General features: G+C 71.8%; 41 protein-coding genes, 1 pseudogene and 1 riboswitch (1 of these 43 only partly in view). Of the genes and pseudogenes, 16 read left to right on the top strand and 26 right to left on the bottom strand.

Annotated elements, in window-relative coordinates:
• Positions 1-76: pseudogene (locus IG08_RS63045) on the top strand (GntR family transcriptional regulator); the annotation flags it as partial.
• Between the two features lie 1,301 nt (positions 77-1,377).
• Here the strand turns inward: IG08_RS63045 and IG08_RS0122430 are convergent.
• From IG08_RS0122430 to lanKC, 3 genes are all read right to left on the bottom strand, one after another.
• Positions 1,378-3,072 carry an ABC transporter transmembrane domain-containing protein gene (locus IG08_RS0122430; RefSeq protein ID WP_030605344.1) on the bottom strand — a complete coding sequence of 565 codons (1,695 nt, stop codon included), beginning with the start codon at positions 3,070-3,072 and terminating at the stop codon, positions 1,378-1,380.
• A 91-nt stretch (positions 3,073-3,163) separates the two neighbouring features.
• On the bottom strand, positions 3,164-3,280 hold the full coding sequence (locus IG08_RS0122425) for a SapB/AmfS family lanthipeptide (RefSeq protein WP_030605341.1): 117 nt from the start codon (positions 3,278-3,280) through the stop codon (positions 3,164-3,166).
• Between the two features lie 68 nt (positions 3,281-3,348).
• Positions 3,349-5,955 (bottom strand): class III lanthionine synthetase LanKC, encoded by a 2,607-nt coding sequence (lanKC, locus tag IG08_RS0122420; protein WP_030605339.1) that lies wholly within the window; start codon positions 5,953-5,955, stop codon positions 3,349-3,351.
• A gap of 195 nt (positions 5,956-6,150) precedes the next feature.
• Between lanKC and IG08_RS0122415 the strand changes: the two genes are divergently transcribed.
• From IG08_RS0122415 to IG08_RS0122390, 6 genes are all read left to right on the top strand, one after another.
• Complete coding sequence (locus IG08_RS0122415) at positions 6,151-8,598, top strand: SpoIIE family protein phosphatase (RefSeq protein ID WP_030605336.1); 2,448 nt, start codon at positions 6,151-6,153, stop codon at positions 8,596-8,598.
• 196 nt (positions 8,599-8,794) lie between these two features.
• Positions 8,795-8,971 (top strand): hypothetical protein, encoded by a 177-nt coding sequence (locus IG08_RS60705; protein ID WP_199820887.1) that lies wholly within the window; start codon positions 8,795-8,797, stop codon positions 8,969-8,971.
• A gap of 76 nt (positions 8,972-9,047) precedes the next feature.
• Entirely contained in the window at positions 9,048-10,115 is a 1,068-nt protein-coding gene (locus IG08_RS0122405) for a glucose-1-phosphate thymidylyltransferase (protein ID WP_030605333.1), read from the top strand.
• Positions 10,112-11,089: a dTDP-glucose 4,6-dehydratase gene (rfbB, locus tag IG08_RS0122400; RefSeq protein ID WP_030605331.1), complete on the top strand. Its 978-nt coding sequence runs from the start codon at positions 10,112-10,114 to the stop codon at positions 11,087-11,089. The genes IG08_RS0122405 and rfbB overlap by 4 nt, the downstream gene beginning before the upstream one ends.
• Positions 11,086-11,436: a sugar nucleotide-binding protein gene (locus IG08_RS0122395; RefSeq protein WP_030605330.1), complete on the top strand. Its 351-nt coding sequence runs from the start codon at positions 11,086-11,088 to the stop codon at positions 11,434-11,436. Before rfbB ends, IG08_RS0122395 begins: the two co-directional genes overlap by 4 nt.
• Complete coding sequence (locus IG08_RS0122390) at positions 11,433-12,239, top strand: class I SAM-dependent methyltransferase (RefSeq protein WP_030605326.1); 807 nt, start codon at positions 11,433-11,435, stop codon at positions 12,237-12,239. Before IG08_RS0122395 ends, IG08_RS0122390 begins: the two co-directional genes overlap by 4 nt.
• Positions 12,240-12,354: 115 nt before the next feature.
• Here IG08_RS0122390 and IG08_RS0122385 read toward each other — a convergent pair whose 3' ends face one another.
• The 3 genes from IG08_RS0122385 to IG08_RS0122375 all read right to left on the bottom strand — a co-directional run bounded on the left by IG08_RS0122385 (position 12,355) and on the right by IG08_RS0122375 (position 15,533).
• Complete coding sequence (locus IG08_RS0122385; RefSeq protein ID WP_030605324.1) at positions 12,355-14,301, bottom strand: glycosyltransferase family 2 protein; 1,947 nt, start codon at positions 14,299-14,301, stop codon at positions 12,355-12,357.
• A gap of 124 nt (positions 14,302-14,425) precedes the next feature.
• The gene (locus IG08_RS0122380; RefSeq protein WP_030605320.1) at positions 14,426-15,010 is read right to left on the bottom strand and encodes a hydrolase; all 585 of its coding nucleotides are present in this window, start codon (positions 15,008-15,010) and stop codon (positions 14,426-14,428) included.
• A gap of 61 nt (positions 15,011-15,071) precedes the next feature.
• A complete protein-coding gene (locus tag IG08_RS0122375; protein WP_030605318.1) occupies positions 15,072-15,533 on the bottom strand; it encodes a MarR family winged helix-turn-helix transcriptional regulator in 462 nt (153 codons plus the stop codon).
• A 165-nt stretch (positions 15,534-15,698) separates the two neighbouring features.
• Here IG08_RS0122375 and IG08_RS0122370 point away from each other — a divergent pair, with 165 nt between their 5' ends.
• The 3 genes from IG08_RS0122370 to IG08_RS60195 all read left to right on the top strand — a co-directional run bounded on the left by IG08_RS0122370 (position 15,699) and on the right by IG08_RS60195 (position 18,159).
• On the top strand, positions 15,699-16,514 hold the full coding sequence (locus IG08_RS0122370) for an SAM-dependent methyltransferase (protein ID WP_030605316.1): 816 nt from the start codon (positions 15,699-15,701) through the stop codon (positions 16,512-16,514).
• An 18-nt stretch (positions 16,515-16,532) separates the two neighbouring features.
• Positions 16,533-17,030, top strand: coding sequence for a metallophosphoesterase family protein (locus tag IG08_RS0122365; protein ID WP_030605313.1), 498 nt, complete (start codon positions 16,533-16,535; stop codon positions 17,028-17,030).
• Between the two features lie 205 nt (positions 17,031-17,235).
• Complete coding sequence (locus tag IG08_RS60195) at positions 17,236-18,159, top strand: aminoglycoside phosphotransferase family protein (protein ID WP_030605311.1); 924 nt, start codon at positions 17,236-17,238, stop codon at positions 18,157-18,159.
• 4 nt (positions 18,160-18,163) lie between these two features.
• Here the strand turns inward: IG08_RS60195 and IG08_RS60190 are convergent, their stop codons facing one another.
• From IG08_RS60190 to IG08_RS0122325, 7 genes are read right to left on the bottom strand one after another with little or no spacing between them, the layout of a single operon-like run.
• Positions 18,164-18,763, bottom strand: coding sequence for an SRPBCC family protein (locus IG08_RS60190; protein WP_030605309.1), 600 nt, complete (start codon positions 18,761-18,763; stop codon positions 18,164-18,166).
• 28 nt (positions 18,764-18,791) lie between these two features.
• Entirely contained in the window at positions 18,792-19,892 is a 1,101-nt protein-coding gene (locus tag IG08_RS0122350) for an XdhC family protein (protein WP_030605306.1), read from the bottom strand.
• Positions 19,885-21,033, bottom strand: coding sequence for a vWA domain-containing protein (locus tag IG08_RS0122345; RefSeq protein WP_420823288.1), 1,149 nt, complete (start codon positions 21,031-21,033; stop codon positions 19,885-19,887). Before IG08_RS0122345 ends, IG08_RS0122350 begins: the two co-directional genes overlap by 8 nt.
• The gene (locus IG08_RS0122340; protein ID WP_234342941.1) at positions 21,030-21,923 is read right to left on the bottom strand and encodes an AAA family ATPase; all 894 of its coding nucleotides are present in this window, start codon (positions 21,921-21,923) and stop codon (positions 21,030-21,032) included. The genes IG08_RS0122345 and IG08_RS0122340 overlap by 4 nt, the downstream gene beginning before the upstream one ends.
• Entirely contained in the window at positions 21,920-22,774 is an 855-nt protein-coding gene (locus IG08_RS0122335; protein ID WP_030605297.1) for an FAD binding domain-containing protein, read from the bottom strand. The genes IG08_RS0122340 and IG08_RS0122335 overlap by 4 nt, the downstream gene beginning before the upstream one ends.
• A complete protein-coding gene (locus IG08_RS0122330) occupies positions 22,771-25,134 on the bottom strand; it encodes a xanthine dehydrogenase family protein molybdopterin-binding subunit (RefSeq protein ID WP_030605295.1) in 2,364 nt (787 codons plus the stop codon). Before IG08_RS0122330 ends, IG08_RS0122335 begins: the two co-directional genes overlap by 4 nt.
• A complete protein-coding gene (locus IG08_RS0122325; protein WP_030605292.1) occupies positions 25,131-25,610 on the bottom strand; it encodes a (2Fe-2S)-binding protein in 480 nt (159 codons plus the stop codon). Before IG08_RS0122325 ends, IG08_RS0122330 begins: the two co-directional genes overlap by 4 nt.
• A 227-nt stretch (positions 25,611-25,837) precedes the next feature.
• Here IG08_RS0122325 and IG08_RS0122320 point away from each other — a divergent pair, with 227 nt between their 5' ends.
• Together IG08_RS0122320 and IG08_RS0122315 are read left to right on the top strand one after the other, a co-directional pair.
• Complete coding sequence (locus IG08_RS0122320; protein ID WP_030605290.1) at positions 25,838-27,802, top strand: elongation factor G; 1,965 nt, start codon at positions 25,838-25,840, stop codon at positions 27,800-27,802.
• Between the two features lie 100 nt (positions 27,803-27,902).
• Positions 27,903-29,762 carry a cellulase family glycosylhydrolase gene (locus tag IG08_RS0122315; protein WP_030605287.1) on the top strand — a complete coding sequence of 620 codons (1,860 nt, stop codon included), beginning with the start codon at positions 27,903-27,905 and terminating at the stop codon, positions 29,760-29,762.
• 54 nt (positions 29,763-29,816) lie between these two features.
• Here the strand turns inward: IG08_RS0122315 and IG08_RS0122310 are convergent, their stop codons facing one another.
• On the bottom strand, positions 29,817-31,061 hold the full coding sequence (locus tag IG08_RS0122310) for a YncE family protein (protein ID WP_030605285.1): 1,245 nt from the start codon (positions 31,059-31,061) through the stop codon (positions 29,817-29,819).
• A gap of 190 nt (positions 31,062-31,251) precedes the next feature.
• Between IG08_RS0122310 and IG08_RS0122305 the strand changes: the two genes are divergently transcribed.
• Entirely contained in the window at positions 31,252-31,914 is a 663-nt protein-coding gene (locus IG08_RS0122305) for a TetR/AcrR family transcriptional regulator (protein ID WP_030605282.1), read from the top strand.
• 346 nt (positions 31,915-32,260) lie between these two features.
• Here the strand turns inward: IG08_RS0122305 and IG08_RS0122300 are convergent, their stop codons facing one another.
• Positions 32,261-33,490, bottom strand: coding sequence for a glycosyltransferase (locus IG08_RS0122300; protein ID WP_030605280.1), 1,230 nt, complete (start codon positions 33,488-33,490; stop codon positions 32,261-32,263).
• A gap of 215 nt (positions 33,491-33,705) precedes the next feature.
• On the opposite strand from IG08_RS0122300, the gene IG08_RS0122295 reads away from it, so the two are divergent.
• Positions 33,706-35,673: an RICIN domain-containing protein gene (locus IG08_RS0122295; RefSeq protein WP_030605277.1), complete on the top strand. Its 1,968-nt coding sequence runs from the start codon at positions 33,706-33,708 to the stop codon at positions 35,671-35,673.
• A 9-nt stretch (positions 35,674-35,682) separates the two neighbouring features.
• Here IG08_RS0122295 and IG08_RS0122290 read toward each other — a convergent pair whose 3' ends face one another.
• Together IG08_RS0122290 and IG08_RS0122280 are read right to left on the bottom strand one after the other, a co-directional pair.
• Positions 35,683-36,531, bottom strand: coding sequence for a bifunctional 5,10-methylenetetrahydrofolate dehydrogenase/5,10-methenyltetrahydrofolate cyclohydrolase (locus IG08_RS0122290; RefSeq protein WP_030605275.1), 849 nt, complete (start codon positions 36,529-36,531; stop codon positions 35,683-35,685).
• A 23-nt stretch (positions 36,532-36,554) separates the two neighbouring features.
• Positions 36,555-36,637, bottom strand: a riboswitch (ZMP/ZTP riboswitch).
• 25 nt (positions 36,638-36,662) lie between these two features.
• On the bottom strand, positions 36,663-37,550 hold the full coding sequence (locus IG08_RS0122280; protein WP_234342940.1) for a hypothetical protein: 888 nt from the start codon (positions 37,548-37,550) through the stop codon (positions 36,663-36,665).
• Between the two features lie 20 nt (positions 37,551-37,570).
• Here IG08_RS0122280 and IG08_RS54335 point away from each other — a divergent pair, with 20 nt between their 5' ends.
• On the top strand, positions 37,571-37,864 hold the full coding sequence (locus IG08_RS54335; protein ID WP_106981001.1) for a MarR family winged helix-turn-helix transcriptional regulator: 294 nt from the start codon (positions 37,571-37,573) through the stop codon (positions 37,862-37,864).
• A gap of 24 nt (positions 37,865-37,888) precedes the next feature.
• Here IG08_RS54335 and IG08_RS0122270 read toward each other — a convergent pair whose 3' ends face one another.
• Positions 37,889-38,257, bottom strand: coding sequence for a nuclear transport factor 2 family protein (locus IG08_RS0122270; RefSeq protein WP_030605272.1), 369 nt, complete (start codon positions 38,255-38,257; stop codon positions 37,889-37,891).
• Positions 38,258-38,427: 170 nt separating this feature from the next.
• Here IG08_RS0122270 and IG08_RS0122265 point away from each other — a divergent pair, with 170 nt between their 5' ends.
• Positions 38,428-38,724, top strand: a complete 297-nt coding sequence (locus tag IG08_RS0122265; protein WP_030605270.1) for a hypothetical protein — start codon at positions 38,428-38,430, stop codon at positions 38,722-38,724.
• Between the two features lie 47 nt (positions 38,725-38,771).
• On the opposite strand, the gene IG08_RS0122260 is transcribed toward IG08_RS0122265, so the two are convergent.
• From IG08_RS0122260 to IG08_RS0122225, 8 genes are all read right to left on the bottom strand, one after another.
• The gene (locus IG08_RS0122260) at positions 38,772-39,974 is read right to left on the bottom strand and encodes a type III PLP-dependent enzyme (protein ID WP_030605268.1); all 1,203 of its coding nucleotides are present in this window, start codon (positions 39,972-39,974) and stop codon (positions 38,772-38,774) included.
• Positions 39,971-41,746 (bottom strand): IucA/IucC family protein, encoded by a 1,776-nt coding sequence (locus IG08_RS0122255; protein ID WP_030605266.1) that lies wholly within the window; start codon positions 41,744-41,746, stop codon positions 39,971-39,973. Before IG08_RS0122255 ends, IG08_RS0122260 begins: the two co-directional genes overlap by 4 nt.
• Positions 41,746-42,945: an MFS transporter gene (locus tag IG08_RS0122250; RefSeq protein WP_030605263.1), complete on the bottom strand. Its 1,200-nt coding sequence runs from the start codon at positions 42,943-42,945 to the stop codon at positions 41,746-41,748. Before IG08_RS0122250 ends, IG08_RS0122255 begins: the two co-directional genes overlap by 1 nt.
• The gene (locus IG08_RS0122245; protein WP_030605261.1) at positions 42,942-44,660 is read right to left on the bottom strand and encodes an IucA/IucC family protein; all 1,719 of its coding nucleotides are present in this window, start codon (positions 44,658-44,660) and stop codon (positions 42,942-42,944) included. The genes IG08_RS0122250 and IG08_RS0122245 overlap by 4 nt, the downstream gene beginning before the upstream one ends.
• Positions 44,657-45,829 (bottom strand): ATP-grasp domain-containing protein, encoded by a 1,173-nt coding sequence (locus IG08_RS0122240; RefSeq protein WP_030605258.1) that lies wholly within the window; start codon positions 45,827-45,829, stop codon positions 44,657-44,659. The genes IG08_RS0122245 and IG08_RS0122240 overlap by 4 nt, the downstream gene beginning before the upstream one ends.
• Before the next feature lie 85 nt (positions 45,830-45,914).
• Positions 45,915-46,937, bottom strand: a complete 1,023-nt coding sequence (locus IG08_RS0122235; protein WP_030605255.1) for an ABC transporter substrate-binding protein — start codon at positions 46,935-46,937, stop codon at positions 45,915-45,917.
• 38 nt (positions 46,938-46,975) lie between these two features.
• Positions 46,976-47,839, bottom strand: coding sequence for an ABC transporter ATP-binding protein (locus IG08_RS0122230; protein ID WP_106981000.1), 864 nt, complete (start codon positions 47,837-47,839; stop codon positions 46,976-46,978).
• Positions 47,836-48,537, bottom strand: the 3' portion of a protein-coding gene (locus IG08_RS0122225; protein WP_030605251.1) for a FecCD family ABC transporter permease. Its footprint extends 339 nt past the window's final position; only the last 702 of its 1,041 coding nucleotides appear in the window; its start codon lies off the right edge, out of view; it ends in the stop codon at positions 47,836-47,838. Before IG08_RS0122225 ends, IG08_RS0122230 begins: the two co-directional genes overlap by 4 nt.

The raw sequence follows: 48,537 nt of genomic DNA, 5'->3' as shown, positions 1-48,537 counted from the left end.
GCCGATGCTGATGCTGTCCCGGCACTCGCTGGACCGGGACGGACAGCCGGTGGAGTGGGTGCGGTCGGTGTGCCGGTCGAGGGGGAGAGGGGTGCGGATGGTGCGTGGGCGGGGTCGGAGCGGGGCGTGGAGGATGCGTGGGCGGAGCCGGAGCCGGAGCGGGTTGCGGGCGGCTTGTCGGCGGGGTCGGGGAGGGGGACGGGTGGTGCGTCGGCCCGGTGGAACAGGGGCGTGGAGCGTCCGTCGGCGGGGTCGGGGAGGGGCGTGGAGGACGAGTCGTCGCGGATCAGCCGCCGGAGGACCACCATCAGGCGTGAGCCGCTCGCGCCCAGGCCGTGGACCAGGTTGCGCAGGGCGGGGAGCAGGGACTGGGTGACGTAGGCGAGCGCGCCGACCAGCGCGCCCGTGGTGACGCCGCGGTCGAGGAGCCAGGGTGCGGCGGCGAGCAGCAGCACGATCGGCAGATGGCCGCCGATCGCGAGGGAGACCACGCGCAGGACGCCCCAGCGGGCGAGGGAACACGCGGCCCGCAGCTCGGCGTCGATGCGGCTCGCGGTGCCGGCGGCGACCCGTTCCTCCGCACCGGCCGCCGTGACGTCCCGCAGCCCCGGACAGACGGTGCCGAGATCCTCGGCCAACGCCTCGTCGGCGACGAGGAACGCCTCCTGCCGACGGGCCAGCGGCCGCAGCGTCGCCGCGAACAGGGCCATCCCGGCGAGCAGCGGAGGCCCGACGACCAGCAGGAGCAGCGGGGCGAGTGAGAACAGGCCGACGAGTGCGCCGGCGGCGGTGAACACGAACGAACGCGACACCATCACCAGTCCGGCGGACGTGTCCCGCGCGATCTCGACCTGCTGGGTGAGCCCCGACAGCGCCCCGGCGTCCGCCTCCCGCACCCCGCGTGTGACGACCCGCGTGACCAGCCGGTCCCTGAGCGGTTCGACCAGCGCGGCGACCGCGGAGTACACCCGAGACGTGCCGAACGCCCCGACGAGGACCCCGAGTCCGGCCACGCCGAGCCAGACGAGTCCGACGTCCGGCCGTCCGGCCAGAAACCCCTCGTCCAGGGCGCGGGCGGGCGCGTACCCGGTGAGGAAGGTCTGCCCGGTCTCGAGCACGGACCAGCCGCCGAGCCGCACCAGGACCCGCCACCGGGCCCGCAGGAAACGGACACCGTGCCGGTGGAGCCCGTCGGTCATGGCCGCTCCCGTCCGCAGGGGGTGAACCGCCTTCGGCCCGCGTGGGGCATGGCTGCACCCGGGCCGTGTCGGTCGAGCCGTCCGCGGACGCTGTGGGTCAGGGCCTTTTCCCATCCGCCTCGTCCAGGCCGCCCTCCGCCCGCGGCGGTCATCGGCGCTCCCCGTCCGTCCGCGTCGGTCACGGCTGCCCTCCGTCCGCGAAGACCGCCCGGTACCCCGCGACCTTCCACAGCTCTTCGTGCGGCCCCACCGCCCGGACCCGCCCGTCGTCCAGCCAGGCCACCGCGTCCGCCCGGGCCGCCGAGGCCGCGCGGTGGGCGACGAGGAGCCGGGTGCTGCCCGAACCGCCTTTCACCAGCGCTTCGGTGATCTGCGCCTCCGTCACCGTGTCGAGGCTGGAGAGGGCGTCGTCGAGGATGAGGAGGCGGCCGCCGTGGGCGAAAGCCCGGGCGAGGCCGAGGCGTTGGGACTCGCCGCCGGAGCGCGGGGCGTCGGCGACGGAGGTGGCGTAACCGGCGGGCAGGCGGCGCACGAAGTCGTCCGCGCGGGCCGTCACGGCCGCCGCCCGGACCCGGTCGGAGGAGGGGCACGCCAGGCCGAGGCCGATCTCCTCCTCGATGGTCCCGCCCAGCAGGGCGGGGCGTTCGAAGGCGTGGCCTATCGCCCGACGGAGGTCGTCGTGACTGAGTTCGTGCAGCGGTACCCCGTCCAGCAGGACCTCCCCGGAATCCGGATCGGCGAGCCGTCCGGCGAGCGCCGCGAGCAGCGACTTGCCCGCGCCGGACCGGCCGACCACGGCGAGTGTGGTCCCGCCGGGCACGACGAGGTCGACCTCGTCGAGTACGGCACGCCCGCCGCGCCGGGCGGTCACGCCGCGCAACTCCAACGTGCCCGGCCCGGGCGGCAGGTGGCGTGTCCCGTAGACGGGGGCGGGCTCCGCCAGGACCTCGCCGAGCCGTCCCACCGCCGCCCGGGCGCGGGCCAGTCCCGCGAGCTGGCCCACCAGCACACCGACCCCGGCGGCGAGGACCGCGTAACGCGAGGCCGCGAGCAACTCGCCCACGGTCAACCGGTGTTGGGTGAGCAGCACCCCGGCGACCGCGACGACGCCGAGCTGGAGCAGCGGGGCCACGGCGACCGACTGGCCGGCGGCCCGCCCCTGCACCTGCCACATGCGATACCCCGCCCGGGACAGTTCGGGCAGTGGCCGCAGGATCCGCGCCGTCTCACGGTCCGTCGTACCCGCCGCCTCGATGGTGCGATGCCCGCCGATGGCCTCCGAGAGCGCCGCCGCGATCCGCCCCTGCACCTTCTGGTAGCGCGTCACGCACTCCGTGGTGTCGCGCGCGAAGGCGCGCAGCAGCAGTGTGAGCACCGGTGTTCCGGCCAGGAACACCGCCGCGAGCCATGGGTCGATGAGAGCGAGCGCCACCATGGCGCCGACCGGCCCGGCGAGCGCGGCGACCAGCGCGGCGCGGGCGGCCGGTGCCGTACCGGCCTGCGAGGCGTTGCCGACGAGGCGGGCGACGAGGTCGCCGGGCCCGAAGCGGGCGGCGGCCCGCGGGCCCACGTCCAGGACGTGCCCGGTCAGCCGCCGGCGCAGCCACGCCGTGGTCCGGGCGTCGACCGTGCCGCCCAGTACGGTCTGGCCCGCGTCGAGCAGCGCGAGCAGCAGGACCAGCCCGGCGCAGTACAGCACCCAGCGGGTCGCGGGGGCATGCGCCAGCAGCAGGTCCAGGGCCCGGCCCAGCGCGGCGGGCAGCAGCAGACCGGCGCCGGTCGCGGCGGTGCTCAGCAGGCACAGGGCCACACAGTGGATGCCGCTGTGCCGGGCGGCCGGCGCCGCCAGGTCCTTGCCGGTATGGGTGGTCATACGGCCTCACGTCCGGGGCGGTGCGCAGGACCCCGGGCGGCCCCTCCCTCGCGGGAGCGGACCGCCCGGGGCCGTGGATGCGCGGTGCTCGTCAGAGACAGAGCGTGACGCTGGCCGTGCTCCAGCAGAGCAGCAGGCTGGCCGAGCTTCCGCCGCCGCCGTCGGTGTGCTCTTCGGACTCCATCGTCTGCAGGTCGAGAAGTGCCATCTCGTGTCCTTCCGTTGTGTCGTCCACTGTGTCGTTCACCGTGGGGACGGGGTTGGGTCACGACTCCGTCAGATTGCGGAGCCGCGTTCTGTGGGCCGCCCGAGCGGCGGCAGGAACGGCAGGTGCGCGGTGGCCCGGGCGCCGAGGGCCGCGCCGAGCGCGAGCAGGCACCCTGCCGTACCGGTGCCCAGATCCATCGACAGCCGCATCATCTGGTGTCCCGGGAAGGCCAGTTGGCCCTGGTAGGACATCGCGAACCAGCCGAGGCCGGCGATCTGCTCGTCGAGCCGTGCGGCGTCCGCGCCGGGCGTGGTGGTGCGGGCGAGGTGCAGGATCATCCCGGCGCGGCCCTGGAAGAGACCCGGCTGCGCGTAGAAGCGGGAGGTGGCGGCGGTCAGTACACCGGCGCGGGCCCGCTCGAACTCCCCGGTGTCGTCGGCGGCGTGGGCGAGGTAGTCGTCGATGACCATCCCGACGCCCGCGCTGCCGTCACCGAGGTACGGCATCGACCGCCACCCCTCGTCGACCTCCAGCGAGCCGCCCTCGCGCGTCACACAGCACTCCAGGTCCTGGCGCAGGGCCGCACGGGCCGCCGCCAGCAGGTCCGGCTCGCCGGTCCGTTCGTACTGCCGCAGCAGGAACAGCGCGGGCCCGGTGGCACCCCGCAGCAGTCCGGCCCGCCGCCGGGGCGTGGCCGGAAGCGGCTCCGCAAGTCGTCGTACGAGGAGCTGCGCGGCCTCGGCGGCCAGCTCGGCGAGTTCCTTCTCGCCGGTCCTGTCGGCCAGGTCGTCCAGGACCAGGCCGAGCCCGGCCAGTCCGCCGCGCAGGTCCGAGGACAGGTTCTGCCAGCGCTCCCGGAGGATCGTGTCGACCAGGTCGAGGGCCCGCTGCCGGTGGCCGAGCCGGTCCAGGACGTGCGCGACGCCCGCGAGACCGTCGTAGAGGCCGAGCGGGGTGCCGATCGGTGGTGGTGCGGTGTGGTCGAGGAGCCAGCGCTCGCCCTCCTCGTACCGTTCGGCGCCGACCGCGTCCAGCGCGTACAGCACACCGGCCGCACCGTGCGCGAGGCCGAGACCACCGCCGTCGGAGAACTGGGCGACGTCGCCGGGGAAGAGCCGGTCGTCGCGCTCAGGGGTGGCCGAGGCGAGCAACGCCTTGACCATGGAGTCGCGGCTGTAGGGCCAGTCCCCGGGCTCCACGAAGGAGACCGGCGGTGACGACGGCCGCGCGGCCACGTCCCGGGTGATCTCCGCGACCGCCTCGTCCAGGAACTCCCGCGGTACGTCCGGGAACTGACGGGCGATGACGTCCGCCAGGTGGGCCGCCTTGCCGCGATCCACCGCGAACAGTGTGGTGAGGGGCAGGAACAGGGCGAGCCTGAGACAGGCCAGCGCGTACCGGTCGATGTCGATGCCCGTGCGGTCCGGCGGGGCGACGAACCCGGGGTGGGCGACGACCTGGCGGCCCTGCTCGGACACGGGGGCCGCGGCCTCGAAGTCGAGCAGCGACACCGACTCCTCGTCGGGGCCGACCATGATGTTGAAGACATGCAGGTCGTTGAAGACGATCCCGCGCGCGTGCATCGCCTCCACCGCCCGCTGAACCGCCCGGTGGATGCGCACCGCCCACGCCGAGTAGGCGGACACCGCCGCCGGATCGGGGCTCGGGCCCATCAGCGGGTGCCGTTCGGCGAAGAACGAGTTGAGCGGGCGTCCCTCCAGGAAGTCCATGACCAGGAAACGGTGGTCCCCGAGCGTGAACCAGTCCCGCACCTCCGGCACCACACCCGTGCCCGACGCCTGCTCCAGGGCGTACTTCTCCCGCTCAAGGCGCGCGATCGCGTCCGCCCCGTCGGCGGCCAGCCCCGCGTGCGGCCGCCCCTCCTTGAGGACGACCTTGCTGCCGTCCCGGACGTCGGTGCCCGAGTACACCCCGCCGCCGTTGGAGAAGTGCAGTGCCTTCTCGATCCGGTACGGCAGCTCGCCCACCGTCGTGGTGTTCCGCGCCGCCAGATGCGGCTCGAGGAACGCCGGCAGCGTCACCCACTCGGGCACCTGGAAGGAGGGCGCCCGCCGGTCCGGCACCAGCCGCCCCTCGCCGTCCCGCACCGCCAGCACCAGCGAGCCGCGCTCGTCGACGACGAAGGTGCGCGCGAAAGCGCCGTGGCGGACGTACAGCGGACCGTCGTACCAGCGGAGATCGGTGAGGATGTACGGACCCTCGAAGCCCTCCAGGAGTTTGCCCAGCTCGCGCAGCACGACGTGCAGCTGCTCCTCGTCGGCCGGGTAGATCGTGACGAACTTGCCGCTGGAGTCGCGGGCCGCGTACTTGGTGTTGCGCAGGTGCAGCAGGTGCGGGCCCGGCACGAACTTGAACGGGATACGGCGGGGCACGCAGTACTCCCACACGATCGCGGCGATCTTCTCCGCGTTCGCGCGGATGGCCGAGGCGTGGATCTTCCAGCCCTGGGCGGGTCCGGACAGCGGGGCACCGTCCTCGTCGAGCGGTGTCAGTGTCAGCCAGTCGCCGATCCGGGCCGAGTCCCAGCCCTCGGGCACCTCGCGCCGCGCCGTCTCGTACAGCGGCGCCGCCTCCTGGCCTTCCGCGGACAGCCGGTCCGGCGTCTCGTAGAAATGTCTGTCGGCGAGCGCGTACACCTCGTACCGCTTGTCCATCAGTCCCCCTCTGTGGCCCGGCATCGAGCTTCCAGTGGGGCGACGGGCACGGACAGTCACGCCTGTCACGAGATCACCGTGCGGTACGCATGCGTAAAGATCTGTTCGGCGACTTTCGAGCCTGACCTCCGCAAACACTCCATGGAACGGTCACAGGGGCTGCGCAGGTGCCTCATAAGCGCTGTAATGGCGGACGTGGTCAGTGAGGGCGCTGCGGGACGCAGAACGAGAACGCTGCGCGCCGAAGTTGCCCTCAATTCGCTCACGGACGGTCCCGACTCGCCCGAACGGCTGCGCCGCGTACTCGAACAGGCGCTCGTCTTCGCCGGGGCGACGCTCGCCGCCGTGTACGAGCCGGGCAAGGACGGGGACCTGCTGTGCCTCGTCGAGTCCGCCGGCGTACCCAGGACGGTGTACGGACTGCGCGACAGCTACGCCCTCTCCGGCGGCTCCCCGCTCGCCGAGGCGCAGCGCACCGGGCGGCCGGTGTGGATCGGCCCGGAGGAACTCGCCGCCTGCGCCGACGCCCGGCGGGCGCCCGCGCGAGACTGCCATCTGGCCGTGCTGCCCGCGCACGGGGACGACGGCCGGGCCTGCCTCCTCGCGGTGAGCGAGGACACGGGCGGCTTCGACGACGAGGACCGCAAGTGCCTCGAACTGATCGCCGACGCGGTCGTCTGCCCCGCTCCCAGTGTGGCGGCGGAGGGCGAGGAACTGCGCTCCAACGCCTTCACCCTCGCCATGGACACCGGCCGGGTCGAGGTCGGCGACGGCATCCTGGAGCTGTTCGGTCTGAGCCGGGCCGAGTTCGACGGCAAGGTCGAGACCCTGCTGGGCCTGACCGTGCCCGAGGACCTGCCCTCGCTGATGAGCGTGGTCGAGGCCGACCACATGTCCATCGGTGACCGCGAGCTGGAGTTCCGGGTCCTGCAGCCCACGGGCCCGCCCAAGTGGCTCAGGCTGCGCGGACGCCTGCTGCCCGGCGGCGAGGGATACCCGACGCGGCTCGTGGGCACGGTCGCCGACGCCTCCACGCTGCGCTCCGACGTCACCGACGTGGCCCGCATCCAGCGCCTGGCCACCGCCCTCGCCTCCGCCGGCACCGTCCGCGACGTCAGCCAGGCCGTCGTCTCCGCCCTGCGCACCCCGCTCGGGGCCGACCGGATCGCGCTCGCCGAGCTGGAGGGCGACCGGCTCGTCGTCACCGTCCTCGACCCGCCCGAACCGGAGTCCTGGCCCGAGCTGTGGCGCCTGGAGTGGCGCAGCGAGTGGCCCGACGCACCCGTGCGGGCCATGCCCACCCTCGCCGCCGCCCTGCGCGAGGGACGCGCCCAGATCTGGCCCGCCGGCACCGCCCTCGAACCCGCGCTCGCCGAGGTCGGCCCCGGCGGCCTCGCCGTTCTCCCGCTGTCCGCCGCGGGCCGTATGGCCGGCGCCTGCCTCATCGGCTGGGACACCCCGCACGACTTCGGCCCCGACGAACGCGCCCTGCTCACCGCCTCCGCCGGCCTCGCCGGACAGGCCCTGATGCGCGCCCACGCCTTCGACGCCGAGCACGAACTCGTCGGCATGCTCCAGCGCCAGCTGCTCCCGCGCCGCCTGCCCAAACTGCCCGGCGCGGTCGCCGTCGCCCGCTACCTGCCGAGCACGGCCGGGCTGGAACTCGGCGGGGACTGGTACGACGTGATCCCGCTGCCCGACAACCACGTCGCCCTGATCATCGGCGACGTCCAGGGCCACAGTGCCGGCGCCGCCACCCTCATGGGCCAGATGCGCACGGCCCTGCGCGCCTACGCGGTCGAGGGCCACCCCCCGGACGTGGTCGTCTCCCATGCCAACCGCCTCCTCATGGACATGGAGACCGACCTCTTCGCCACCTGCGCCTACGTCGACCTCGACATGGAGGAGGGCACCGCCTGGTGCGTCCGCGCCGGGCACCTCCCGCCCGTGCTGCGCCACCCGGACGGCAGCACGGAGATCGTGGAGGCGGACGGTGGTCCGCCACTCGGTGTGATGGCCCAGGCCGACTTCCCGATGTTCCCGCTCGGGCTCCGTCCCGGCACACTCATCGCCCTGACCACCGACGGCCTCGTGGAGTCCGCCGAGGCCGACATCGACGAGGGCATGGACCGTTTCGCCCACGAGCTCGCCGTCTCCGACCCCGCCCACCTCGGACTCGTCGCCGACGCCCTCCTCGGCAACGCCCGTCGCGGCGACGACGTCGCCCTGCTCCTCCTGCGCTACGACGGCATGGCCTCCCGCCCCCTCAGGGAGAGCTGGACGGTGTGGCGCGTCCCCCAGGCCGTCGGGCACGCCCGCCGCTTCACCCGGCGCACCCTGCGCACCTGGGAGGTCCCGGCCGACGCCCTGGACACCGCCCTGCTCGTGGTCTCCGAACTCGTCACCAACGCCCTCGTGCACACCGACGGCAGGGTCCGCCTCGACCTCACCCTCGTCAACCACCGGCTGCGGTTCGCCGTCGCCGACGCCTCGCCCCGCACCCCCGCCAAGCCGACCAGCATCGGCTGGGAGGCCACCGGCGGCCGCGGCATCCTCCTCGTCGAGGCGGTGTCGGCGGCGTGGGGGAGCGTGCCGGTCAGCGGCGGCAAGCAGGTGTGGAGCGAGATCGCGCTGGACACGTGATCGGGCGACCAGAAGATCCGTTCGCGAACTGCAGCCCCGGGCACGCGAGTTCGGCCGCCGTCAAGATCCGGTGCCACAGATCCCGCACGAATGAGTGTGCGGACGCGATGCCCTGACGCCGCTCGCCGTGGTTTGGCCGTGCCCCTGCCGGGGACCCGGCGTCGAGAGCTCGGACGCGGAAGGAAGTCGAACCGTCGTGACCACGCAGACCGGAGAGAAACCAGTCGCCCGCCGGACCGGGACCGGCTGGTCCAGGACCCGCCGCGGCCGCGGCGAGGGAGCCCCGCGGACCTGCCTGCCGGCCGTCGAGGACCGGGGCGCGTCCGCCGCGGCTCACACGGGAGAGTGGAACATCGTCAGGGGCGAGGACTGACGTCCCACCGGCCGTAACCGTCAAGCCACCCCCTCGCCATGGCCGGTTCCTCCGTATCCGGGCTAGGGTGACGCAGATGAAGGCTCTCGTGCTGTCCGGCGGTGCCGGGACACGGCTGCGTCCCATCACGCACACCTCGGCCAAACAACTGGTGCCCGTGGCCAACAAGGCCGTGCTCTTCTACGGCCTGGAAGCGATCGCCGCGGCCGGCATCACCCAGGTCGGAGTGATCGTCGGCGACACCGCGGAAGAGATCCAGGAAGCCGTGGGCGACGGCTCGAAGTTCGGCCTGGAGATCACGTACATCCCCCAGGAGCGCCCGCTCGGACTGGCGCACGCGGTGCTGATCGCCCGCGACTGGCTCGGTGACGACGACTTCGTGATGTACCTGGGCGACAACTTCATCGTCGGCGGTATCACCGACCTCGTCGAAGGCTTCCGCGACAACCGGCCCGCCGCCCAGATCCTCCTCACCCACGTGCCCGACCCGCGGTCCTTCGGTGTCGCCGAACTCGACCCGGACGGGCAGGTGATCGGCCTGGAGGAGAAGCCGGAGAACCCCAAGAGCGATCTGGCCCTGGTCGGCGTGTACCTCTTCACCCCGGCGATCCACGAGGCCGTGCGGGCCATCAAGCCCTCCTGGCGCGGCGAGTTGGAGATCACCCACGCCATCCAGCACCTGATCGACGTCCGTGCCGATGTACGCTCCACGGTCATCAGGGGCTACTGGAAGGACACCGGGAACGTCACCGACATGCTGGAAGTGAACCGCACGGTCCTGGAAGGCCTCGACCGCCGACTCGACGGCGAGGTGGACGAAGCGTCCGAGACCGTGGGCCGGGTGGTGCTGGAGGAGGGCGCGCGCATCGTGAACTCCCGCGTCGTCGGCCCCGTGATCATCGGCGCCGGAACCGAGGTGCGCGACTCCTACGTCGGCCCCTTCACCTCCATCGCGGAGAACTGCCAAGTCGTCGACAGCGAGCTGGAGTTCTCCATCGTGCTGCGGGACTCGTCGATCCTCGGGGTGGCCAGGATCGAGTCCTCGCTGATCGGCCGCCACGTAGAGGTGACCCCGGCGCCGAGCGTGCCCAGCGCGCACCGCCTCGTCCTCGGTGACCACAGCAAGGTGCAGATCCACTCATGAACCTTCTCGTCACCGGCGCCGCCGGGTTCATCGGCTCGGCCTACGTGCGCAAGCTGCTCGCCGCGGACGGGCCCGACGCGCCCCGGGTCACGGTGCTGGACAAGCTCACCTACGCCGGCACGCTCGACAACCTCGAACTCGACCACCCCCGGCTGGAGTTCGTGCAGGGCGATATCTGCGACGCCGAACTCGTCGGCAGGCTGACGGCCGACGCGGACCAGGTCGTGCACTTCGCGGCGGAGTCCCACGTGGACCGCTCGATCACCGGCGCGGCCGACTTCGTCCGCACCAACGTCCTGGGCACCCAGACCCTGTTGGACGCGGCCGTGACGGGCCGCGTCGACCGGTTCGTGCACGTCTCCACCGACGAGGTCTACGGCTCCATCGACTCCGGCTCCTGGCCGGAGGACCATCCGCTGCAGCCCAACTCGCCCTACTCCGCCTCCAAGGCCTCCTCCGACCTGCTCGCCCTGGCCTACCACCGCACCCACGGCCTGGACGTCCGTGTCACCCGCTGCTCCAACAACTACGGCCCGCACCAGTTCCCCGAGAAGGTCATCCCGCTGTTCGTCACCAACCTCCTCGACGGGAAGAAGGTCCCCCTCTACGGGGAGGGGCTCAACGTCCGCGACTGGCTGCACGTCGACGACCACTGCCGCGGAGTCGACCTCGTGCGCACCAAGGGCCGCCCCGGCGAGGTGTACAACATCGGCGGCGGCGCCGAACTCAGCAACAGGGAACTCACCGACCTGCTGCTCAAGGCCTGCGGGGCGGACTGGGAGCGGGTGGAGTTCGTGGAGGACCGCAAGGGCCACGACCTGCGCTACTCCGTCGACTGGAGCAAGGCCCACGCCGAGCTCGGCTACCAGCCGCAGCACGGCTTCGTGGCCGGCCTCGCCGACACCGTCGACTGGTACCGGGACAACCGCGCCTGGTGGGAACCGCTCAAGCGACGCGCGCGGGGCCTGTCATGAGGCGGCCGGCCGCCCTGGACGTCACCCGTGTCGTCCGTACGATGCCCGAACCGGCGGCCCGCCGGCACACCCTCGACGCCGTCGACGACCGGCGCGGACGGCCGACCTGGAGCGCCGACGTCGCCGAGCGGATCACGAACCTCTGTGCGAAGCCCTGCCGCGGCGAGGCCTCACAGGGTATGTTCCGCCCCACCAGCAGCGCGGCCTTCCTCCGGCCCGCCCCACGCTCCGCCTACAGCGCCCTCGGGCACGACCGGTGGTCACAGGACGGCCTGTCCCCGCTCCGGGACCGGCGGCCCGCCCAGCACGAAGCACTGTCACTCATCCGCAAGGAGATTTCCCAGTGAAACGTCACGAGTTCCTGCGGGGGCTCCACAAGTCCAGCGCGAACCGGAACTACCTGGAGATCGGAGTCAACGACGGCCGCAGCCTGACGCTCTCCCGGGTACCCAGCATCGCGATCGACCCCGCCTTCAAGGTGGTCACGGAGATCCGCTGCGACGTCCACCTGGCCAAGGCCACCAGCGACGACTTCTTCGCACGGAACAACCCGCTGGCCCACCTCAAGGGCGGGCGTCACCCGCTGCGCAACCTGCGCCGGGGCCGCAGCCCCCTCGGCCACTGGCGCCGCACCACCCTAGACCTGGCGTTCATCGACGGCATGCACCTGTTCGAGTACGCGCTGCGCGACTTCATCAACATCGAGCAGCACTCGGACTGGGCCAGCGTGATCGTCTTCGACGACATGCTGCCGCGCAACGTCGACGAGGCGGCCCGCGACCGGCACACCAACGCCTGGACCGGGGACGTCTACAAGGTCATCGAGATCCTGAACCGCTACCGGCCCGACCTGGTGACGGTCCTGGTCGACACCGAGCCCACCGGCCAGCTGGTGATCTTCGGTGCGGACCCGTCGAACACGGTGCTCAAGGACAAGTACGACGAGATCATCGCGGAGTTCGAGGTCCCCGACCCCCAGAAGGTGCCCGAGACGGTTCTGGAGCGGACGACGGCGGTGAAGCCGGAGGCGCTGATCGACGCGAGCTTCTGGACGCCGCTGGTGCGTGCCCGCAACCGCGGGACGAAGCGGTCCCGTGGCTGGGAGCCCCTGCGTAAGAGCCTGCAGCCGCTGAGCAGCGTCAGCGGCTGAGGCAGCGCAGCAGGTCATAGGGGGCGGTCCGGGCTGGGAAGCAGCTCGGACCGCCCCGTCTCGGTGTGTGAGGCGGAACGGTCCGGCCCGGGCGTTGTCGTCGAGCGGTGCTACATCACGCCTTGGCCCCGGCGGCGGCCCTTCCCAGGAGCTCGCCGAGCACGCGCCGCGCCTTGCGCACGGCCCGCTGCACGAGAGAGGGCCGTGGGGCCCGCGCCGCCTGGATGCGGCCGGCCCTGGCGCGCAGGACGAACGGCAGCGGCAGGAAACGCGGCTCGTCGGCGCCGGGGGCCGGGCCCAGCGCGACCCGGACGGCACCCCGCAGCTCCTCGGCGGGCAGCACGGCCTCCAGCACCGACCCCTCGCCGTCGGCGGCGGGGGAGAGCGTGGCAGGTACGTGGTAGGCCGTGTCCGCGGTGAGTCGCAGCAGGACGTCGGTGTCGCCGGGTGCGTGGAGCGGCAGCGGCGCGCGCAGCCGGCCGTCGGACACGGTGATGTCCTCGGGAGTGAGGCGGCCGAGGTCCAGGCGCTTGCTCGCGCGGTCGACGTCCAGGGCGAGGTTGCCCTGCGGGCTCGTCCAGTACGGCAGGGTCACCCGCTCGGCGACGACACCGCCGGGCGCGGCCGTCCGGCCGGCCCGGGGGACCGGGCCCAGTCGGCACTCCTTGGTCCAGCCGCCCAGCTTGACGCGGACGAACACGTCCCACAGGCCGCCACGGATCGGGGCACCGTCCAGGGCCGTGCCGGGGTCGACGGAGGCCGTCCCGCGCAGCACCACACGGACGCGGCCGTCGTCCCCGGCCGGAACGAGCTCGCGGGTGAACTCCACCGGCTGGAAGTACTGAGCGGCGCTTGACCGTTCACGCAGCAGCAGGTCCACGGTGGCCTTGCCGAACTTGGCCACGGTGTCCGCCTCCACCCAGGCGATCGCCGCGGCGGCGTCCAACGGCGGGTCGGCCGGCGAGGCGCCCGCGCTGCCCGAGGGGAACGTCATCGGCTGGCGCTTGGACGCGAACTCGGCCGACAGCCCGATCCGCAGCGAACCGTCCTCCCACCGGATGTCCTCGGGAGTCGCCTTGGGAGCCACGGCGACCTCCCACTCGGCGAAGGCCACGAGGTCCTCGAACCGGTCGGCGGCGATCAGTGCGGCGATCACCTGTTGGGTCGGCGCGAGTCCGGCCGAGACGCCGGGCCCGAAGCGCTCGACGACGACCTGGCGGATCTCCTCGTACAGCTGCTTGCGATAGCCGTCGTCGGGGAGGGCGAGCAGGCGCCGCCCGCGCATCCGCTCGACCATCTCGTTGCGCAGCCAGCGGCGATAGAGCCGGTCCCGCACCGGCCCCGGCTCGGTGTACTGCTCGACGATGTCGAGGGCCTCGCGCAGGTTCTTGAAGTAGCCGATCGGGTCGAAGCGCTGGAAGCCGGCGTTGGCGGCGTCGTCCCGCTTGACGTGGTAGTAGCACACGTAGTCGCTGAGCACCGAGATGCCGTCCGCGCGCAGATACGCCTCGGTGACGAAGACGTGGTCCTCCAGACGGCGCCGGCCCTCGGGAAAGCGCAGGCCGATCTTGTCGAGGAACTCCCGTCGGAACATCTTGTGCGGGGTGAGGCTGTCGATGAGCGGGGCGTTCTCGACGGTCGCGTGCGGGTGGTTGCGCCGGAACAGCTCCACGGGCACAGGGCGGCCCTTGCCGGCCATCTTGCCTACGACGACGTCGGTGCCGTTGGCCACGGCGTAGTCGTACATGCGCTCGAGCGCTTCGTCGCCGAGGTAGTCGTCGTTGTCGACGAACATGACGTACTCGCCCTGGGAGGCGGCGATGCCGACGTTGCGGGGTTTGCCCGACCAGCCGGACGGCTCCTGGTGGATGACGGTAACCCGGGAGTTCTCTGCGGCGAGTGCGTCCAGGCGGGCGGGCGTCTCGTCGGTGGAGCCGTCGTCGACGAAGATGACCTCGTACTCGTCCGGAGGCAGCGACTGCGTCAACAGCGAGGCGATGCAGTCCTCGATGTAGATCCCCGGGTTGTAGACCGGGACGATGACACTGACCTTGACGTGCATCGGGCTCCGAGCCCCCTCGTTTCGCTTGCCGTGGACGGTGCGGCTCGTGCGTTTCGCCCGATGCTAACCCGGCGGAAGTGTCGTGCATCACTCGGCCTCCCGTCGGGGAGATCTCAGTTCCGGCTCAGTTGTGTGTCTTGGCGAGCAGCTCCAACACCTCGGTCGTCGTGCCCGTCTCGCCGAGGCGCGGGAAGATCCGCTCGACGCTGCCCCGGTGGGCCTCGGCGTCCATGTCGCTCATCGCGTCGGTGGCGAGGGTGACGTGGTAGCCGTGCTCGTGCGCGGCGCGGGCCGTCGACTCGACGCCGATGCTGGTGGCGATGCCCGTCAGCACGATCTGGGTGACACCGCGGCGTCGCAGCTGGACGTCGAGGTCGGTGCCGTGGAAGGCGCCCCAGTTGTGCTTGGTGACGGTGATGTCACCCGGGTGGCCGGCCAGTTCGTCGACGACGACGTCCCAGCCCTCCGGCCGCGTGCCGCCGGCGCGCGGGGCCTCGGTGCGGCCGGGGACGGCGTCCGCCCCGTCGGCGGCGAAGGCCACCCGGACCAGCACCACGGGCAGATCCCGGGCGCGGAAGGCCTCGGCGAGATCAACCGAACGAGCGACCACCTCGGACGCGGGGTACGGGGTGACGGGCGCCGCGACGATGCCCGCCTGGAGGTCGATCACGACGAGGGCGGTGCGGGGGTCGAAAGCCGTGAGTGCCATGGGGCAGGCCTTTCAGGGAGGTGCGAGAGCGGGCCGTGAGGGGGCGGGGTGGGCTTCGGCGTCACGGCTGCGTGAGCCGTTCCAGCAGGGCCAGACCGTCGAGCACCTTGCGTCGCTCGTCCTCGGTGTACCGGTCCTGCAGGGCACGGGCCAGCCACTCCTCGCGCGCCTGCCGGTCGCCCTCGACGCGACTGCGGCCGGCGTCGGTGAGCGTGACGAGCCGGCTGCGGCCGTCGTCCGGGTCGGGACTGCGCCGGATCAGCCCGTGCCGGTCCAGGGCGGCGAGCGTGGTGGCCATCGACTGCGGCCGTACGCCCTCGGCCGTGGCCAGCGCGCTGGCCGTGGCGGCCTCGTGCTTGGCGACCAGGGTGAGTGCGGAGACCTGGGGCGGTGTGAGCTCCTCGTCCTCCGCGACCTCCCTGATCCGGCGGCGCAGCCGGCTGAACACGACCCGCAGGTCGCGCGCGGCGCGGGCGGCGGAGTCGGTGATGCCCTCGGGAGGGTCGGTGGCCCATGCATCCATATCGTCACCGTAAGGCCGTCAGCCGAAACTGTCCAGTTCAGACTGAACAGTTTCACCTGAAGACCTGAGGACTTGTCCAACCGATCGACAACCAGGCTTTCCCTCAGGCGAGTTGGGCTACCGTGGGCGGCGACCGAGGCACGGTGGCGAGGGGAGCAGATCCACATGCACGAGCGCCCGACGGGTGGAATCGCGTCGTTCAACTCCTCCGTGGCGCATCCCGCGCGGGTCTACAACGCCTGGCTGGGCGGCCGGGACAACTACCCGGCGGACCAGGAGGCGGCCGAGCTCGCTGCCGCGGCCAATCCGCAGATCGTCCCCGCCGTCCGGGCCAACCGGGCCTTCCTCGGACGTGCCGTGCGCGAGCTGGCCGGGAAGGCCGGCATCCGGCAGTTCCTCGACATCGGCACCGGGATCCCGACGGCCGACAACACCCACGAGGTCGCCCAGCGCGTCGACCCCGGCGCCCGGGTGGTCTACGTCGACAACGACCCGATCGTCCTCGCCCACGCCCGCGCGCTGCTCGTCAGCACGCGGGAAGGGGCCACGGACTACCTGGAGGCCGACCTGCGGGACGTGGACCGCATCCTCACGGCCGCGCAGGAGACGCTGGACCTGTCACAGCCCGTGGGCCTCATGCTGGTGGCGATCCTCCAGTACGTCCCGGACGCCGACGACCCCCACGACATCGCGCGACGCCTCATCGAACGCCTCGCCCCCGGCAGCCACCTCGTCCTCTCCCACCCGGCCGCCGACATCGGGGCCGAGCAGGTCGCCGCGTCCATGCGCGTGTACAACGAACGCGCCGCCGACCACGCCGGCGCGACACCCCGTACCCATGACGAGATCACCCGGTTCTTCGACGGTACGGACCTCCTCGACCCGGGGGTCGTCGAACTGCCCGAGTGGCATCCCGACCCCGCGGACGCCGCGGCCCCCGGCGCCCTGCCCATGTGGTGCGGAGTCGGCCGCAAGCCCTGACGGGCCTAGGCTGGCCGTGTGCGCCTCCTGATCATGTCCGACACCCACCTCCCCAAGCGCGCCAAGGAACTCCCGGCTCAGCTGCTCGCCGAACTCCCGCGCGCCGACGTCGTGTTCCACGCCGGCGACTGGGTCGACGCGGCCACCCTGGACCTGCTGGAGGAGCGCAGCCACCGGCTCATCGGTGTGTACGGCAACAACGACGGCCCCGACCTGCGTGCCCGACTCCCCGAGGTGGCCCACGCCGACCTCGGCGGTCTGCGCTTCGCCGTCGTCCACGAGACGGGCCCCGCCCAGGGCCGCGAGACCCGCTGCGCCGCCCGCTACCCCGACACCGACGTGCTGGTCTTCGGCCACAGCCACATCCCCTGGGACACCACAGCCCCCACCGGTCTACGACTCCTCAACCCCGGCTCCCCGACCGACCGGCGCCGGCAGCCCCGCTGCACGTACATGACCGCCGTGGTGACCGACGGCTTCCTCACGGACGTGGAACTGCATCAACTGGTCAGGTGACAAGGGGGGAAACCCAGAGATCCGGGCCGCTCCGTGTGCGTGGAAGCGGCCCGGGCGCTGCGAGTGTGCGCTGTCACGGACCTCCTTCCCCATCGGAGGTGCCGACGAGGACACACCTGCCCTCGTCCGTTGTGCGGCCACTACCCGTCAGGACCCGCCTCACACCATGTAATTCGTTGGACTCCGGGGCCGTCGCCCCGCTGAGATGGGCCGCGTGCCGATCGATACCACGCTCGTACGCCGTTTGCTGGCCACCCAGTTCCCGCAGTGGGCCCATCTCCCCGTCACCCCGGTGCCGTGGTCCGGCATGGACAACGCCACCTTCCGGCTCGGCACCGACCTCTCCGTCCGGCTGCCGCGCTACGCGCACTGGGTGGGCCAGGTGGAGCGCGAGCACCGGTGGCTGCCGTGGCTCGCCCCGCACCTGCCGCTGCCCGTCTCCGAACCGCTCGCGAGGGGTGAACCCGGCGAGGGCTATCCGTACCCGTGGTCCGTGTACCGCTGGCTGGAGGGCGAGACGGCCACGACCGAGGACCTGGCCGACCCGGTCCGTACCGCGCTCGACCTCGCCCTGTTCGTCAACGCGCTGCGGGAGATCGACACCACGGACGGTCCCGGCCCCGAGCAGAGCAACGCCTTCCGCGGGGTGCCGATGGGCGACGAGCGGGACTCGCTGGCCGCCGACGCACGCGTCCGGCCCAAGATCGAGGCGCTGAAGAAGACGGGCCTCGTCGACACGGACGCCGTGACGGAGGTCTGGGAGGCGGCTCTCGCGGCGCCCGCCTGGCACAAGCCGCCGGTGTGGATCCACGGGGACCTCGCGACCGGCAACCTCCTGGCCAGGGAGGGCCGGATCAGCGCGGTCATCGACTTCGGGACGCTCGCGGTGGCCGACCCGGCGGTGGACCTGCTGCCCGCCTGGAAGTTCCTGCCCGCCCGGGCCAGGGATGCCTTCCGCGAGGCGGTCGACCTCGACGACGCGACCTGGGCACGGGGGCGCGGCTGGGCGCTCGCCGGGTCGTTGCCCGTGCCGGACGACCCCTTCTTCCAGGAGGACCCGGCCCGGGTGACGGCGGCTCTCCGGCACCTTGAGGCGGTCCTCGTGGACCACCGCAGCCACGGCTCCTGACGACTCAGGCGCGCCGCCACCGCCGTATCCGCACCGCCGCGAGCACCACGACGAGCACCGCCGCCACCGCGACCGCCGCGCGCTTGGCCACGGGCACACCGACGGCGCGCAGCAGGTCGAGGGAATCGTCCTCGGGCGGCTCCGCCGCCCTCGCCCTTTCCGGCTCGCCCAGCTGTTCGGACAGGGCCTGGGCGAACTGGCCGATCAGCCGGTCGCCCACCTCCGCCATCACACCCCGGCCGAACTGCGCCGGCCGCCCGGTCACCGTCAGATCGGTGCGCACCGACACGGCCGTACCGCCGTCCTGTCCGGTGAGCGTGCCGGTCACCGTGGCCCGTGCCGTGCCCTGGCCGCGCGTTTCCCGGCCGCTCGCGATCAGCACCATGCGGTGCGCGGCCTCGTCCTGCTCCTCGAAGACGGCGGTGCCCTTGTACGTCACGGTGACCGGACCCACCTTGACCTTCACCGAGCCGTTGACGGTCTTGCCGTCGTAGTCCTCGACGCTCGCCCCGGGCATGCAGGGCGCGACGCGCTCGATGTCGAGGAGCGCCCGCCAGGCGTCGTCGACCGGGACGGGAACCGTGAACTCGTGGTGCAGCTCCATGACTTCCTCCAAAGGGCCATGCGGTGCTTTACGTCGACGGGTGGATCGCTCCCCCCGCCCCGGTCAGTGGCGCGCCGCTGCCGCCCCACCGCAGCGCGACGATCTCGGCGGCGACGGACACGGCGACCTCCTCGGGCGTACGGGCCCCGAGGTCGAGCCCGACCGGCGAGCGCAGCCGCGACAACTCGGCCTCGGTGAGCCCGGCTGCGACCAGCCGTGCCGTCCGGTCCTCGTGCGTACGGCGGCTGCCCATCGCCCCGATGTACGCGGCCGGGCGGCGCAGCGCCTCCTCCAGCAGGGGCACATCGAACTTGGGGTCGTGGGTGAGGACGCAGATCACGGTGCGTTCGTCGGTGTCGGTGCCGCGCAGGTAGCGGTGCGGCCAGTCCACGACGACCTCCACACCGGCGGGGAAGCGTTTGGGCGTGGCGAAGACCGGGCGGGCGTCGCACACCGTGACCCGGTAGCCGAGGAAGTCGCCGATCCGGGCGACCGCGGCCGCGTAGTCGATCGCGCCGAAGACCAGCATGCGGGGCGGCGGGGCGAAGGAGTGCAGGAAGACGGTGACGGCGTCCTCGCGGCGCTCGCCGTGCGGTCCGTAGTGCCTCAACCCGGTGGCGCCGAGGGCGAGTTCGCCCCGTGCGTCGGCGATGACCGCCACGTCCAGGCCGGCCGTGCCCAGCGTCCCGGCGACCCGGTCGGGCCACACCGCCAGCGTGGCTCCACGCGGCGCCGGCCCGTCGGTGACCGTGGCGACGGTCACCGGTTGGCTCGCCGCGACGGACTCCGCGACCTCGCCGAAGGCCGGATCCAGGGCGGCCGTGACGGGACGGACGAGCAGGGTGATCTCGCCGCCGCAGGTGAGCCCGACGGCGAACGCGTCCTCGTCGCTGTAACCGAAGGTCTCGAGGCGGGCCTCGCCGCTCGCGACGACCTCCTGCGCGAGCTCGAACACCGCGCCCTCGACACAGCCCCCGGACACACTGCCCACGACCTCGTCGCCGGGGCCCACGGCCATCGCGGCGCCCGGATCGCGGGGCGTGCTACGGCTCACGGCGACCACCGTGGCCAGCCCGAACGGCGACCCCGCCGCATACCAGTCCCGCAGCGCCGGGAGAATGTCACGCACTGTCCGCTCCTCTCGCGAGGGGACTCCCTCGCACCACCGCCGCCAGACGCTCCAGCGCGGCCAGGCTGTGCCCCTCGACGAACGCGTCCACGCTCGGCAGCGCCGCCGCCATCCCGGCCGCCAAGGGCGCGTAACCAGGGCGCGCCTTGCGTGGATTGGCCCAGATCACCCGGTGCGCCAGCCGGTGCAAGCGTCGCATCTGGGCCCCGAGCAGCTCCGGATCGCCACGCTCCCAGCCGTCCGACAGCAGCACCACCACCGCGCCGCGTGCCATACCGCGCTGGCCCCAACGGTTCAGGAACTCCCGCAGCAGCTCACCCAGCCGGGTACCCCCGCGCCAGTCCGGGACGGCCGCCCCGACCGCGGCCATCGCCAGGTCCGGGTCGCGGTGTGACAGTTCGCGGGTCACACGGGTCAGCCTGGTGCCGATCGTGAACACCTCCGTGCGCGTCCCGCGGGTCGCCGCGTGCGCGAACCGCAGCAGCGCGTCCGCGTACGGCGCCATCGAGCCGCTGATGTCGACGAGCAGCACGGTCCGGCGCGGCTGCTCGGCCCTCGCCCGGTGCCGCAGCCGGGCCGGCTCGCCACCGCGCCGCAGCAGCTCCCGCACCGTCCGGTGCGGATCGACGTCCCCGCGCCGGGCCGGTCGCCGCCGGGCAGTCAGCCGCACCTCTCCGCGCCACGCGAGCACGGCCAGCAGCCGGCGCACCTGGGCGCGTTCGGCGGCGTCCAGTTCGGCCACGTCACGGCGGCGCAGGACCTCGGCGGAACTGGCGAGCGCGGGCGTGGGCGGGCTTTCTCGCTCGTTCTGTGTTCTGGTGCGGCCTTCGGCAGCCGCGTTCCGTACGACCAGCCGCAGCCGGGGACCAGGGGCAGCGGCCACCGCCCGCTCGACGGGCTCACGGGCGCCGAAGTACGCGGCGAAGACCCGCTCGTAGCGCTCCAGGTCGTCCCGGCTCCCGCACAGGGTCAGCCGTCCCGCCCAGTACACGTCCGCCCGCATCCCGGGCCGCAGTAGGTCCACCGCACGCAGGAAGGCGTGCACGCGTGCGGCACTCGCCTCGACACCGGCCGTACGCAGGGCGCGGGCGAAGCCGAGGAGAGCGGCGTCGGCGGCGAGCACACCCGTCACACCCGTCACGCCCCTCGGGCCGCGAGCACCGCCGCCAGATCGAGCCCCCGCGCCCGCTCGGCGTCCTCCCGGTACTTGAGCACCGACCCCAGCGTCGCCACCGCCAGCTCCGCGTCCACCTCGCTCGCCCCCAGCGCGTCCAGCGCCTCGGCCCAGTCGATCGTCTCGGCCACCCCCGGCGGCTTGAGCAGGTCCTGTCCACGCAGCGCTTGCACCAGGGCGGTCACCTGCTCGGCCAGACGTGCCGACACGCCCGGCAACCGCCGCCGTACGATGGCCAGTTCGCGGGCGAAGCCGGGATGGTCGAACCAGTGGTAGAGGCAGCGCCGCTTCAGGGCGTCGTGGACCTCGCGCGTGCGGTTGGAGGTCAGGACGACGACCGGGGGCTCCTCGGCGCGCAGCGTGCCCAGCTCCGGGATGGTGACCGAGAACTCCGACAACAGCTCCAGGAGGAACGCCTCGAACTCGTCGTCGGCCCGGTCGATCTCGTCGATCAGCAGTACCGAGGGCCGGGTCTCCAGGGCCCGCAGCAACGGCCGGGCGACCAGGAAGCGGCGATCGTACAGCTCGCTCTCCAGGCGGCCGGCATCCGTGACGCCGGCCGCCTCGGCGGCCCGCAGATGCAGCAGCTGACGGGGGAAGTCCCAGTCGTACAGGGCCTGCGAGGCGTCGATGCCCTCGTGGCACTGGAGCCGGATCAGCGGGGCGCCGAGGGCCTCGGCGAGGGCGGAGGCGAGCGCGGTCTTGCCGACGCCCGCGTCGCCCTCGCAGAAGATCGGCCGATGCAGTCTGAGGGCCAGGAAGCAGGCCATGGCCAGCCCGTCGTCGACGAGGTATCCCGTCTCCTCCAGGCGGGCACGGACCTGCTCCGGGCCCTCGACGTCGGCGATCGGCCTCACTCCATCCCCGCGGCGGCCAGCACGGCCCGCCTGGTCAGCACCCGCGCCAGATGCGCCCGGTACTCCGGCGAGCCCGACAGGTCCTGGGAGGGCTGGGTCCCCACCGCCGCCGACTCCGCGGCCCGCGCCACGTCCTGTCCGTCCCCGGAGCCGGTCAGGGCCTCCTCGGTCGCCGCGGCGCGCAGCGGGGTGGCGCCCATGTTGGTCAGCCCGACGCGTGCCTCGGCGATGTGCCCGTCGTCGCGCCGCACGAGGGCGGCCACGCCGACGATCGCCCAGGCCTGCGCCACCCGGTGGAACTTCTCGTAGTGGAAGCCCCAGCCGTCCGTCTTCGGTACCCGCACCTCCACCAGCAGTTCGTCCGGTCCCAGCGCGGACTGGAGATAGTCGACGAAGAACTCCCGCGCGGGGATCGCGCGCCGCCCGCGCGGTCCGACGGCGATCAGTTCCGCGTCCAGGGCCAGGACGACGGCGGGCAGGTCACCGGCCGGATCGGCGTGCGCGAGCGAACCGCCGAGGGTGCCCCGATGCCGTACGGCGGGATCCGCGACGGTCTCCGTGGCGGCCGCCAGCAGACCCGCGTGCCGGCGGACGAGCGGGTCGCGGATCACCTCGTGGTGGGTGGTCATCGCGCCGACGACGAGCGTGTCGCCCTCTTCTCGCACCCCGCGCAGGCCGGGGACACGCCCGACGTCCACGACCAGTTCGGGGAAGGCCAGCCGGAGCCGCAGCAGCGGCAGCAGGCTCTGCCCGCCGGCCAGCACCTTGGCGTCCTCGCCGACCTCGGCGAGCGCGCGTACAGCCTCCTCGACGCTGGTCGGTCGCGCGTACTCGAATGCCGGAGGAATCATGAGGAGGCCTCCTCGATCGCTTTCCAGACCCGCTCGGGAGTACAGGGCATCCGGATGTCGCGCACGCCCAGCGGCCGTAGGGCGTCGACGATCGCGCCCACGACGGCAGGGGTGGAGGCGATCGTGCCCGCCTCGCCGACTCCCTTGACGCCCAAGGGATTTGACGTGGCCGGCGTCTCCGTCCGGTCCGTCACGAAGTCGGGCAGGTCCGCCGCCGACGGCACGAGGTAGTCGGCCATCGTGCCGGAGACCAGGTTGCCCTCGTCGTCGTACACGGCCTCCTCGTACAGCGCCTGCGCGATGCCCTGGGCGAGCCCGCCGTGCACCTGGCCTTCGACGATCATCGGGTTGACGACCCGGCCGACATCGTCGACGCAGACGTACGACCGGATGTGTGTCCGCCCGGTCTCGGTGTCGACCTCGACCGCGCACAGGTGGGTGCCGTGCGGATAGGAGAAGTTGTCCGGATCGACCATGTGCCCGGCGTTGATGCTGGGTACGAGACCGTCGGGCACGTCATGCGCGGTGAACGTCTCGAAGGCGACCTCCTGGATCGTCCTGCGGGCGTCCGGGGAACCCTTCACGGAGAACACGCCGCCCGCGAACTCCAGGTCCTGCTCGCTCGCTTCGAGCAGATGCGCGGCCACCTTCCGGGCCTTCTCCACCACCTTCAGCGCCGCGTGGTGCACGGCCGTGCCGCCCACCACCAGCGACCGCGAGCCGTAGGTGTCCATGCCCTGCGGGGCCGCCCTGGTGTCGCCGTGGATCACCTCGACGTCGTCGAACGGCACTCCCAGCACGTCGGCGGCGATCTGGCTCCAGCAGGTCACATGCCCCTGCCCGTGCGGGCTGGTCCCGGTGACCACCTCGACCTTGCCCGTGGGCAGCATGCGGATGCTCGCCGACTCCCAGCCGCCGGCCGCGTACCGCAGATCCCTGAGCACCCGGCTCGGCGCGAGGCCGCACATCTCGGTGTACGTCGACACACCGATGCCCAGCCGTACGGTGTCGCCCCGGTCGTTGCGGTCCATCTGCTCGGCGCGCAGCTTGTCGTAGCCGAACAGGGAGAGGGCCTTCTCCGTCGCGGCCTCGTAGTTGCCGCTGTCGTAGGTCAGGCCCGCGATCGACGTGTACGGGAACTCCTCGTGCCCGATCCAGTTCCGGCGCCGCAACTCCACGGGATCCAGGCCGAGTTCGGCGGCCAGCTCGTCCATGATCCGTTCGATGGCGTACGTCGCCTCCGGGCGCCCCGCGCCGCGATAGGCGTCGGTCGGCGTCCTGGTCGTGAAGACGCCGGTGACGTTGAGCTCGTAGGAACCCATCTTGTAGATCCCGGGGTACATGAAGGCGCCCAGGATAGGGATGCCCGGGGTGACGAGCATCAGGTACGCGCCCATGTCGACGAGGAGGTCGACCTTCAGGCCCAGCAGCTTGCCCTCACTGGTGGCGGCGATCTCGACGTCCTGGATCATGCCCCGGCCGTGATGGGTCGCCAGATAGCCCTCGGAGCGGGACTCCGTCCACTTCACCGGGCGTCCGATGCGCCGCGCGACCGCGAGCGTGATGGCTTCCTCGCCGTACACCTGGAGCTTGGAGCCGAAGCCGCCGCCCACGTCGGGGGCGATGACGCGCAGCTTGTGCTCGGGGATGCCGGTGACCACGGCGAGCATGATCCTCAGGATGTGCGGGATCTGGGTGGAGGAGTAGAGCGTGTACTCGCCGGAGGCGGCGAGCGGGGTGACCACGACGGCACGGGGTTCCATGGCGTTGGGGATCAGCCGCTGCTGGTGGTAGCGGCGTTTCACCGTCACCTCGGCGCGTTCCCGTACGGCGTCGAAGTCCTCGCCGGTTTTCAGCGGCCAGTCGTAGCAGCGGTTGGTGCCCTTGTCGGAGTGGACCAGGGGGGCTTCCGGCTGCAGTGCGGCTTCCAGGTCGAGGACCGGGGGCAGCGGCTCGTAGTCGACCTCGATGGCCTCCAGCGCGTCGGCGGCCGCGTACTGGTCGCGGGCGACGACGACCGCCACCGGGTCACCGGCGTAGCGCACCTCGTCGACGGCGATCGGCGGGTGGTCGGGCAGCACGATGTCCTCGGTCACCGGCCAGGCACAGGGCAGCGATCCCATCCCCTCCGCGAGATCGCCGCCGCTGAACGCCGCGACCACGCCCGGCCGTTCGAGCGCGGGCGAGACGTCGATCCGGTCGATGCGGGCGTGCGCCATCGGGCTGCGCAGCACCGCCAGGTGCAGCATCCCGGCCGCGTCGATGTTGTCGGTCCAGTTGGTCTGTCCGGTGAGCAGCCGGGCGTCCTCCTTGCGGGGCCGGGACCTGCCGACCTCGGGCTCCACGATCTGCTCGGTCATGCCCTCACCCCCTGCTCGGAGGCTTCGGCGGCCGACAGGACGGCCCGCACGATGTTCTGGTAGCCCGTGCAGCGGCAGAGGTTGCCCTCCAGGGCGTGACGTACCTCGTCCGAGGTCGGGTGCGGGTTCTCGCGCAGCAGATCGCGCGCCGCCATGATCATCCCCGGGGTGCAGTAGCCGCACTGCAGCGCGTGCCGTTCGTGGAACGCCCGCTGCAGCCCGGTCAACTCCCCGTTGTGGGCGAGCCCTTGGACGGTGGTCACTTCGCTCCCGTCCGTCTGGACGGCGAGGACCGAGCAGCTCTTCACGCTCTCGCCGTCCAGATCGACCGTGCAGGCCCCGCAGTTGGAGGTGTCACAGCCGATCGGGGTACCGGTCAGACCCAGCCGGTCACGCAGGTAGTGGATCAGCAGGAGGCGGGGTTCCACCTCGTCCTGGTACGTCGTGCCGTCCACCTTCACCGAGATGCGGGTCATGTGCCCTCCCAGGATCACGGACGTGATGTGCGTCACTCTAGGGCTGCTCTGTGGAGGGGGCGAGGGCCGGGACAGCACTGGTTGAGCGTTAATCCGTTGCCGTGGCCGACCCGGAACTGCTGCACTTCGGGTGACCTTGTCGCCACACGACCCAGGAGTTGCAATGCGCGCACCGTTCATGTCCGCCCCGGAAGGAATGACCCCCTCTTCAAAGGACATGACGCTTCGTGCACTTGCTCAACCTCGGGATTCTCGCCCATGTCGACGCAGGTAAGACCAGCCTGACCGAGCGGCTGCTGCACTCGGTCGGTGTGATCGACGAGATCGGCAGCGTCGACGACGGCAGCACCCAGACCGACACCCTCGCGCTGGAGCGCCGGCGCGGCATCACCATCAAGTCGGCCGTCGTCTCCTTCGCGGTCGACGACGTCACCGTCAACCTCATCGACACCCCCGGCCACCCGGACTTCATCGCCGAGGTCGAGCGGGTGCTCGGCGTGCTCGACGGCGCCGTCCTGGTCGTCTCGGCCGTCGAGGGCGTCCAGGCGCAGACCCGGGTCCTGATGCGGACCCTGCAACGGCTGCGCATCCCGACCCTCGTCTTCGTCAACAAGATCGACCGGCGCGGGGCCCGGGGCGAGGGCGTGCTGCGGGAGATCGCCGAACGGCTCACCCCGGCGGTCGTGCCGATGGGGGAGGCCGTGGGACTCGGGACCCGTGGGGCCGGGTTCGTCCCCGGCCCCCTGGCCGTCGACGTCCTCGCCGACCACGACGACGACCTGCTCGCCGCATACGTCGACGGTTCCGTCTCGTACGACGGTCTGCACGCGGCCCTCGTCGCCCAGACCCGCCAGGCCCTCGTCCATCCCGTGTACTTCGGCTCGGCCGTGACCGGCACGGGCGTCCGTGAACTGATCGCCGGGATCCGGGAGTTGCTGCCCGCCGCCGACGGGGACCCCGATGGCCCGCTCTCCGGAACGGTGTTCAAGGTCGAGCGGGGCCCGGCGGGGGAGAAGGTCGCCTACGCGCGCGTGTTCTCCGGAACGCTGCGTATCCGCGACCGGATCCCTTTCGGCGACGCCCGCGAAGAGGGCCGGATCACCGCGATCAGCGTCTTCGACCAGGGGGCGGACGCCCGTCGGGAGTCGGTTCCCGCGGGCCGTATCGCAAAGCTGTGGGGCCTGGCCGACATCAGGATCGGCGACGCCCTCGGCGAACTCCGCAAGACCCACGGGCACTTCTTCGCCCCGCCCTCCCTGGAAACGGTCGTCGTCCCCGGTCCGGCCGCGGACCGCAGGGCCCTCCACCTCGCCCTGACCCAACTGGCGGAGCAGGACCCGCTGATCGGCCTGCGCCACGACGAGGTGCGGCAGGAGACCTCCGTCTCCCTCTACGGCGAGGTGCAGAAGGAGGTCATCCAGGCGACGCTCGCCGACGAGTACGGCCTCGACGTCACCTTCCGGGAGACCACACCCCTGTGCATCGAGCGGCCCGCCGGGACGGGAGCGACGGCCGAGTTCATCAAGAAGGACGACAACCCGTTCCTCGCGACCGTCGGCCTGCGCGTCGCCCCGGCCCCGGTCGGCTCGGGCGTGGGCTTCCGGCTGGAGGTGGAGCTGGGCGCCATGCCGTACGCCTTCTTCAAGGCCGTCGAGGACACCGTGCGCGCCACCCTCGGCCAGGGGCTGCACGGCTGGCAGGTCACCGACTGCACGGTCACCATGACGCACTCCGGCTACTGGCCCCGGCAGAGCCACGCCCACCAGGGCTTCGACAAGAGCATGTCCACCACCGGCGCCGACTTCCGCGGTCTGACCCCGTTGGTCCTCGTCGAGGCGCTGCGGCGGGCGGGCTCGCAGGTGTACGAGCCGATGCACCGGTTCCGCGTCGAGGCCCCGGCGGACACCCTGGGCGCCCTGCTGCCGGTACTGGCCGCGCTGCGGGCCGTACCGCAGACCACTGAGACGCATGGCGACAGATGTGTTCTGGAGGGTGTCGTTCCGGCGGACCGGGTACATGAACTGGAACAGCGGATTCCGGGACTGACCCGGGGTGAGGGCGAGTTGGAGGCCGGCTTCGACCACTACGCGCCCGTCACCCACGGCACGGTGCGGGAGCGGCCGCGGACCGACCACAACCCCCTGAACAGGAAGGAGTACCTGCTGAACGTGACCCGACGAGTCGGCGGATGAGGGCATCAGGACGGACATCCCGTCAGACATCCCGACGGAGAAGATGAAACTTACTCATCAGTCAGAAGTGTTGACGTTGTCCCGAAATCCTCGGACTGTAATGGACATGCCGAATATACGCGCGCGTCTGCTCGTTGTTCTGGTTGTCCTCTGTGGATTCCTGTCGGTGGCGGGCACCCCGTCCGCCTCCGCCGCCACCATCGCCGACTCCCTGTCCTTCGACGGCACCGCCCTCACCGTGGCGAACGGCCGCTTCGTCGACGCGAACGGCCGCGAGGTCGTGCTGCGCGGCTACAACGTCTCCGGCGAGACCAAGCTCGCCGAGAACGACGGCCTGCCCTTCGCCTCGGTCGCCGACGCGAAGAAGTCCGCGACCGCGCTGAGAGCCCTCGGCGGCGGCAACTCGGTCCGCTTCCTGCTCTCCTGGGCCTACGCCGAACCCGTGCGCGGCCAGGTCGACACCACGTATCTGGCCGCCGCCACCGAGCAGATGCGGGCGTTCCTCGATGCCGGCATCCGCGTCTACCCCGACTTCCACCAGGACCTGTACTCCCGGTGGCTCTTCGACTCCGACAGCTGGTACACGGGCGACGGCGCCCCCAAGTGGGCGGTGGACCTCGGGAACTACCCCGACGAGTCGTGCGGCATCTGCCTCCTCTGGGGCCAGAACATCACCCAGAACGGTGCGGTGAAGGCCGCCCAGTACGACTTCTGGCACAACGCCTACGGGCTCCAGGACGCCTTCCTCGCCACCGCTCAGACGACTATGACGTACGTCAAACAGCACCTGTCCGCCGAGGAGTTCGCGGGCGTCGTCGGCTTCGACCCTTTCAACGAGCCGTATGCCGGCACCTACGACTCCGGCCAGAACAGCCGCACTTGGGAACGTGACCTGCTGTGGCCCTTCTACGTGAAGTTCCGGGCCCGGATGGACGCGGCGGGCTGGCAGGACAAGCCCGCATTGGTGGAGCCGAACCTCTTCTGGAACGGCAACGTCAGTAAGGAGGAGGGCGGTCTCCTCGACGCGGGCACGCTCGGCTCCCGCTACGTCTTCAACACCCACTTCTACGACCAGAAGGCCATCTCCGGCATCCTGATGTGGGGCAACGCCTCCGACGGCCAGTACGTCACCGACTTCGGCACGGTCCGCGACCGCGCCTCGGCGGCCGGGACGACAGCGGTCGTCAGTGAGTTCGGGCACCCGCTCAACGGCTCGACCGCCGGCAAGGCGCCGACCGTCCTCAAGGCCATGTACCAGGCCCTCGACTCCCGGGTGAAAGGCGCCAACTGGTGGTCCACGCCCGCCACTTCGGGGCCGGTCCTCTCCGGAACGCAGTGGCAGTGGGACATCTACAACGGACGCCACAACGAGCTGATGAACGACAACCCGGACAAGGTCCTCACCTCGGGCGACGCCTGGAACGACGAGGACCTGTCGGCCGTGAAGCTGGACGACTCGGGGACGGCGGTGCTGCGCCAGGACGCCCGGCTCCTCGACCGGATCTACCCGAGCGCCACCTCCGGCACCACGGTGGCCTTCACCTACGAGGACCGTTCCCGTGACGGCTCCATCACCCTGACCTGGAACCCGGTCCCCAGCAGCCTGCCGAACGTGGCCTCGCTGGTCGGCGCCGGCCAGTACTCGCTGCTGGTGTGGCGCTCAGGCGGGGGCACGACCCCCACCGAACTGCACCTGCCCGCGTCCTTCCCCACCGCCACCACCACGGTCGTCTCCGACCTCGGCACGGTGTACGGCCCGCCCGCCTACACGAGCACCACGAAGATCGCCGCGGCCGCCGAACCGGGCGGCACGGGCAGCCGCCGCCTCCTGCTCACCGATTCCGACAGCGGCGTTCTGCACTACGCGCTGGTGACCAACGGGGCGACCGCCCCCTCGGCCACCGTGCTGAGCGCGGCTCGCACCGAGCTGTCCGCGTGGGCGGCGCAGCGGTTCGGCTGACCCTGCCAGTGAACGAGCCACTCCGGCACGGTTGCCGGAGTGGCTCGCCGAGTCTCAGGAAGCCGGTCCCGTCCAGCCCGCGGCCACATGACCCAGCCGCACCCGCTGCGGGTGGTCGCCCACCGCGACGGACACCGCCTTCTGGCCGGTGGCGAAGTCGATGGCCGTGACCTGGTCGGCGCCGCTCTCGGAGACGACACAGCTCTTGCCGTCGCCGCTGACGGTGGCCCAGTAGGGTTTCGAGGCGGTGACGAGCGGGCCCTCCTGGAGGGTGGCGCGATCGACGACGGTCGCGTAGTCGTCCATCGTGCCCGCGACACACAGCTTGGTGCCGTCCGGCTTCATCGAAATGCCGTGGTGGCGCGAGTCGTTGACCATGGTGGTGCGTTCGTCGCTGGTCGCCGGGTTCTTCGGCAGGGTCTTCGTGCGGGTGATCTTGTCCGTGGCGAGGTCGTACTCGAAGAAGCCGTTGAAGAACGACACCTGGAAGTACAGCTTCGTCTCGTCGGGCGAGAAGACGGCGGGCCGGACGGCGTCGGAGTAGTCCGTGAGTCCGATCGCGTCCAGCTTCTCCCGCATGTCGATGACCTTGACCTGCTGATACGTGGTCGCGTCCACGACCGTGATGTGCCGGTCGCCCTTCGTCCAGTCCAGCCACGGGGCGTCGGAGTCGGTGTTCACGTCGCCGATCGCCATGTTGTAGATGTACTTGCCGTCCTTGGTGAAGATGTTCTCGTGCGGCTTGTCGCCCGTGGCGAACGAGCCCAGCTGCTTGCCGGTGTCGATGTCCAGCACGTGCACGGTGTTCGCGGTCGAGGCCGACACCGCGACCCGGGTGCCGTCGGGGGAGACCGCCATGTGGTCGGAGCGGTAACCCGACACGGGGAAACGCCAGTTGATGTCCCCGGTGGCCAGGTCGATCGAGACGACGTCGGCGAAGCTCGGCCGGGACACCACCACCGACGTCCCGTCCGGCGTGGAGTACATGTCGTCGACGAACTGGTCGTGGCCCTCGCCGACGCTGTTGCGGATCGCCATGAAGTAGATCCACTTGATCGGATCGGCGTTGATCTCCGCCATCCGCTCGTCCTTGTCGGGGATGACGTTGATCCGGCCGACCTTCGCCAGATCGCCCGAGGACTTGATGACGTCGGCGGTGCCGTCCCAGTTGTTCCCCACGAACAGCACCTCGCGCAGGGCGGAGGCGTCCACGGCGGTGGCGGCGGTCGCGGGGGCGGCGACGGTCAGGACGAGGGCGGCGGCTACGGAGCAAAGGTGCCTGGGTCTGAAAGCAGGCATGACTGCTCTCTTCCTCTGGGAGGTGGGCGGGTGAGGGGTGCATGCCAAGCGGGCGAATCTGAACACGAGTGCATTCAGAGTCAACTTACTGAAAAGTAAGGAGAGTCGCTCTTCTCCACAAGACTGCGTACACGACAAAATTGACCTGCATACGGAAGGCCGGACGGACCGGCCGGACAGGGAGGTGCGGGTGACGGGCAGGCTCAGGGCGCCGACCGGCCGCTACGGCGGCAAGACCGCCGAGCAGCGGCAGGCGGAGCGGCGCCGCCGCTTCCTGGACGCGGCGCTCCAGCTCTTCGGTGACACTCCCGGCTACCGCGCCACGACCGTCGCGGCCCTCAGCGAGGCCGCGGGTCTGTCCACCCGCCAGTTCTACGAGGAGTTCCGCACCCTCGAGGACGTCCTGGCCGCCCTGCATCTCCAGGTCAACGCCTGGGCCGAGGAGGCCGTCGTGAGCGCGGTGGCGGGCGCGGGGCACCTGCCTCTCGCCGAACGGGCCGCCGCGATCTTCCGTGCCTACGCCGCGAATGTCACCGGCGATCCGCGCCGCGTTCGTATCACCTTCGTCGAGATCATCGGCGTCAGTCCGCGCCTGGAGGAGCAGCGCCTGGCCCGCCGGGCCCGCTGGGTCGACCTCGTGTGCGCCGAGGCGCGGGTGTCCGTGGAGCGCGGGGAGGCGGCGCCCCGCGACTACCGGATCGCCGCGACCGCGTTCATCGGTGCGGTCAACGGTCTGGTGCACGACTGGAACGCGGGGTGGGTGGACGCGACGCTGGACGAGGTGGTCGACGAACTGGTCCGACAGCTGCTGGGGATCTTGCAGCCGCCGGGGTGGGAGTTGTCCGCGGGGTAGGGCTGCGGGGGCTCGGTGGTCGGGTGGTCCGGCCACTCGATGGGTCGGCGGTCCGGTGGATGGGTGGTCCTGTGGCTCGGCCACCCGGCCACCGCGCCACTCGGCCACTCGTCGGGCCGGTGGGACCGGCCACGTGCCGCTGCCTTGCGGGCGGTTCGGCAGCGCCCTGAAGGGGCGCGGGGCTGGATCGATGTGCGGCTCCGCCGCGATGGGGTCCCCCCGCTCGGGCGAAGTCGAGCCGCTCGGGCGAAGTCGAGAGTCGGGGAGAAGCCGAGAGTGGGGAGCGACCCGCCACGACGGTGGCGCAGTGAAACGACGGCACATCGCGGCACTCCCGGCGGAGCGCTCAGCCTCCGAGTCGGTTCACCGCCTCCAACACCGGCGCCACGCCGTCCTCACCGCGAATGCGTACCCCCAAGGCCCGCGCTCGCTCCCGGTACCCCGCATCCCGCGTGGCCCGCGCCAGCGCCGACGTCAACGTGTCGGTGGTCAGCCGGCGCAGCGGCACCGCACGCGGCGCCACGCCCAGGGCGACCAGCCGGGCGGACCAGAAGCCGCCGTCGAACTGGATCGGCACCGGCACGGCGGGCACCCCCGCCCGCAGCCCGGCCGCGGTCGTGCCCGCGCCCGCGTGATGGACGACGGCGGCCATGCGCGGGAAGAGCGCGGAGTGCGCGACCTCGCCGACGGTCAGCATGTCGTCTCCCTCGGCCGCGAGCCCGGCCCAGCCCTGCTGGATCACCCCGCGCAGCCCGGCCCGGCGCAGGGCGCGCACGATGTCGGCGCTCAGCCGCTCGGGGTCCGGGACCGTCGCGCTGCCCAGGCCGACGTAGACCGGCGGCGCGCCCGCGTCGAGGAAGTCCCGCAGCTCGGGCGGGAGTTGTGCCTCCACGTCGTACGGCCACCAGTAGCCCGCCATGTCGAGGCCCTCCCGCCAGTCACGCGGGCGGGGCACCACCAGCGGACTGAACCCGTGGTGGACCGGCCACCCTCGCCGCTCCCGGGCCCTGAGCGCCGCGCCCGTTCGGACGCGGGGCAGCCCCAGACGTCTGCGCACCGCCGGGACGGTCGCGGCGAAGACCTGCTCCACGGCCAGGCCTACCCCGTGCCCGGCGACCCGGTTGCCGACGGCTCCCCAGGAGCCGCCGCCGAGCATCGGAGGCGCGAACTCCCTTGTGGGGGCGAGCGGTTGCAGATAGACGCCGATGCTCGGCAGCGACAGTCCCTCGCCGATGACATGCCCCAGCGGTGCGAGCGAACCGGACAGCAGGAGGACGTCGCTCGTCCGCGCGGCCGCCACCAGGTCGTCCGTTATCCGCCCGGCCACCGCTCGTGCCATGGCGACCGCTCGCAGCAGCTTCCCGGCGCCGGAGCCGCTGCGGTGCAGCCCTTGTCCGCGGGAGGACTCCAGCACCGCCCGCGGGTCCACGGGCAGCGCGTGGAACCCGAGTCCTGATCCCGTCACCAGCGGTGCGAAGGAACCGTGTGTGACCAGGGTGACCTCGTGCCCGGCCTGGCGGAGGCCGTACCCCAGCCCGGTGAACGGGGCCACGTCGCCCCGGGATCCCGCCGTCATGATCGCTACGCGCACGACGGCCAGTATGGCGCCAAGGTCCGCCGCCCGGCAGGAACGACCCGTGCACACCGGCGACTTCACGCCTGTCACATCCGTTGACTTCGGCCTCCCGTGGTTCTACGTTCGGCCCGCACCATGTTCGGATCACCGATCTGTGTTCGAAATCTCGACCACTTTTTGGCCGTTCCTGATGTTCCCCCGCATGAAGGAGCCGCATGAACCCCCCGCCGCGATCGCCTCGGAGAGGTCTGGCACGCCGCTGCCGGGCCGCCGCCGTACGCGCCCTCGTTCTGGTCCTGACCGCCACCGCCGCGCTGCTCTTCGCCCAGCCGACCCCGGCACAGGCCGCGACGACCCGTCAGATACCGGTGGCCTCCGCCCCCATGGGGTGGGCCTCCTGGAACAGCTTCGCCGCGGTCATCGACTACGACGTGATCAAGCAGCAGGTCGACGCGTTCGTGGCGTCGGGCCTGCCGGCCGCGGGCTACGACTACATCAACATCGACGAGGGCTGGTGGCAGGGCACCCGAGACAGTGGCGGGAACATCACCGTCGACGAGTCCGAGTGGCCCGGCGGCATGAGCGCCATCGCCGACTACATCCACAGCAAGGGCCTCAAGGCCGGCATCTACACCGACGCCGGCAAGGACGGCTGTGGCTACTACTACCCGACGGGCCGCCCGGCCGCTCCCGGCTCCGGCAGCGAGGGCCACTACGAGCAGGACATGCTCCAGTTCTCCGAGTGGGGCTTCGACTTCGTGAAGGTCGACTGGTGCGGCGGCGACGCCGAAGGACTCGACGCGCCGACGACGTACAAGGCGATCAGCGACGCCGTCGCGAAGGCCACGGCCACCACCGGGCGCCCGCTGACCCTCTCCATCTGCAACTGGGGCTACCAGAACACCTGGAACTGGGCTCCCGGCCTCGCGCCCATGTACCGGACCAGCACCGACATCATCTACTGGGGCAACAACCCGTCGATGACGAACATGCTGTCCAACTTCGACCAGGCCCAGCACCCGCTCGCCCAGCACACCGGCTACTACAACGACCCGGACATGCTGATGGTCGGCATGGACGGCTTCACGGCCGCCCAGAACCGCACCCACATGAACCTGTGGGCCATCTCCGGCGCCCCACTGCTGGCCGGCAACAACCTGGCCACGATGACGACCGAGACCGCGAACATCCTCAAGAACCCCGAGGTCATCGCCGTAGACCAGGATCCGCGCGGTCTCCAGGGCGTCAAGGTCGCCGAGGACACCACCGGCCTGCAGGTCTACGGCAAGGCCCTGTCCGGCACCGGCAACCGTGCCGTCGTCCTGCTCAACCGCACCTCCTCCGCGCAGAACATCACCGTCCGCTGGTCGGACCTGGGTCTGACGAACGCCTCCGCGACCGTCCGTGACCTGTGGTCCCGCTCCAACATCGGGTCCTACGGCACCGGTTACACCACCAGCGTCCCGGCCGGCGGATCGGTGATGCTCACGGTCACCGGTGGCACCGAGGCGGCGAGCAGCACCTACACGGGCACGTCGAGCTTCTCCGGTGTGGTCGCCGGGAGCACCGGGGTCAAGGTCGTCGACGTCGCCTACACCAACAACACCTCCAGCGCCCGCACCGCGACCCTCCAGGTCAACGGGCAGGGCTCGACGACGGTCTCCTTCCCGCCGACCGGCTCCTCGCAGGGCACGATCTCGGTCCAGGTCGGCCTGTCGAAGGGCTCCTCGAACACGCTGACCTTCACGGGCGCGCCAACGCTGGCCGACATCACGGTCCGCCCGCAGCCGGGCGCGAACGCCAACCTGGTCGTCGGGACGCAGTCCAGCCGCTGCCTGGACGTCTACAACAACACGATCACCAACGGCACCCAAGCCGAGCTGTGGGACTGCAACGGCGGCCAGAACCAGCAGTGGACGTACACCTCCCGCAAGGAACTCGTGGTGTACGGCAACAAGTGCCTGGACGCCTACAACCTCGGCACCACCAACGGCACCAAGGTCGTCATCTGGGACTGCAACGGCCAGAACAACCAGAAGTGGAACGTGAACAGCGACGGCACGCTCACCAACGTCAACGCCGGTCTCTGTCTGGACGCCTACAACAACGGAACGTCCAACGGCACACAGATGGTTCTGTGGTCCTGCGGCGGCGGCGCCAACCAGAAGTGGACGCTGACGTAGCGGCCTGAACTACACCCCGAGCTGCCGGGCGGCAGCGTCCACGGTCTGCTCCAGCAGCGTGGCGATCGTCATCGGACCGACGCCGCCCGGCACCGGCGTGATCAGCGAGGCCCGCTCCACGGCGGAGTCGAAGTCGACGTCGCCGACGTTCCCGGGGTTGTAGCCGGCGTCGATCACGACGGCGCCGGGCTTGATGTCCTGGCCCTTGAGGAGCCGCGGCCGGCCCACGGCGGCGACGACGATGTCCGCCTCGCGCACGGCCGCGGACAGGTCCGCCGTACGCGAGTGGCAGTAGGTCACCGTGGCGTCGCGGGCCAGCAGCAGCATGCCGGCCGGCTTGCCGAGGATCGCACTGCGGCCGACGACCACCGCGCGCTTGCCGGCCGGGTCGACGTCGTACTCGTCGAGCAGCCGCATGATCCCGCCGGGCGTGCAGGACACGAAGCCCGGCAGGCCGAAGCTCATGGTCGCGAAGGAGGCGAAGGTGACGCCGTCGACGTCCTTCTGAGGCGCGATCGCCTCGAACGCGGCTCGCTCGTCGATGTGCGCGCCCATCGGGTGCTGCAACAGGATGCCGTGCACGGTGGGGTCGTCCGACAGGGACCGGAGGGTGGCGACCAGTTCCTCGGTGGTGGTGGCCGCGGGAAGTTCCACGTGCCGCGACTCGATGCCGGCCTTGCGGCAGCGGTTCTGCTTCATACGGACGTACGTGACGGACGCGGGGTCCTCGCCGACCAGTACGGTCGCGAGACAGGGCGCCTGTCCCGTGCGCTCGGTGAGGTCGGTCGCCCGCTTCGCGGTGTCCTCCACGATGCGCCGGGCGAGCGCGGTGCCGTCCATGAGCCGGGCCTGAGACATGATCCACTCCTGAGCAGAATCGGTCGGATCGCCCAGGCGCACGGCATCTAGAGTGCGGGCCGCTCCCCGGTGGTACTCCACCTCAGCGCCAGTCACGGCCCGCCACCAGCCTAACCGAGCCCCTACGGCGGTCAGGACCCGCCTTCCTGGGGCGGTGCCGTCGGATCGGCCCCGAGGAGGAGGCCGGTCGCCTGAGCGTGGATACGGGCGGTACCGATGGCCTCGGCCCAGCGGGCGATCGCCGCCGCCAGCGCGGTCGCCCCGGCCTCGTCACCCGTGCCACGGGCCGGCACCGCCAGCAGCATCTGCTGCGTCAGCATCCCGGGGACCATGCCCGCCCGCGCCCCCAGGGCCGTGGCCCGCTGCCGGCGCTCCAGGGCGCGGTCGTGATCGCCGGCGTCGTGGTCGTGGTCGCCGAGGTGGCGCAGGGCCCCGCGGACCAGCAGGTCGTCGCCGCCCGACTCGCCGGCGTGGAGGGCGGCCTCGTAGGGGGCGGGCGAGGCGGCGCGGTCGCCGAAGAGGTTGTCGGCGATCAGTCCGGCGACCAGCCCGAGGTACATCGAGGCCAACCCCCGGCGCACTTCGTCGGGGGCGCCTTCGCGCAGGTCGATCGCGCTGCGCCGGATCCCCGAGAGTGCCTCGGGATCCTTGCCCTCGGGGCCGGGCCGGAACGTGCCCTCGCTGCGCAGCAGGCGGAGACAGTCGCGCCGCGGCCGTACGAAGTCCAGGTCCCGGTCGGGGCCCGGCGACTCCTTCGCCGCGTGCTCGGCACGGACGGTCGTGAGCTCCGTACCGCCGAACCAGTCGCTCTGAAGGGCGACTTCGGCCGACGCCAGGGCGAGGCGTGCGCGGTCCCCGGGGGCGGCACAGGTCGTGGCGTCCAGAAGGCGCAGCGCCCGGTCCCACCTTCCTGCCAGTGACAACTCACGGGCAGCGGCGAGGAGTTCGTGGAAATCGACGACGCCCTGCGCCGGCTCGGTCCGCCGTACACCGCGGGTCCCTCGCTCCTGGCCGACCACCTCGGACTGACCGGGGCGCGATGTCGGCGCGGCTCGGTCCGCTGGAGGAGGCCGGGCTGATCAGTCGTACGCATCAGAGCGGCGACCGCAGACGGGTGCGGGTCCGGCTCACCGAGGCCGGAAACGCCGTGTTCGAGCAGCACGTGGCGTCGGAGGAAGCGGGTGACGTCGCGCTCCTCGCAGCACTGTCCGCAGCAGAGCGGCAGACGCTCGCAGAGCTGCTGCGGAAGCTGGTCGTGGCAGCCGAATCCGGGCCGGACGCGGCCGTGCCGGCGTCGTCCGCGCCGAAAAGGTCCAGGTCAGCCGGGTCGTGATCTGGACCCCCGGCAGCTTTCTCCTTACTCGTCCCACGCCTGGATCATGGTCTGTTCGGTGATCTTGCCGTCGCGCAGCGAGATCATCGACTCGGCGAAGACCCGGACCCCGTCCGAGTACTCGCAGGACTCGGTGAACGCGGCACGGTCGCCCTGTATGACGCACTCCTCCAGCTTGTGCGCCTTGATGTCGCGGCTGTAGACGTCGCTGAGCATGCCGCTGATCTCGTCACGGCCGTGCAGGACCTTGGGTTGGCTTGGCTGGGTATTGCGGTCCACGACGCGAATCTCGGCGTCGTCCGCGTAGAGCGACAGAAGAGTCGCCGGTGTGTGTCCTTCGATGGCCCGGCGCAGCGTTTCGGTGCTGAAACCGGAGCTTGCCGCGGTGCCCATGGTGACCTCCTTGGAAGGCCGCGGCCCGACGAGGAGCGGGCCGTAGGCCTCTCCCTTCGAGACTCCTCCGCCCCGGCGGGCTCGGCAAGCGCAGCCGCTGCACTGCGCCTGACGGGTGAGGGGGACCGGGTGGCCGTGTCCGCGGCGGGCCCGCCGGCGTTGCTGAAAACATGATCTCAACTCGACGTATCGTTGCCGCCGTGGGTCTTGCCGTGGGCGTCACCGGCCTCACCGCTCCCCTCGCGAACGCAGCCGACGCGGCTGTCCCTGACACGAGCGGGCTCAGCCCCATCGCCGCGCTCGACTCGCTCGCCCTGAGTGACATCCCGGCTGAGCACAAGGACGAGATCCCGCTGGCCTCCGAGCAGCTCGCCCAGCTCAACCGGCTGAACGACCTCAACCAGCTGCACCAGCTCACGGACATGGCCGCTCCGGTCACCGGTCTGATTCCCGGCATCCAGTACTGACACCCGCGCACCACGAAGGGCCGCCCGGAAACGGGCGGCCCTTCGCGTTACCCGCGCCCTGCGTCCAGGAAGTGGAATCCCGGCCGCGGGTGCATCAGGAAGTCGTGGTGGGAGATGTTCCACGCGTAGGCACCCGCGAGTGAGAACACGACCCGGTCCCCGGCCCTGAGCCCGGGCGCGGGCACCCGTCGGGCCAGCAGGTCCTTCGGTGTGCACAGCTGTCCGGCGAGGGTGATCCGCGCGGACTCGGCAGCGGGGCGCGGCCAGGGATACGGCCAGGCGTCCACCTCGAGTACCGAGCAGGGCTGGTCGTGGCCCTTGGTCGCCGGGGTCCGCAGGTGATGGGTGCCGCCCCGGACGACGGCGAACTCCTCGCCGTGGCTGTGCTTCACGTCCAGCACCTCGGTCGCGTACCAGCCGCAGTACGCCGTCAGCGCCCGCCCCGGCTCGATGCGCAGCGTCAACTCCGGGTGCGCCTCCGTCAGTTGTGCGAGGCCGCGACCGTACGCGGCCCAGTCGAAGCGGCGTTCCGGGGCGGCGTAGTCGACGGTCATGCCGCCGCCGACGTTCACCTCGGCGAGGGGCACGCCGAGGCCCACGGCCCAGGAGACGACGGTCTCGGCCACCACCAGCTGTTCCGCGGCCTCCAGTCCGCTGGCCAAGTGGGCGTGGATGCCTTGCAGTTCGAGCTGCGGGTAGGTGCCGTCGGTGAGAGCCTTGACGAGTTCGAGGGCGCGGGTGGGGTCCAGGCCGAAGGGCGTCGGACGGCCGCCCATCGCCAGCGAGCTGCCCGCCAACGAGCCGTCGGCCACCGGGAGGTTGACGCGCGGCAGCACCGCCACCCGCCGCCCCGGCGCGACGCGTCGAGCCAACTCGGCCAGCATGCGCAGCTCGTACGCGCTCTCGACGTGGAAGCGATCGACTCCGTGTTCCAGCGCGGCCGTCACCTCGTCGGGCGTCTTGCCGGGGCCGCCGAAGGCGAGCGGCCGGCCCGGCACCGCCCCGGCGACATGGGCGAGTTCACCGCCCGAGGAGACCTCGTAGCCGTCGACGTACGGACCGAGCGCGGCGAGGATCTCCGGTTCCGGGTTGGCCTTGGCGGCGTAGTACACCTCGACCCGCTCGGGGAGGGCCTCCCGGACGGCGGCCGCGTGCGTGCGCAGAGCCGCCAAGTCGTAGAGGTACGCGGGCAGTTCGGCGGAGGGCAGGGACAGGGTGCGGTCGCGGACCGCGGGTGTCGGGTCGGTCATCGGGTCCTTCCGGTCGTGTCGCGCAGGATGTCCTCGGCGAGCGGGGACGGCAGCCGGACGTAACCGGCCTCGCGGTCGGCCTTGCGCTCCCAGCGGGTCAGCAGGTTGGTCTTGGCGGGCAGCGGAACCCCGGCGAGCAGGGCGGCGAGACGGGGCGGGCAGCCGTGCCGGTCGGCGTACGCCTGGAGCGTGCCGCGCACCCGCGCCCACAGCGCGGACTCCGCCCGCGGGTGCAGGTCGGCGAGGGCGGCGAGCAGCTCGGCGACGTGGTTGACCAGCAGGCAGTAGACGACACGGTCCCAGCCCCGCTGCGCGTCGTACGTCATCGGCCCCGCGACCTCCGGCGACAGGGCGGCCAGGGTGTCCGCGTGGTGCTCGGGGACCAGCTTGGTGCCCTCCAGGTCGCGGAAGAGGACCTGGGCGGGCATGCCGTCGCCGGACACGCACACCAGGACATTCTGGAGGTGGGGTTCGAGGACCAGGCCGTGGTCGAAGTAGGCGGCCAGGACCGGTGGGAGCAGCAGGTCGAGGTAGGCCGACCACCAGGCGAGTGCCGTCTGTTCGTCCGCGCCGTCGAGGAGGCGGGAGATGTGCGCGGCGCCGGTCGGGTACTCGTCGGCCACGGCGGCCGCCAGCAGGGGAGTGGTGCCGGGTGCGAGGCGCTGCGGCAGGCCTTCGCGGACGATGACGCCGAAGCCCTCGAACAGCGCGCGGTCCGGGGTGCCGTCGGGGCCCGGGAGGGCGAGCGTGCGGTAGGCGGGCTCGCGGAGTACGGCGCTGCCGGGGAAGCGTTCGGCGAGGTCGGCGAGTGCCGGAGCGAGGGCGCGGGTGAGGGCGACGGCGCCGGACAGCTCGTAACTGCTGTTCTTGCGCAGGCAGTTGGTGATGCGCACGTTCAGGCTGAACTTCAGGAACGTCTCGCCGTCGTACAGGGTGCGCACCGACGCGGTGGCGGCGAAGGGCTGACCGCCCGGGCCGAGGTCGAGGACGTCGCCGCGGTCGAGGGCCGCGCGCAGCGCCGGGTGCTCCCGGAGTGTCTCGTACTGCCAGGGGTGGGCGGGCAGCAGCCGGTAGCCGTCCGGGACGTCCGACCGCTGCCGGTCCAGCGCGGCCGGGGCCGACGGGTCCGCGGACTCCTCGGCGACCAGGTGCGTCCGGACCGCGAGATGCCGCAGGGGGAAGGAGGCCTGGGCCTCCGGCGCATACGCCGACCAGGACCGCGGGTCGCCGGTGCGGGCCTTGGGCGTGGGATGGAAGCGGTGACCGAAGAGCAGCGACTGCTCCGAGGCGAGGTAGGCGGACAGCGGACTGTCCGAAGAGCCGGAGGGGCGGGTGGCGGCCAGTGCGGTCGACACGGCCTCGTGGCTGGAGGCGATCTGCTCCAGGAACTCCTCGTTGCGCACACCGGTGCGCAGCGACAGCTCGTCGTGCGTGTACTCGGCCAGGCGCCGCCAGTCCATCTCCGACCAGTCGCCGTCCCGCTGTTCGCTCACCGGGCCCGTGAACCGGTGCGCGCCCAACAGCGAGGTGCGGCGCAGGGCGACACGCAGCAGGACCCCACGCCGCGGCAGCCGCAGCAGCAGCCGTCCGTCGGTGACGACGCTCTGGCGCTCGGGCCCCGACACCTCGCGCAGCAGACAGTTGAGCAGTGTGTGGGCCACGGCCTCGTCGGCGGTGGGCAGTTCGGCGGAGGTGGCGGTGCTGCTCCCGGGCGAGCGAAGCGAGAGGGGGGTCCCCTCGGACGAAGTCTGGGGGAGGGTCAGCGAGGGCATCAACGGCTCCAGCGGGTGCGGCGGTTCAGTGGGGGCATCAGGGTCGCGAGGGCCGTGACCGTGGCGGCGGCACTGCCGGTCAGGACGGGGGCGGTGGGGCCGAAGCGGGCGCTGCCCACGGCCGCGGCTATGCCGGCGGCGACCGCGCCGGCCTTGGAGAAGAACTCCAGTGAGCCGAACAGCCCGCCGGGCGCCCGCCCTTTGGCGCACTCGGCGGCCAGCACCTGCAGGCACACCAGGCCGAGCGTGAGTCCCACGCCCAGCAGGAGGCGTACGGCGATCAGCGCGGCCAGCGAATCGGCACCGCCGTGCCCGGCCAGGCCGAGGGCTATACAGGCGAACCCGAGGGCGATCCCGGCCCGCGGGCGGCTGTGGAACGCGGAGTGCACCGCCAGGGCCGCCACCAGGTAGCACAGGTGGGGCAGGGCGAAGAGGACGCCGGACAGGAGGGGTGACGTGCCCGGGAGCCGTTCGTCGACGAAGGCGATCAGATACGGGAAGGAGACGACGGTGGAGAACACGAAGGCGAACTCCAGGACGTACAAAGCCCTCAGTGACACCGTCGGAGGCGCTTCGGGAATCGTCGCGGGCTCGCTCTCCGACTCCTGGGCGGCAGGTCCCGGTTCGGGGAGAGCCGCCAGCAACAGCGCGGCCGTGAGCGGGAGTACGGCGAGCAACGCGTACTGGCGGTGCGGCGACAGCCAGCCCGACAGCGAACCGACCACGATCGGCGCGACGACCAGCGCGGCCCGCGCGCTGCCCTGCATCAGGGTCAGGGCCCTGGACAGTGCCGGTCCCTCCAGGGTGGCGCCGAGGTATCCGTTGGACGCGGCGAACGTGCCGCCCAGGATGCCCTGCAGGATCAGCGCCACCGTGAAGGTGGGCAGCGAGTCGGCCCAGCCCGCCAGCAGGAAGGACAGGGTCAGCCCCAACTGGGCGCGCAGCAGCAGCCGTTTACGGCCGTAGCGGTCGGCGAGCCGCCCCCACAGCGGGGCGAAGAGTCCGCCGAACACGGTCGGGACGATGTACAGGACACCCGCCCAGCGGGCGTCCCGGTCGCCCAGCTCCGGCAGGATCTCGGTGAGATACGGCGGCAGCCCGAGCGCCGCGAAGGAGGCGACGAAGTAGCAGCCCGCGACGGCGTGCACCTGGCCGCGAGCGGACGCGGCGCGCGGCATCCGCAGAGCCGCCCCGCTCATGCCGAACCCCCGGCCCGCAGCAGGTAGTTGGGCCCGGTGGTGTAGTGCTTGTTGATGTCGGCGGCGCCCGAACGCTCCTTGGACAGCAGCGTGCCGGCCGTGACCATCGCCTTCACCGGTAGCCGTGGCGCCTCCAGTACCCGGGCCCGCAGGACGGCGCCCGCGTCACCGCCGAGCCGGTCCACCGCCTCCGTCAGCCGGTCCCGAATGAGGCGGAGCAGTGCCGGACGGTGCTGGGCGAGCCCGAACGCGTAGGCCCCCGCGCACAGATGGACCGTGATGGTCGCGAAGAGATCGGCGACCGGCCCGTCCTCGGTGCCGAAGGTCCGCGTGTCGTCGAAGCCCCACGGCCCGGGGAGAACGGGCTCCAGGCGGCGGGTGTTGATGCGCGGCCCGTCGTTGTCCTTGAACAGCAGGCGCAGACTCCTGGGCCGCAGCACCAGCGAGACGTTCTGCTGGTGCGACTCCAGTGCGATGCCCTGGCCGAACAGCGTGGTCTGCCAGTCGAACAGGAGCGTCAGGCAGGCGTCCAGCAGGGCGAGCGGGTCGCCGCCGTAGAACCGGTCGGCCAGATGGTCCACGACCAGCCGCCCGTCGGGCGCCGGGGCGAGGAGCGCGGCCATCGGCACGACCACCGCGCCGTCGAGACCGGCGGGGTAGCGGCGGCACAGGACGGCGAGCAGCTCGTGCCCCCCGTGGGCGTAGGTGGTCTCGTCGGCGTGCAGGATCATGGCCCGGAAGCGGTGTTCCCGACGTGCCACCGCCTCCAGCAGGCGCTGTCCCGCCGCGCCGTCCACGAGGGTGCCGGGCTTGATGGACCGCTTGTTGCGCAGCCCCAACGTGGCGGTGGCCAGGGGGAGTTTGAGATGCACGGACGGGTCCGCGGCCGTCGCCACGGTCCGCATCGACAGGGTCGGTACGACCTCCAGGTACGCGCGCTCGGCGAGCACCGCGCTGTCCGTGAGGCCGGTGGCCCGCAACGCCTCTTCGAGCGGGGCGCCGACGGTCAACGGGTGCACGGGCAACGCCATATGGGTGCCCTGTACTTCGGGCAGCCCGAGCGACGCGGGCGTTGGCCAGAACGACGGAAGCGTGCCCGTCAGGGCGACCGCCTCGCGGGGCACGGCGAGCCAGCGCAGGGCGAAGCGCGGGTGGAACTCCGGGGCGTACGCCCGCAGTTGCTCCTCCGTGAGCCCCGAGCGGCCACGTGCGGTCGGGTAGACGGGATGGTCCAGGCGGGCGGCGAGCGTCTCGAACCCCAGCCCGCCGGCCAGGCCGGTCCAGCGCGCCGGGTCTCCGCCGTACCGTGCGGTCAGCCGTCCGGAGACCTCCGACTGCGTCGCCGCGTGCAGCCGCATCGTCTCCAGCGTCTGGCGGCACTCCTCGTCGAACGCGTCGAAGCCATCCCGGTCCACGGGCTCGGCGAGCTCGCGCAGCGCACCGAGGGCGCTCTCGTACGAGGTCAGCTCCTCGCCGTCGGATTCCCGTACGAGCAGCGGCAGCCGGGCGGCGTACTCGGCCTGGTAGCCGTCCTCGGTGACGGGCAGCAGCAGCGCGTCACCCTCCGGCGTCGGCAGCAGCAGCCAGTCGCCGTCCTCCCGTCGCACGAGCGTGCTGCGGGTGCGCAGCCCGACCACGTCCTCGCGGAGGAGAGCGCTCAGCACGCGGGTGAGCAGCTCCGCCGCGCAGGTGTCCGTGACAGCCGGCGCGCTCACGGCTGAATCTCCCAGCGCTGGGCCGCCAGGAAGTCGGCCGAGACCCGGTCCACGGTCGGCTGGTCGGTGCCGACGGCGCGCAGGACGCCCAGGTAGTCCCGGTTGGTGCGGTACAACTCGTGCCGCTCGCCGACGTCCCTCAGCGGACGGTACGTCAGATGGACGCCGTCGACGGCGAGTTCCGTGGCCGCGGGAGCAGCGGTCAGGGTTCCGGCGCGGTCGGCGCACGCGTACTCCAGGCGGGCGGCTCCGTCACTGCGGGCGTCCAGGTCGGCCGGGAGCGGCTCGCCGAGGTGGGTGCGCAGGATGTGCTCGAAGAGCGGGATGCCGAGCAGCCGGGCCAGCAGCAGGTCGCACTGGTCGCCGATGGCCCGGTAGTTGACCTCGATGATCCGTGCCCGCCCCTCGTGCACCACGAACTCGGTGTGACAAGCGCCGAACCCGACGCCCAGCGCGTCCAGTTGGGCGAGGACCTGCGCGACGACCGGCTCGGGGTGGGCCGGGACGAAGACGAGGCGTTCCTCGATGAAGTACGGCGGCGGCGACAGCTCGGTGTGGAAGCCGCCCAGGACATGACGGACGCGGCCGTCGCCGAGGGTCTCCAGGGTGAAGAGCTCGCCGGGGAGGAACTCCTCCACGACCAGGACGGTGCCCGGGCGCCGGTCCAGGATCTCCTTGGAGTGCGTCGCGAGTTCCTCCGGGCCGGCGACGAGGACGACGTCCTCGCTGGCCACGCCCTCGCGCGGCTTGACCACACACGGGTACGGCGCGTCCAGTGCGCTCGGCTCCGTGATCTCGGTCGACCAGACCGAGTCGACACCGGCGGCGGCGAGCCGGCGGCGCATCTCGGCCTTGTCCTTGGTGCGCAGGGCGGCCCGCCAGTCCTTGCCGGGGAGTCCGAAGTAGGCGGCGGCCAGGGCGGCCTGGGTCTGCAGGTGATCGCTGTTGGTGAAGACGGCGTCGGGCCGGTGGTGCGTGGAGATCCGGGTGATCACGGCCCGGAAGTCACGGACGTCGCACTCCAGGATCTCGACGTCCGGATACATACGGCGGTGCGCGTCGGGCTGGTCGGTGAGGACGGTGACGTCCAGGCCCAGCCGGGTGGCCGCGGGCAGGAAGCCCTCGGTGACGGAGTCGGTGGGATTGAGGGCAAGCAGGTACAGGCGCATGGCTGAGAGACAACTTCCGCTAGCGGGTGGGGGGTTGGGGCGGGCCGCGGCTGGTGGTCGCGGCCCGCCCCGAAATCAGCGGGAGTTACTTCGCGGGGAGCTCCACACCGGTGGCCTTCGCCACGTCCGCGAGCATCTGCTCCGCGGCCTGGACGCCGATGCCGGACATCCACGTCTCGTCCGGGACCTCGAAGACCTTGCCGTCCTTCACGGCCGTGAGGGACTTCCACACCGGGTTGGAGGTGACCTGCTTCTTCTGGGTCTTGTCCTCGGCGTCGGCGCTGGTGACGAAGATGAGGTCGGCGTCGGCCTGGTCGATCTGCTCGGGGCTGACGTCCTTCATCGTGACCTCGGGGTCGTCGGAGACCTGCGACGAGGGCCGCTTGAAGCCGATGTCGTTCAGGACGACACCGCTGTAGGAGTTGGACTGGTAGAGACGGGTCGGACCGGCGATGAAGCGGACCACGGACGCCGTCGGCATCGTGCCGCCGTCCTTCTTCTTGATCGCCGCACCCAGCGCCTTGGCCTGCGTCTCGTACTCCTTGAGCTTGGCCGCGGCCTCCTTCTCCAGGCCGAGCGCCTGGGCGTGGACCTTCAGGTTCTCCTTCCAGACACCGCCGGTGGTCTCGGTGAAGACGGTCGGGGCGATCGCGCTGAGCTTGTCGTAGACCGCCTCGTGCCGGACCTTGGACGACAGGATCAGGTCGGGCCTGAGCGAGGCGATCTTCTCCAGGTTGGGCTCCAGGAGGGGGCCGACGTCCGCCGTCCCGTCCAACTCGCCCTTCAGGTACGTCGGGAAGCCGCCCTCGGTCTTGAAGTGCGGGGCGACCGCGCCGACCGGGTCGATGCCGAGCAGGGTGACGTCGTCCAGCTCGCCGGTGTCGAGCACGACGACCCGCTTCGGCTGGGACGGGATCTTCACGTCGCCCATCACGGTCTTGAGGGTGCGCGGGAAGGCGGTCGACGAGACGCCGCTCGCCTTCGCCGTGTCGGCCTCGTCGGAGGAGTTGTCGCTGCCACAGGCGGCCAGGGCGGCCGTACCGAGCAGGACGGAGAGCAGCACGGCGAGAAGCCGGCCGAATCCACGCAGGGGAGAGCGCTGGAACATGGGGGGTCGGTCTTTCTGTGCGGGTTGTGCAGGGACGGTCAGGCGGACGCGGCGGAGTGCCGCATCGCGCTGCCCTTCGGGATGACCAGCGGGGTGCCGGTCTCCGGGTCGGGAATCACCCGGCAGTCCACGTCGAACACGGATCTGACCAGGTCCGCGTCGAGGATGTCGGCCGGGGTGCCCGCGGCGGCCAGGCGGCCGTCCTTGAGGACCACCATGTGGTCCGCGTAACGGGCGGCCTGTCCGAGGTCGTGCAGCACCATCACCACGGTGCGGCCCGCCTCGGCGTGCAGGGCGGCCACCAGGTCGAGAACGTCGAGCTGGTGTCGCAGGTCCAGGAACGTGGTCGGCTCGTCGAGCAGGAGCAGTTCGGTGTCCTGCGCCAACGCCAGTGCGATCCAGGCGCGTTGGCGCTGCCCACCGGAGAGCTGGTCGACCGGGTGGTCGCGCAGCACCGCGGTCCCGGTGCGTCCCAGGGCCTCGTCGACGGCCTTCTGGTCGGTGGCCGACCAGGGGCTCAGCAGCCGCTGGTGCGGGTAGCGGCCCAGCCGTACGAGCGCCTCGACGGTGATCGCCTCCGGGGTGACCGGCTGCTGGGGCAGCAGCCCCATCCGCAGGGCCAGCGCGCGGGCGGGCATACGGTGGATGTCGGCGCCGTCGAGCGTGACGCTGCCGGCGGCCGGGGCGAGCAGGCGGCTCAGACCGCGCAACAGGGTTGATTTGCCACAGGCGTTGGGGCCGACGATCGCGGTGACCGCGCCGCCGGGCAGCGTGAGGTCCAGTCCGCTGACGACGAGCCGGTCGCCGTAGCGCAGATCGAGGGCCTGCGTGGAGAGCTGGTTGGCGGCGGCCATCGGTGACTCCTGTTCGCCGGTCATACGGGGCTCCGGTGCGCCGGTCATGCGTGACTCCTCTGGACGGGCGAGCTCTGGCGGAACATCAGCACCAGCAGCCAGGGCGCGCCGAGCGTGGCGGTGACCGCGCCGACCGGCAGGCCCTCGATCGGCAGCAGGTGCTGCACCACCAGGTCGGAGGCGAGCAGCAGCACCGCCCCGGTGAGCGAGGCCAGCGCCAGGGACGCGGCGGTCGGCGGCCCTGTCACGAACCGCACGATGTGCGGCACGGCGAGTGCCACGAACGTCACCGGACCGGCGAGCGCGGCGGCCAGCGATGCCAACACGACGGCGATGACCATGAGTTGGAGCCGTGCCGTGGACGTGTTGAGGCCGAGGGCGCCCGCCGAGTCGTCCCCGAGGTCCAGCACGGCGAGCCGACGGTGCAGGACGAGCGCGGCGGTGAGCGCGAGCACCATGGCACCGGCCGCTCCCCACACCTCCGGCCATGTACGGCCGTAGACCGAGCCGGTGGTCCACTGCAGCGCGGAGCCCGCGAGTTCGGCGGGGAAGCGCACGATCATGAGGTTCACGGCGGCGGCGAGGCCCGCCTGGACGGCGAGGCCGGTGAGGACCAGCCGGGTGACGGCGAGCCCGGAGCGCCAGGCGAACACGCCCAACAGCAGTGCCGCGAGCAGACCGCCACCCAGCGCACCCAAGGGGATCAGGGTCTGCGAGGCACCGGCGGCGATCAGCGCGACCGCACC

The organism is Streptomyces fulvoviolaceus (assembly GCF_000718165.1).
GTDB classification, from domain to species: domain Bacteria; phylum Actinomycetota; class Actinomycetes; order Streptomycetales; family Streptomycetaceae; genus Streptomyces; species Streptomyces fulvoviolaceus.
This window is presented reverse-complemented; position numbering and strand designations above follow the sequence as displayed.

Excerpts from the sequence above, each read along its gene's own strand:
- IG08_RS0122430 (WP_030605344.1), bottom strand. The coding sequence starts at position 3,072 with ATGACCACCCATACCGGCAAGGACCTGGCGGCGCCGGCCGCCCGGCAC.
- IG08_RS0122425 (WP_030605341.1), bottom strand. The coding sequence starts at position 3,280 with ATGGCACTTCTCGACCTGCAGACGATGGAGTCCGAAGAGCACACCGAC.
- lanKC (WP_030605339.1), bottom strand. The coding sequence starts at position 5,955 with ATGGACAAGCGGTACGAGGTGTACGCGCTCGCCGACAGACATTTCTAC.
- IG08_RS0122405 (WP_030605333.1), top strand. The coding sequence starts at position 9,048 with ATGAAGGCTCTCGTGCTGTCCGGCGGTGCCGGGACACGGCTGCGTCCC.
- rfbB (WP_030605331.1), top strand. The coding sequence starts at position 10,112 with ATGAACCTTCTCGTCACCGGCGCCGCCGGGTTCATCGGCTCGGCCTAC.
- IG08_RS0122395 (WP_030605330.1), top strand. The coding sequence starts at position 11,086 with ATGAGGCGGCCGGCCGCCCTGGACGTCACCCGTGTCGTCCGTACGATG.
- IG08_RS0122385 (WP_030605324.1), bottom strand. The coding sequence starts at position 14,301 with ATGCACGTCAAGGTCAGTGTCATCGTCCCGGTCTACAACCCGGGGATC.
- IG08_RS0122380 (WP_030605320.1), bottom strand. The coding sequence starts at position 15,010 with ATGGCACTCACGGCTTTCGACCCCCGCACCGCCCTCGTCGTGATCGAC.
- IG08_RS0122375 (WP_030605318.1), bottom strand. The coding sequence starts at position 15,533 with ATGGATGCATGGGCCACCGACCCTCCCGAGGGCATCACCGACTCCGCC.
- IG08_RS0122370 (WP_030605316.1), top strand. The coding sequence starts at position 15,699 with ATGCACGAGCGCCCGACGGGTGGAATCGCGTCGTTCAACTCCTCCGTG.
- IG08_RS60195 (WP_030605311.1), top strand. The coding sequence starts at position 17,236 with ATGGGCCGCGTGCCGATCGATACCACGCTCGTACGCCGTTTGCTGGCC.
- IG08_RS60190 (WP_030605309.1), bottom strand. The coding sequence starts at position 18,763 with ATGGAGCTGCACCACGAGTTCACGGTTCCCGTCCCGGTCGACGACGCC.
- IG08_RS0122335 (WP_030605297.1), bottom strand. The coding sequence starts at position 22,774 with ATGATTCCTCCGGCATTCGAGTACGCGCGACCGACCAGCGTCGAGGAG.
- IG08_RS0122330 (WP_030605295.1), bottom strand. The coding sequence starts at position 25,134 with ATGACCGAGCAGATCGTGGAGCCCGAGGTCGGCAGGTCCCGGCCCCGC.
- IG08_RS0122325 (WP_030605292.1), bottom strand. The coding sequence starts at position 25,610 with ATGACCCGCATCTCGGTGAAGGTGGACGGCACGACGTACCAGGACGAG.
- IG08_RS0122315 (WP_030605287.1), top strand. The coding sequence starts at position 27,903 with ATGGACATGCCGAATATACGCGCGCGTCTGCTCGTTGTTCTGGTTGTC.
- IG08_RS0122310 (WP_030605285.1), bottom strand. The coding sequence starts at position 31,061 with ATGCCTGCTTTCAGACCCAGGCACCTTTGCTCCGTAGCCGCCGCCCTC.
- IG08_RS0122300 (WP_030605280.1), bottom strand. The coding sequence starts at position 33,490 with ATGACGGCGGGATCCCGGGGCGACGTGGCCCCGTTCACCGGGCTGGGG.
- IG08_RS0122295 (WP_030605277.1), top strand. The coding sequence starts at position 33,706 with ATGAACCCCCCGCCGCGATCGCCTCGGAGAGGTCTGGCACGCCGCTGC.
- IG08_RS0122290 (WP_030605275.1), bottom strand. The coding sequence starts at position 36,531 with ATGTCTCAGGCCCGGCTCATGGACGGCACCGCGCTCGCCCGGCGCATC.
- IG08_RS54335 (WP_106981001.1), top strand. The coding sequence starts at position 37,571 with ATGTCGGCGCGGCTCGGTCCGCTGGAGGAGGCCGGGCTGATCAGTCGT.
- IG08_RS0122270 (WP_030605272.1), bottom strand. The coding sequence starts at position 38,257 with ATGGGCACCGCGGCAAGCTCCGGTTTCAGCACCGAAACGCTGCGCCGG.
- IG08_RS0122265 (WP_030605270.1), top strand. The coding sequence starts at position 38,428 with ATGATCTCAACTCGACGTATCGTTGCCGCCGTGGGTCTTGCCGTGGGC.
- IG08_RS0122260 (WP_030605268.1), bottom strand. The coding sequence starts at position 39,974 with ATGACCGACCCGACACCCGCGGTCCGCGACCGCACCCTGTCCCTGCCC.
- IG08_RS0122255 (WP_030605266.1), bottom strand. The coding sequence starts at position 41,746 with ATGCCCTCGCTGACCCTCCCCCAGACTTCGTCCGAGGGGACCCCCCTC.
- IG08_RS0122250 (WP_030605263.1), bottom strand. The coding sequence starts at position 42,945 with ATGAGCGGGGCGGCTCTGCGGATGCCGCGCGCCGCGTCCGCTCGCGGC.
- IG08_RS0122240 (WP_030605258.1), bottom strand. The coding sequence starts at position 45,829 with ATGCGCCTGTACCTGCTTGCCCTCAATCCCACCGACTCCGTCACCGAG.
- IG08_RS0122235 (WP_030605255.1), bottom strand. The coding sequence starts at position 46,937 with ATGTTCCAGCGCTCTCCCCTGCGTGGATTCGGCCGGCTTCTCGCCGTG.
- IG08_RS0122230 (WP_106981000.1), bottom strand. The coding sequence starts at position 47,839 with ATGACCGGCGCACCGGAGCCCCGTATGACCGGCGAACAGGAGTCACCG.